Annotated in this window: 53 protein-coding genes, 1 tRNA gene and 1 pseudogene (2 of these 55 running past the window's edge); 29 read left to right on the plus strand and 26 right to left on the minus strand. The window is 60.4% G+C overall.

What is annotated here, in order from left to right; genetic code table 11:
- Positions 1–69 carry the 3' end of a glutathione S-transferase family protein gene (locus CAF76_RS11475; protein WP_085647297.1) on the plus strand. It extends 564 nt beyond the left edge of the window, so 69 of the gene's 633 nt are visible here — the last part of the coding sequence; its start codon lies off the left edge, out of view; its stop codon occupies positions 67–69.
- The gene (locus CAF76_RS11480; RefSeq protein WP_085647298.1) at positions 66–1,010 is read left to right on the plus strand and encodes a Nudix family hydrolase; all 945 of its coding nucleotides are present in this window, start codon (positions 66–68) and stop codon (positions 1,008–1,010) included. Before CAF76_RS11475 ends, CAF76_RS11480 begins: the two co-directional genes overlap by 4 nt.
- A gap of 136 nt (positions 1,011–1,146) precedes the next feature.
- On the opposite strand, the gene CAF76_RS11485 is transcribed toward CAF76_RS11480, so the two are convergent.
- Genes CAF76_RS11485 through CAF76_RS11495 form a run of 3 tightly spaced genes read right to left on the minus strand, consistent with a single transcriptional unit; the run spans position 1,147 to position 4,734 of the window.
- Positions 1,147–1,731, minus strand: coding sequence for a cob(I)yrinic acid a,c-diamide adenosyltransferase (locus CAF76_RS11485; RefSeq protein WP_085647299.1), 585 nt, complete (start codon positions 1,729–1,731; stop codon positions 1,147–1,149).
- A gap of 3 nt (positions 1,732–1,734) precedes the next feature.
- On the minus strand, positions 1,735–3,771 hold the full coding sequence (locus tag CAF76_RS11490; protein WP_085647300.1) for a HAMP domain-containing sensor histidine kinase: 2,037 nt from the start codon (positions 3,769–3,771) through the stop codon (positions 1,735–1,737).
- A 45-nt stretch (positions 3,772–3,816) separates the two neighbouring features.
- On the minus strand, positions 3,817–4,734 hold the full coding sequence (locus CAF76_RS11495) for a putative 2-dehydropantoate 2-reductase (protein WP_085647301.1): 918 nt from the start codon (positions 4,732–4,734) through the stop codon (positions 3,817–3,819).
- Between the two features lie 140 nt (positions 4,735–4,874).
- Between CAF76_RS11495 and CAF76_RS11500 the strand changes: the two genes are divergently transcribed.
- Together CAF76_RS11500 and CAF76_RS11505 are read left to right on the plus strand one after the other, a co-directional pair.
- A complete protein-coding gene (locus CAF76_RS11500; protein ID WP_011335651.1) occupies positions 4,875–5,360 on the plus strand; it encodes a YajQ family cyclic di-GMP-binding protein in 486 nt (161 codons plus the stop codon).
- A gap of 138 nt (positions 5,361–5,498) precedes the next feature.
- Positions 5,499–6,338: a mechanosensitive ion channel family protein gene (locus CAF76_RS11505; RefSeq protein ID WP_064599011.1), complete on the plus strand. Its 840-nt coding sequence runs from the start codon at positions 5,499–5,501 to the stop codon at positions 6,336–6,338.
- Positions 6,339–6,461: 123 nt separating this feature from the next.
- Here the strand turns inward: CAF76_RS11505 and CAF76_RS11510 are convergent, their stop codons facing one another.
- A complete protein-coding gene (locus tag CAF76_RS11510; RefSeq protein WP_085647302.1) occupies positions 6,462–7,811 on the minus strand; it encodes an OprD family porin in 1,350 nt (449 codons plus the stop codon).
- 891 nt (positions 7,812–8,702) lie between these two features.
- Between CAF76_RS11510 and CAF76_RS11515 the strand changes: the two genes are divergently transcribed.
- Both CAF76_RS11515 and CAF76_RS11520 read left to right on the plus strand, forming a co-directional pair.
- Positions 8,703–9,128: an HIT domain-containing protein gene (locus tag CAF76_RS11515; protein ID WP_064599007.1), complete on the plus strand. Its 426-nt coding sequence runs from the start codon at positions 8,703–8,705 to the stop codon at positions 9,126–9,128.
- A 3-nt stretch (positions 9,129–9,131) separates the two neighbouring features.
- Positions 9,132–9,338, plus strand: a complete 207-nt coding sequence (locus CAF76_RS11520; RefSeq protein ID WP_039766003.1) for a SlyX family protein — start codon at positions 9,132–9,134, stop codon at positions 9,336–9,338.
- 95 nt (positions 9,339–9,433) lie between these two features.
- Here the strand turns inward: CAF76_RS11520 and CAF76_RS28955 are convergent, their stop codons facing one another.
- Entirely contained in the window at positions 9,434–10,036 is a 603-nt protein-coding gene (locus tag CAF76_RS28955; protein ID WP_064599005.1) for a cold-shock protein, read from the minus strand.
- 308 nt (positions 10,037–10,344) lie between these two features.
- Here CAF76_RS28955 and CAF76_RS11530 point away from each other — a divergent pair, with 308 nt between their 5' ends.
- The 19 genes from CAF76_RS11530 (at position 10,345) to nadA (ending at position 25,473) form a co-directional block, all read left to right on the plus strand.
- The gene (locus CAF76_RS11530) at positions 10,345–10,815 is read left to right on the plus strand and encodes a Dps family protein (protein WP_007951212.1); all 471 of its coding nucleotides are present in this window, start codon (positions 10,345–10,347) and stop codon (positions 10,813–10,815) included.
- Positions 10,816–11,060: 245 nt separating this feature from the next.
- Complete coding sequence (locus CAF76_RS11535; RefSeq protein ID WP_085647303.1) at positions 11,061–11,408, plus strand: ribbon-helix-helix domain-containing protein; 348 nt, start codon at positions 11,061–11,063, stop codon at positions 11,406–11,408.
- Between the two features lie 113 nt (positions 11,409–11,521).
- A complete protein-coding gene (locus CAF76_RS11540; RefSeq protein WP_007951210.1) occupies positions 11,522–11,743 on the plus strand; it encodes an FmdB family zinc ribbon protein in 222 nt (73 codons plus the stop codon).
- Between the two features lie 108 nt (positions 11,744–11,851).
- Positions 11,852–13,627 carry an aspartate--tRNA ligase gene (gene aspS, locus CAF76_RS11545; RefSeq protein WP_064599001.1) on the plus strand — a complete coding sequence of 592 codons (1,776 nt, stop codon included), beginning with the start codon at positions 11,852–11,854 and terminating at the stop codon, positions 13,625–13,627.
- Between the two features lie 125 nt (positions 13,628–13,752).
- Positions 13,753–14,499, plus strand: coding sequence for a YebC/PmpR family DNA-binding transcriptional regulator (locus CAF76_RS11550; RefSeq protein ID WP_003227527.1), 747 nt, complete (start codon positions 13,753–13,755; stop codon positions 14,497–14,499).
- Positions 14,500–14,656: 157 nt separating this feature from the next.
- Positions 14,657–15,184, plus strand: coding sequence for a crossover junction endodeoxyribonuclease RuvC (ruvC, locus tag CAF76_RS11555; RefSeq protein WP_007962095.1), 528 nt, complete (start codon positions 14,657–14,659; stop codon positions 15,182–15,184).
- Positions 15,185–15,298: 114 nt separating this feature from the next.
- Positions 15,299–15,907: a Holliday junction branch migration protein RuvA gene (ruvA, locus tag CAF76_RS11560; protein ID WP_007951205.1), complete on the plus strand. Its 609-nt coding sequence runs from the start codon at positions 15,299–15,301 to the stop codon at positions 15,905–15,907.
- Positions 15,908–16,969, plus strand: coding sequence for a Holliday junction branch migration DNA helicase RuvB (ruvB, locus tag CAF76_RS11565; RefSeq protein ID WP_011335643.1), 1,062 nt, complete (start codon positions 15,908–15,910; stop codon positions 16,967–16,969). It abuts the gene before it with no gap.
- 127 nt (positions 16,970–17,096) lie between these two features.
- Positions 17,097–17,564: a tol-pal system-associated acyl-CoA thioesterase gene (gene ybgC / locus CAF76_RS11570; RefSeq protein ID WP_007951203.1), complete on the plus strand. Its 468-nt coding sequence runs from the start codon at positions 17,097–17,099 to the stop codon at positions 17,562–17,564.
- Positions 17,554–18,249, plus strand: a complete 696-nt coding sequence (gene tolQ, locus CAF76_RS11575) for a protein TolQ (protein ID WP_039766018.1) — start codon at positions 17,554–17,556, stop codon at positions 18,247–18,249. Before ybgC ends, tolQ begins: the two co-directional genes overlap by 11 nt.
- A 23-nt stretch (positions 18,250–18,272) precedes the next feature.
- A complete protein-coding gene (tolR, locus tag CAF76_RS11580; protein ID WP_162130475.1) occupies positions 18,273–18,725 on the plus strand; it encodes a protein TolR in 453 nt (150 codons plus the stop codon).
- Positions 18,725–19,804 (plus strand): cell envelope integrity protein TolA, encoded by a 1,080-nt coding sequence (tolA, locus tag CAF76_RS11585; RefSeq protein ID WP_064383749.1) that lies wholly within the window; start codon positions 18,725–18,727, stop codon positions 19,802–19,804. The genes tolR and tolA overlap by 1 nt, the downstream gene beginning before the upstream one ends.
- 17 nt (positions 19,805–19,821) lie before the next feature.
- Complete coding sequence (gene tolB / locus CAF76_RS11590) at positions 19,822–21,102, plus strand: Tol-Pal system beta propeller repeat protein TolB (RefSeq protein WP_166742344.1); 1,281 nt, start codon at positions 19,822–19,824, stop codon at positions 21,100–21,102.
- Between the two features lie 52 nt (positions 21,103–21,154).
- On the plus strand, positions 21,155–21,652 hold the full coding sequence (gene pal, locus CAF76_RS11595) for a peptidoglycan-associated lipoprotein Pal (RefSeq protein WP_003178634.1): 498 nt from the start codon (positions 21,155–21,157) through the stop codon (positions 21,650–21,652).
- 6 nt (positions 21,653–21,658) lie between these two features.
- Positions 21,659–22,498, plus strand: coding sequence for a tol-pal system protein YbgF (gene ybgF / locus CAF76_RS11600; protein WP_064598998.1), 840 nt, complete (start codon positions 21,659–21,661; stop codon positions 22,496–22,498).
- A gap of 164 nt (positions 22,499–22,662) precedes the next feature.
- Positions 22,663–23,310 (plus strand): 7-carboxy-7-deazaguanine synthase QueE, encoded by a 648-nt coding sequence (gene queE, locus CAF76_RS11605; RefSeq protein WP_085647304.1) that lies wholly within the window; start codon positions 22,663–22,665, stop codon positions 23,308–23,310.
- 1 nt (position 23,311) lies between these two features.
- Positions 23,312–24,004, plus strand: a complete 693-nt coding sequence (queC, locus tag CAF76_RS11610) for a 7-cyano-7-deazaguanine synthase QueC (RefSeq protein ID WP_085647305.1) — start codon at positions 23,312–23,314, stop codon at positions 24,002–24,004.
- Positions 24,005–24,067: 63 nt separating this feature from the next.
- Positions 24,068–24,143 (plus strand) — tRNA-Lys (locus CAF76_RS11615).
- A 271-nt stretch (positions 24,144–24,414) separates the two neighbouring features.
- Positions 24,415–25,473, plus strand: a complete 1,059-nt coding sequence (gene nadA / locus CAF76_RS11620) for a quinolinate synthase NadA (protein ID WP_039766022.1) — start codon at positions 24,415–24,417, stop codon at positions 25,471–25,473.
- A gap of 58 nt (positions 25,474–25,531) precedes the next feature.
- On the opposite strand, the gene CAF76_RS11625 is transcribed toward nadA, so the two are convergent.
- From CAF76_RS11625 to arcD (CAF76_RS11680), 12 genes are all read right to left on the minus strand, one after another.
- Positions 25,532–26,020, minus strand: a complete 489-nt coding sequence (locus tag CAF76_RS11625; RefSeq protein ID WP_085647306.1) for an RDD family protein — start codon at positions 26,018–26,020, stop codon at positions 25,532–25,534.
- Between the two features lie 97 nt (positions 26,021–26,117).
- Positions 26,118–26,330, minus strand: coding sequence for a cold-shock protein (locus tag CAF76_RS11630; protein WP_003237709.1), 213 nt, complete (start codon positions 26,328–26,330; stop codon positions 26,118–26,120).
- A 404-nt stretch (positions 26,331–26,734) separates the two neighbouring features.
- A complete protein-coding gene (gene gcvT, locus CAF76_RS11635) occupies positions 26,735–27,859 on the minus strand; it encodes a glycine cleavage system aminomethyltransferase GcvT (protein ID WP_085647307.1) in 1,125 nt (374 codons plus the stop codon).
- A gap of 93 nt (positions 27,860–27,952) precedes the next feature.
- Positions 27,953–29,329: an L-serine ammonia-lyase gene (locus tag CAF76_RS11640; protein WP_085647308.1), complete on the minus strand. Its 1,377-nt coding sequence runs from the start codon at positions 29,327–29,329 to the stop codon at positions 27,953–27,955.
- 206 nt (positions 29,330–29,535) lie between these two features.
- Entirely contained in the window at positions 29,536–32,388 is a 2,853-nt protein-coding gene (gcvP, locus tag CAF76_RS11645; protein WP_085647309.1) for an aminomethyl-transferring glycine dehydrogenase, read from the minus strand.
- Positions 32,389–32,398: 10 nt separating this feature from the next.
- Entirely contained in the window at positions 32,399–32,782 is a 384-nt protein-coding gene (gcvH, locus tag CAF76_RS11650; protein ID WP_074688335.1) for a glycine cleavage system protein GcvH, read from the minus strand.
- 429 nt (positions 32,783–33,211) lie between these two features.
- Complete coding sequence (locus tag CAF76_RS11655; RefSeq protein WP_085647310.1) at positions 33,212–34,720, minus strand: sigma-54-dependent transcriptional regulator; 1,509 nt, start codon at positions 34,718–34,720, stop codon at positions 33,212–33,214.
- A 265-nt stretch (positions 34,721–34,985) separates the two neighbouring features.
- Positions 34,986–35,348 (minus strand): DUF5064 family protein, encoded by a 363-nt coding sequence (locus tag CAF76_RS11660; RefSeq protein WP_039766036.1) that lies wholly within the window; start codon positions 35,346–35,348, stop codon positions 34,986–34,988.
- Between the two features lie 62 nt (positions 35,349–35,410).
- Entirely contained in the window at positions 35,411–36,340 is a 930-nt protein-coding gene (gene arcC / locus CAF76_RS11665; protein WP_039766038.1) for a carbamate kinase, read from the minus strand.
- Positions 36,341–36,520: 180 nt separating this feature from the next.
- Positions 36,521–37,531 (minus strand): ornithine carbamoyltransferase, encoded by a 1,011-nt coding sequence (locus CAF76_RS11670; RefSeq protein WP_011335626.1) that lies wholly within the window; start codon positions 37,529–37,531, stop codon positions 36,521–36,523.
- A 69-nt stretch (positions 37,532–37,600) separates the two neighbouring features.
- Positions 37,601–38,857, minus strand: coding sequence for an arginine deiminase (gene arcA, locus CAF76_RS11675; RefSeq protein ID WP_064598972.1), 1,257 nt, complete (start codon positions 38,855–38,857; stop codon positions 37,601–37,603).
- Between the two features lie 34 nt (positions 38,858–38,891).
- Positions 38,892–40,319, minus strand: a complete 1,428-nt coding sequence (gene arcD / locus CAF76_RS11680; protein WP_039766045.1) for an arginine-ornithine antiporter — start codon at positions 40,317–40,319, stop codon at positions 38,892–38,894.
- A gap of 448 nt (positions 40,320–40,767) precedes the next feature.
- Here arcD (CAF76_RS11680) and arcD (CAF76_RS11685) point away from each other — a divergent pair, with 448 nt between their 5' ends.
- Both arcD (CAF76_RS11685) and CAF76_RS11690 read left to right on the plus strand, forming a co-directional pair.
- On the plus strand, positions 40,768–42,195 hold the full coding sequence (arcD, locus tag CAF76_RS11685) for an arginine-ornithine antiporter (protein WP_064598968.1): 1,428 nt from the start codon (positions 40,768–40,770) through the stop codon (positions 42,193–42,195).
- Complete coding sequence (locus tag CAF76_RS11690; RefSeq protein WP_085647311.1) at positions 42,192–43,043, plus strand: DNA-3-methyladenine glycosylase; 852 nt, start codon at positions 42,192–42,194, stop codon at positions 43,041–43,043. The genes arcD (CAF76_RS11685) and CAF76_RS11690 overlap by 4 nt, the downstream gene beginning before the upstream one ends.
- A 212-nt stretch (positions 43,044–43,255) precedes the next feature.
- Here the strand turns inward: CAF76_RS11690 and CAF76_RS11695 are convergent, their stop codons facing one another.
- The 9 genes and pseudogenes from CAF76_RS11695 to gap form a co-directional block, all read right to left on the minus strand.
- Complete coding sequence (locus CAF76_RS11695; protein WP_085647312.1) at positions 43,256–44,623, minus strand: CoA transferase; 1,368 nt, start codon at positions 44,621–44,623, stop codon at positions 43,256–43,258.
- 197 nt (positions 44,624–44,820) lie between these two features.
- A complete protein-coding gene (locus CAF76_RS29015) occupies positions 44,821–45,576 on the minus strand; it encodes a methyl-accepting chemotaxis protein (RefSeq protein WP_371857929.1) in 756 nt (251 codons plus the stop codon).
- A gap of 102 nt (positions 45,577–45,678) precedes the next feature.
- Positions 45,679–47,037: pseudogene (locus tag CAF76_RS29020) on the minus strand (HAMP domain-containing protein); the annotation flags it as partial.
- Positions 47,038–47,139: 102 nt separating this feature from the next.
- On the minus strand, positions 47,140–47,535 hold the full coding sequence (locus CAF76_RS11705) for a YbaN family protein (RefSeq protein ID WP_085647313.1): 396 nt from the start codon (positions 47,533–47,535) through the stop codon (positions 47,140–47,142).
- Positions 47,536–47,698: 163 nt separating this feature from the next.
- Positions 47,699–48,295: a biliverdin-producing heme oxygenase gene (locus tag CAF76_RS11710; protein ID WP_085647314.1), complete on the minus strand. Its 597-nt coding sequence runs from the start codon at positions 48,293–48,295 to the stop codon at positions 47,699–47,701.
- A gap of 111 nt (positions 48,296–48,406) precedes the next feature.
- Positions 48,407–50,992, minus strand: a complete 2,586-nt coding sequence (locus CAF76_RS11715) for a TonB-dependent receptor (RefSeq protein ID WP_085647315.1) — start codon at positions 50,990–50,992, stop codon at positions 48,407–48,409.
- Positions 50,993–51,114: 122 nt separating this feature from the next.
- Positions 51,115–52,080, minus strand: coding sequence for a FecR domain-containing protein (locus CAF76_RS11720; RefSeq protein WP_085647316.1), 966 nt, complete (start codon positions 52,078–52,080; stop codon positions 51,115–51,117).
- A 124-nt stretch (positions 52,081–52,204) separates the two neighbouring features.
- On the minus strand, positions 52,205–52,723 hold the full coding sequence (locus tag CAF76_RS11725; protein ID WP_064598955.1) for an RNA polymerase sigma factor: 519 nt from the start codon (positions 52,721–52,723) through the stop codon (positions 52,205–52,207).
- A 101-nt stretch (positions 52,724–52,824) separates the two neighbouring features.
- Positions 52,825–53,826 carry a type I glyceraldehyde-3-phosphate dehydrogenase gene (gene gap, locus CAF76_RS11730; protein WP_064598953.1) on the minus strand — a complete coding sequence of 334 codons (1,002 nt, stop codon included), beginning with the start codon at positions 53,824–53,826 and terminating at the stop codon, positions 52,825–52,827.
- A 220-nt stretch (positions 53,827–54,046) separates the two neighbouring features.
- Between gap and edd the strand changes: the two genes are divergently transcribed.
- Positions 54,047–55,873 carry a phosphogluconate dehydratase gene (gene edd / locus CAF76_RS11735; protein WP_064598951.1) on the plus strand — a complete coding sequence of 609 codons (1,827 nt, stop codon included), beginning with the start codon at positions 54,047–54,049 and terminating at the stop codon, positions 55,871–55,873.
- On the plus strand, positions 55,870–56,625 hold the 5' portion of the coding sequence (locus tag CAF76_RS11740) for a glucokinase (protein WP_085606579.1). 201 nt of this gene lie beyond the right edge of the window; the window shows 756 of its 957 coding nt (coding positions 1–756); it begins with the start codon at positions 55,870–55,872; its stop codon lies off the right edge, out of view. The genes edd and CAF76_RS11740 overlap by 4 nt, the downstream gene beginning before the upstream one ends.

The following is a 56,625-nucleotide window of genomic DNA, read 5'->3' on the forward strand; positions in this document are numbered from 1 at the left end:
GAAACCGTCTACCAATGGCCAGCCTTCAAGGCCTGGCAAAAGGCTGGACTGGAGGAATTGCAGTCGTGAAACGTGTACACGTCGCCGCCGCCGTCATTCGTGATGGCAGCGGCAAGATTCTGATCGCCCGGCGTGCCGATACCCAGCATCAGGGCGGCCTCTGGGAATTTCCCGGTGGCAAGGTCGAAGCCGACGAGTCGGTGCAAACCGCGCTGGCCCGCGAGCTGCAAGAAGAGTTGGGCATTGTCGTTGGTGCCGCTCGGCCGCTGATCAAGGTGCGTCATGACTACCCGGACAAGCAGGTGTTGCTGGATGTCTGGGAAGTGTCGAGCTTCACCGGCGAACCTCATGGCGCCGAAGGCCAGCCTTTGGCCTGGGTTTCAGCCAGAGAGCTGACGGATTACGAATTCCCGGCAGCCAACCAGCCGATCGTCGCGGCGGCGCGTTTGCCCGCTGAATACCTGATCACCCCGGAAGACCTGGAAACCCCGGCCCTGCTGCGCGGTATCCAGAAGGCAATTGCCGGTGGCATCAAACTGATCCAGCTGCGTGCGCCGAATGGCTATGACCCGAAGTACCGCGACCTCGCGGTAGACGCGGTCGGCCTGTGCGCCGGCAAGGCGCAGTTGATGATCAAGGGCCCGTTCGAGTGGCTGGGCGATTTCCCGGCCGCTGGTTGGCACATCACCTCGGCGCAGCTGCGCAAGTACGCGGCGGCAGGGCGTCCGCTGCCGGCGGAGCGCTGGCTGGCGGCGTCCTGCCACAACGCGGAAGAGCTGGCGCTGGCCGAGCAGATGGGTGTGGATTTCGTGACCCTGTCGCCGGTGCAACCGACCCTGACTCACCCGGATGCGCAGCCGTTGGGCTGGGAGCAGGCGTCGACGCTGATCGAAGGTTTCAGCAAGCCGGTGTTTCTGCTGGGCGGAGTCGGACCGGCGGAGCGTGAAAAAGCGTGGAATGCCGGGGCTCAGGGTGTGGCGGGGATTCGAGCGTTCTGGCCTGAGGCCTGATTCTTTATTGAGGCTGATGTCCCTTCGCGAGCAAGCCCGCTCCCACGGTTGATTGCATTGCCGCAGGAGGAACTCGATCAACTGTGGGAGCGGGCTTGCTCCGGGCGGCGTTCCGACGAAGGCGTCCTGACAGTCGCTACTGATCTGAAGGTTTCGCCGCCGGTTGCCACAGAATCTCGGCAATGCCCTGACGCCGGGCAATCAACCTCGCCGCCACAAACAACAGATCCGACAAGCGATTGATATACGCCAGGCCAACCCCGGCCAACGGTTCGGTCGCATTCAAATGCTGGCAACGCCGCTCGGCACTGCGCGCCAGGCTGCGACAGACATGGGCCTGGGCAATCAGCATCGAACCGCCCGGCAGAATGAAATTCTCCAGCGGCCCCAATTCTTCATTCCAGACATCGATGGCGGCTTCCAGCCGTTCGATTTCCGCTGTGTTCAGCGCCTGATATTCCGGCATCGCCAGCTCACCGCCAAGGTCGAACAACCGGTGCTGGCAGGGCGCCAACACGTCGATCAGTTCATTCAGACCGGGGCAGGTTTCGCGCTCGGCGATCAATCCGGCCAGCAGCACGCCGACCTGACTGTTCAGCGTATCGACCTCGCCAATGGCCTCGATGCGCGGGTGATCCTTGGGTACCCGGCGGCCGTCGCCCAGTCCGGTTTCGCCCTTGTCGCCAGTGCGGGTGTAGATCTTCGACAAGCGAAAGCCCATGGTTTACCTCGGTAGTTGATTGGTTTCGGCGGCGATGGGCGCCGGTTGCGCCAGCGGCAGACGCAGGGTGAAGCAGGTGCCTTGCCCTGGCGCCGACTGCACTTCCATCTGCCCTTTGTGGTTGTTGGTGATGATGAAGTACGACACCGACAGCCCGAGGCCCGTGCCCTGGCCGATTTCCTTGGTGGTGAAGAACGGCTCGAAGGTGCGCTTGCGCACGTTCTCGCTCATGCCGATGCCGTTGTCCTCGACCTGAATCTCGGCCCAGGGCGGATTGAGCCGGGTGCGCAGGGTGATTCGCCCTGGCTCGCTGTCATCTTCGCGCTGGTGGATCGCCTGCGCGGCGTTTTTCAGCAGGTTCAGCAGCACCTGTTCGAGTTCGTTGGCCGTGCCGGGCACCGGGCCCAGCGCCGGGTCGAACTGGCGAATGATCGCCTGACCCTTGAAGTCGAAGCCGATGGCCAGGTCAAAGTCGTTGCCGGCGATCTCCACGGCTTGATCGATCAGCGCCGGCAGGTCGCACGGCGCCATCTGGCGGTTGCTGCGGCGACTGAAACTGAGCATGTGCGTGACAATTTTCGCCGCCCGCGCGCCGGCCTGCTGGATGCCGTCGAGCAGTTGCGGGACTTCCCGGCCTTGCAGGTAGCGGTTCACGGTATCGAGTGCGATGCCCAGTTGCTCGGCCTGCTCGAGGTTCTTCGGCAGGTCTGGCGACAGGCGTCGGCGGATGTTCTGCACGTTGTGCAGGATCGCCCCCAGCGGGTTGTTGATTTCGTGGGCCATGCCGGCGGCGAGGCCGCCGACCGACAGCATTTTCTCCGACTGCACCATCATTTCTTCCAGTGACAGGCGCTGGGTGATGTCGTCGATGCGGATCACCACGCCGCGCCCGGCGCCGCCCATCAACGGATAGAAGGTCAGGGCGTAGTGCTTGGGCTCGTCGTCCTTGAACCACGTCACTCGCTCGATCTTCGCCACCGTGTGCTGTTCGACGGTCTGCTTGAGTTGCGGCAGGAACGGCTTGAGCGGCTCGAACGCGAGGAAGATCGGCTGGTTCAGCGCTTCGTCCAGCCGGGTACCGGAAAGGGCGCTGGCCTCCTGGTTCCATTGGGTGACGTAGAGCTGTTCGTCGAGGGCGATCAGCGCCGAAGGCATGGAGTCGATGATGCTGTTGAGGTAGTTCTGGAACCCGGTGAGTTTTTTCTCGATCTTGCTGCGCACCTGGACTTCCAGTTCCAGCTTGCGGTTGGTGTGGCGGGTTTCTTCAGCCAGACCCTGGGCCTGATCGTAGGCGGCTTGCGAGTCATCGCGGGCGCGCTTGAGTTGCTGCTCCCGGGCCTCGATGCGCGAGAGCATGGTGTTGAACGCTTCGGCCAGACTGCCGATTTCGTCATGGTTGCCCCGGGAGGCGCGCAGGGCGTAGTTCTCTTCGCGGGTGACCTGGCGGGACAGTTCTTCGAGCTGATGGATCGGCCGGGTGATCAGGCGCTTGATCTGCCGGGCGATGACCAGCCACAGCAGCACACTGAAAATCAGAATCCCCAGACTGGCGGTGAGCGTGCCGGTGTAGAACGCCACCGGCAGTTCACTGCTGGCCACCAGCAACAGGTGGCCCGGTGCGGTGCCGGGGCGGGGCAGGGTGATGAGTTGGTTGCTGCGAAACTCGGTCAGTTGCCAGGCTTCGATGTGCCGGTAGCGTTCCGGCAGGTTGAGTTTGTCGCCGTGCTGCAACTGTGCCAGGCGTTCACCTTTGCCGTCGTACAGAGCCGCGGCACGCAGCGGGGAATAGCTGTCGAGCTCCTTGAGCAAACGCTCGGCGCTTTGTGGCGACTGCAAGGCGTCGGCCACCAGGCTCGGGTTCGACACCAGCCGGCCGATGGTCTGCAACGCCTGGGGCGCCATGCTTTCCTGGGAAATGTAATAGGCGGCGCTGATAAAGGTCAGGTTGGCGACCAGCAACACAGTGGTCAACAGCACCAGCAGAGCGGCCAGCAGTTTCTGGCCGACCGGCAGGTTTTCAAGACGCTGGCGCAATGGCATCAGGTTTATCGCAGCAAAGGAACAAGTGGCCAGCGTAGCCGCTGCTCAGTCGACGGGCAATCCGAGACTGTGCAGATGAGCGCTCAGGCGCTCTTGCAATTGCTTGAGATGAGGCAGGTTCAACTGATGACGCTCTGCAACCTTGCAGGCATGGCCGAGCAGATAGCTGATCTCGGTGCGGCGTTTACTGGCCACATCCTGATACATGGACGAGAAATTCGCCGCCGTGGCCTGGATCACCCGCTCGACTTCCTGTTGCAGGTTGTCCGCCGCGGCCGGTTGACCGCAGCGTTCGAGCAGTTCGGTCAGTTCGCCGCACAGGGTGGCGACTTCGCAGTGATGTTGCTGCAAGCCGCCGTTGCGGCAGTCGTGCAGCACCGTCAGCGGATTGATCGCACAGTTGAGTGCCAGTTTGCGCCACAGGCGGGTGAGGATGTCGGCGCTCCATTCATGGGGGATTTTTGCCGCCTCGAGATCGTCCAGCCAGATCGGTGCTACCGGATGACCGGCGTCCCCTAGCCAGGTGTAGCCATGGCCGGCGAACACCACGCGCCAGTCGCCGTCGCGAAATGCGCCTTCGGTGCTGGAGGCGCTGATACAGCGGGCTTGCGGGACTCGCGCGGCGACCGCTTCCTGGCTGCCGAGGCCGTTCTGCAAAAGGATCAGTTCGGCGTCCGCTGCCAGACGGTGGGCAAGTCCGGCCACAGCCGCTTCGGCGTCGTAGGCCTTGCAGGCCACCAGCAGGCGGCGGATGGGGTCGGGGCTGTCCGGGGTTTCGCCAGGGATGGCGTAGCTGCTGGCCACGCCTTGCTCGACGAGGGTCAGGCCGCCCGCCGTCGCATAGTCGTGCAAGCGGTCAATGTCGCGCAGGATCAACCGAACCGGCAGGCCGGCCCGGGCCAGGCGTGTGGCCCAGAGCGTGCCGAGACTTCCGGCGCCGAGGACGTGCCAGGGGGTGGACATCAGTTTTTCACTCGGTAAGGTACTGGCATGCAAGGCTCGCCGTGTCGGTGGGAAAAGACCCGTTATAATGAGCCCGATTTTAACCGCAAGCCAAGCGCGCCGCGTCCCGTACGAGCGCGCCTTTTTATTGGAGAACTTACATGCCGTCGTTCGACGTGGTATCCGAACTGGACAAACACGAACTCACCAACGCGGTCGAGAACGCCGTGAAGGAACTCGATCGTCGTTATGACCTGAAAGGCAAGGGCAGCTTCGAATACAAGGAAAAGGACCTGACCGTCCACCTGACCGCTGAAGCCGATTTCCAGCTGGAAGCGATGATCGAGATCCTCAAGCTGGCCCTGGTCAAGCGCAAGATCGACGTGCAGTGCCTGGAAGTCAAAGACTCCTTCGCCTCGGGCAAGCTGATGAAGCAGGACGCCGTCCTCAAGGAAGGCATCGACAAGGAACTGGCGAAGAAAATCGTCGGCCACATCAAGGAAGCCAAGCTCAAGGTGCAGGCCGCCATCCAGGGCGAGCAGGTGCGTGTGACCGGCAAGAAGCGTGACGACCTGCAGGAAGCCATCGCGGCCCTGCGTGCCAAGGAATTTGGCATGCCACTGCAGTTCAACAACTTCCGCGACTAAGCTTTTCGGTCGGGAACCTCTCGGCGTTTAATGCGTCCGAGGCCCAAGCGACGGCAGAAACGATTGAGCCCTGTTCGGTTCGGTCTTTCTGCCGCTGGTTTTTTACAGCCCGGGAAGCCGGCAATCAGGAGATAAAACATGGATTTGAATGCTGAGGTGGACAACCTGGTCAAGGCATCCCAGGCGTGGATTCCGATGATCATGGAATACGGCAGCCGTGTGTTGCTGGCGGTGATTACCCTGGCCATCGGCTGGTGGCTGATCAACAAGGTCACGCAAAAGCTCGGCGGCCTGCTGGCCCTGCGCAATGCCGACCTGGCGCTGCAAGGTTTCATCAGCAGCCTGGCCAACATCATTCTCAAGGTGCTGCTGATCGTCAGCGTGGCGTCGATGATCGGCGTCGAGACTACCTCGTTCGTCGCGGCAATCGGTGCGGCCGGCCTGGCCATCGGTCTGGCGTTGCAGGGCAGCCTGGCGAACTTCGCCGGCGGCGTGCTGATTCTGCTGTTCCGTCCGTTCCGCATCGGTGACTGGATCGAAGCTCAGGGTGTGGCGGGTACCGTCGACAGCATCCAGATTTTCCACACCGTGCTGCGCACTGGCGACAACAAGACCATCATCGTCCCGAACGGCAACCTGTCGAACGGCATCATCACCAACACCAACCGTCAGCCGACCCGCAAGGTTGTGTTCGACGTAGGTGTGGATTACGAAGCCGATCTGCAAAAGGCCCGTCAGGTGCTGCTGGATCTGGCCAAGGATGAGCGCGTTCTGCAGGATCCGGCACCTCAGGCCGTTATTTCGACACTGGGTGACAGTTCGATCACTGTTTCCCTGCGGGTATGGGTTAAAACTGCGGATTACTGGGATGTGATGTTCATGTTTAACGAACAGTCGCGTGATCGTTTAAAGACTGCAGGCATTGATATTCCTTTTCCACAACGAGTGATTCGTGTGGTTCAGGAATCGGCAGTGTAATGATAGGTTGCTAATTAATTGCCTGACTTATCGGTCAGGCATCTATTACAAGTGACAGGCAATAAAAAAGGCCCATCCGAAGATGGGCCTTTTTGTTTTGTTACCGCAACTAACTCGGTGCGATTACAAAAGCGACAGCGGGTAGTCGACGATCAGACGGAACTCTTTCACGTCGCCTTCACCTTCGTCGGCGTTAGCGAAGTGCCAGGCTTGACGAAGACGGAAGGACAGGTCTTTGGCCGGGCCAGACTGAACTACGTATTTGGCTTCGAAGTTGGTTTCGTTGTGTTTGCCATCTTCGCCATACAGACCAGCGTAGGCACTGCCTGCTGGAGTGTGGGTGCCGTCGATGTCCCAGCCTTTGACGTAACGGGTCATGAAGCTCAGACCTGGAACGCCGTACTCAGCCATTTTCAGATCGTAACGGATCTGGGCAGACTTCTCGTTCGGGGCGTTGAAGTCAGAGTACTGGATGGAGTTGGCGAGGAAGATCGAGTCGCCGCCACGGTTGTTCTTGCCGATACCGATGTAGTCGAACGGAGTGTCACCGTTCACTTTCTGGAAGGCCAGGGTGATTGTGTGCGCTTTCAGGAACGACAACGCGGTGGCCAGGGAGAACGTGGTGTTGCTGATGTCACCGGCTTTCGCGTCACCGGTGTCGGTGGTGCGGTAGATGTTGAAGTCGGTGTTCAGCGAGGTGTCACCGCCGAATGGGGTGGTGAGGTTCACGTTGGCGTAGTACTGGTTCCAGATGTCTTCCAGTTTGGCGCCGTAGAGCGATGCGCTCAGGTTTTCGGTGATGCCGTACTTGCCACCGAAGTAGTCGATGGAGTTGGCTGCAACGCCGGCATAGTTGGCGAAAAGATCGCCATCACGTGCGTTCTTGTCCTGGCTGGTACCCGAGTAGAAGTGACCGGCCTCGAGGTCGAGGTCTTTGACTTCGCTGCTCTGCAGTTGGAAACCGCTGGCAGTTTGCGGGAGGATACGGGAACCGCCAATTGCGAACACTGGCGCGGTGCTTGGCTGCATGTCACCGATTTTCAGCTCGGTCTTGGAGACGCGGAACTTGATGGCTGCGCCTGCTTTACCCTGGCTGTCGTTCACGTCACGAGCGCCGTTGTTCGGGTTGACCACGTCGCTACGGCTCATGTTGCCCGAACCGGAAGTACCGTCACCACCGTCTAGTTTGATGGCCAGGTAGCCGAACGCATCAACGCCGACGCCAACAGTACCTTGGGTGTAACCGGAGCTGAAGTTGCCCCAGATACCCTGGGTCCAGTCTTTAACGTCACGGGCACCGTCTTTGTTGTCACGGTTGAAGTAATAGTTGCGAATCAGCAAGTCAGCTTTCGCGTCTTCAACGAAGCCTTTCGCTTCAGCCTGGTCACTTACAAACGGGGCGGCCGTAGCCATTTGAGTACTGGCTGCTGCAGCAACTGCCAGTGCGATCATGCTCCACTTCATCACGCGCATCGTGATTTGCTCCTTTGGTTTTAGAAGAGTACTGCCGTCCCACCTGTTTTATTATCTGGGCGGCTCTTTCTTTTTGTGTCGGCGCAAACTTATATCACGCCGACCATGTTGGCGATACTTGCGAATCCAACCTTTCAGCTTCTTTACGAGCGTGTCGCAAACGGCTTGGTAGATGTCGCAAATTTACAGTCCAAATGCAATGGGACTGACAACTTCAGCGCTGTTTTACAGAGCTTGAGCATCGGTAAAAAAGAGTCCCTTGGCAAAACGCTTGAATCTCCATCGGGCAACCCTGCCACTGTTTTTATGGGGCTCAAGGCATCCACTTCTTGTGGTGCGCTTATAGTCCATATGGGTATGAATGCAACAAGCGTGCACAAACCGCTGAATTGTTCCGGTTTTTTTCAACGTGCTCGTCTGATGCTGTAAAAACCTCATAAAACCGGGGGCTTCGAGGGCCTTTCGAACAGGCTTGACGCCATCCTTCGCATGGTGTTGCTCCCTGAAAGTCGCAGCGCGACAACCAAAAACGTTACCGGTTCACCCCGTCAGTGAGTATTCGGCGGATGCCCGACGCACTGAGCGTAGACGTGCTGTGCGGTTTTGGTGCAAAAAATTTCAATGGCTGTACTGAATTCATACAGTTGAGCGGTTGAAGGGCCGTAAACGCCACGATATGACCCGGTCCTTGCGCCGTGTTCATTGGCAGGTTCCGTACTGGTGCGCTCGTGCTGCAAATGGCTCATTCCGGGGCGCTGGAAATCCTTGCAGTAGCGCATTCGCCGTGAAGGACTCCACAATCGCAGGTATGCTGCCGTCCAGTCGTTTGGCGCGCTGCTTTCGTAGTGGGGCGCTAAGCTGAAAACAGGTCAACCGCCGGGAGTGCGCGCAGTGTTTGCTTTAGATTCACGACTTCAACAGGACACCCTGACCATCGGCGATTTCCCGCTGTGCCGACTGCTGTTGTCCAACGATGCCAACTACCCGTGGTTCATCCTGGTGCCACGCCGCGACGATATCAGCGAGTTGTTTCAGTTGGATGTCGCCGACCAGCAGCGCTTGTGGCAGGAAACCACAGCCCTGGCCGAGGTACTCAAGGACTCCTTCGACGCCGACAAGATGAATGTCGCGACCCTGGGTAATGTTGTCAGCCAACTGCATATGCATGTCATCGTGCGTAAACGGGACGATGCCGCCTGGCCGGCGCCGGTCTGGGGTAAGCACCCTGCCAAGCCTTACAGTGCCGAGCAAGTGGCCGCGATCCGCGAGCGCCTGCGTCTGGTGCTGGACGACGATTTCAACTTTCTGGAGGGCTGAGTCATGAGCCTCGAACAACGTGTTACCGAGCTGGAAAGCCGCCTGGCGTTTCAGGACGACACCATTCAGGCATTGAACGATGTGCTGGTGGAGCAGCAGCGGGTGGTTGAGCGTCTGCAATTGCAGATGGCAGCTGTACTCAAGCGTCAGGAAGAGATGGTCGGCCAGATCGGATCCTTTGAGGAAGACGCGCCGCCGCCACACTATTGAGAGGCGTGCGGGCATGCTCCCGTGAAAAAAAACGCGCATTAAAAAACCGCGAACAGCCAGGCTGTTCGCGGTTTTTTATTGCCGGGAGGCGTGAATCAGCGACGCGGCAGGGCGGCGATCACGTCTTCGGCCTGCAGGCCCTTGTCACGGTTCATCACCGAGAACTCCACGCGCTGGCCTTCGACCAGAACGCGGTGGCCTTCGCCACGGATGGCGCGAAAGTGCACGAAAATATCATCGCCGGAATCCCGGGAGATAAAGCCGAAGCCCTTGGAGGTGTTGAACCACTTGACGGTGCCGGTATCGCGGTTGCTCATGTCGTAGCTTTGCGTAGCGGCGGCCGGTGAGGATTTATAAAAGCTGACGGCCAGGTGCAGGACCACGGCAATCAGTGCAATCACCAGGCTGAACAGTACGGCTGGCTGGCCGGCGATGACAGGCATCGGCGCGATCAGGGTCAGGGTTTGCAGGACGACGGTCAGGACCAGCAAGGCGCTGACCAGGTTTTGCAGATGCTGGCGCGGACCTTTGTTCCAGTAAGGGATGACTGGCGCAAGGATCAGGTTCAGCAGGCCGAAAAAGGCCAGGTAAAGTGCATCGGGTTGTTGCAGGTAAGGTACCGCTTCGGACTTCAGGCTAGGTATGAAGGACAGCAGCAAGGCTGCTGCGCCCATTAGCAGGTGGACGATTTTCAACATTTTTATTGACTCACGTTATGACGGCTCACAAGGAAGAGCTGAAGGCGCACGGTTCGCTTCGGAACAATAAAGAGGCGTTGGACACGTACCCGGCATCAGCCTATGCGCAGGCCCGGAAAACGGGGCGTAGCGACACACTGCCTATTTAACAGCAAAGCCTGCGGGTACTCAAATTACGCCGGCCAGCGGCAGGCGTCGGACGATTTGTCGCGTCTATCGGGGTCATGCGGGGGCTGCGGGGCGGGGATGGCCTTGCTACAGTGCAGCGGCACCTGTTGGATGAATTCAATCGCCTTTAGGGGGTAAACATGGCAATCGATATCGGTATCAGTGAAGAAGACCGCAAATCCATCGTCGAAGGGCTCTCGCGCCTTCTGTCGGACACCTACGTGCTGTATCTGAAGACCCACAACTTCCACTGGAACGTCACCGGGCCGATGTTCCGGACCCTGCATCTGATGTTCGAGGAGCAATACAACGAACTGGCCCTGGCGGTGGATTCGATTGCCGAACGTATCAGGGCCCTGGGTTTTCCCGCCCCGGGCGCGTACGCGACCTATGCGCGGCTGTCTTCCATTAAAGAGGAAGAGGGGGTGCCGAGTGCCGAGGACATGATCAAACAATTGGTCGAGGGTCAGGAGGCAGTCACTCGCACGGCGCGGGGGATATTCCCCCTGCTGGATAAAGTCAGCGATGAGCCGACCGCCGACCTGCTGACTCAGCGTATGCAGGTTCACGAGAAAACCGCGTGGATGTTGCGCGCACTGCTCGAGGCCTGACGGCGGAAGGCGCACGGACTCACTTCATTCGTGCGCTGTTCTCTTTTTTGCCCGGAAAAGTCATTCGCGAATGTAGGAAGCAAGGAAGACGCCCCACCGCTCCATGATCCTCCGTATCGCGTTGGCTTATCCTACGCGGATGGTCAAAAAGTCATCTGGATCTGCCTTTGCGCCTGCGCTTTTAATGAGGTCACAGGATGTTGCCTTGAAAACAAGCGCAGAAATGGCAAAGGAGTGTCAACGATATGGAAGGTGGAGACAGGCGAATAGAGATCGCTGACGGTTCGCAGCAACAGAAAATCGTGGAGCCCTTTCTCGGCGGATTCGACATGGAGTTGATCCGGCCGTCGTCCCGATCGGTACGTTTGAACGGGTTCGCGACCTGCATGCGGCTGGAGCAGGTTTACTGGAACATTCTGGGCCGGATGGCCGAGGACAATTGCTGTTCGGTCGGCACGCTGTTGTCCCGCGTTGATCGTGAAGTGCACCTGCGCCATGGCGGGGTGAAAAACTTCAGCGGTCTGGTGCGGGTGGTGTGTGTGGTGCACGGCCTGCGGGATTCTCCCGGGATCAATAACGGGGGGTGTCACTGACGAGACGGCCTGTGCAGTCTTCCGGCTGCACAGGCCGCATTTAATGGCTATAATCCCGCCCTTTCGCCGCACAGCCCTGCGCGTGCTGGCAATCTGATTGCCGAGACAACCCCATGCCGATGTACGATTACCAATGTGCTTCCTGTGGTCATCAGTTGGAAGCCATTCAAAAGATCAGCGACGCACCACTGGTCGATTGCCCTGCCTGCCAGGCGCCGGAACTCAAGAAGCAGCTGTCCATGCCGGGCTTTCGCCTCAGCGGCAGTGGCTGGTACGAAACCGATTTCAAGACCGGCGCGAAGAAGAACCTGGCCGGTGGCGACAAATCTGACTAGGGTTCAGACCCAGGTCGAACGACACGCGCGAGTTTCCACAAGTTGCACAGTGCTTGAGTGCAGCGGGATCTCCACCGAATTTCGAATTACGAGAAGCGAACCACTACCATGATGCGCAGCCATTATTGCGGCCAACTGAACGAAAGCCTGGAAGGCCAGGAAATTACCCTTTGCGGATGGGTTCACCGTCGTCGCGACCACGGCGGGGTGATTTTCCTCGATATCCGTGATCGTGACGGTCTGGCCCAGGTAGTGTTCGATCCGGATCGCGCCGAGAGCTTCGCCGCCGCCGATCGCGTGCGCAGCGAATACGTCGTGAAGATCACCGGCAAGGTGCGTCTGCGTCCGGCCGGTGCCACCAACGCCAACATGGCGTCGGGCATGATCGAAGTGCTGGGCTACGAGCTGGAAGTGCTGAACGAGTCGGAAACCCCGCCGTTCCCGCTGAACGAGTTCTCCGACGTCGGCGAAGAAACCCGTCTGCGTTATCGCTTCCTGGACCTGCGTCGTCCGGAAATGGCCGAGAAGCTGCGTCTGCGTTCGCGCATGACCACCAGCATCCGTCGCTACCTCGACGAAAACGGCTTCCTCGACGTCGAAACGCCGATCCTGACCCGTGCCACGCCAGAAGGCGCGCGCGACTACCTCGTACCGAGCCGTACCCACGCCGGTTCGTTCTTCGCGTTGCCGCAATCGCCGCAGCTGTTCAAGCAACTGCTGATGGTCGCCGGCTTCGACCGTTACTACCAGATCGCCAAATGCTTCCGCGACGAAGACCTGCGTGCCGACCGTCAGCCTGAGTTCACTCAGATCGACATCGAAACCAGCTTCCTCGACGAAAAAGACATCATGGGCCTGACCGAAGGCATGATCCGCAACCTGTTCAAGGAAGTGCTGGGTCTGGAATTCGGCGAATTCCCGCACATGACGTTCGAAGAAGCCATGCGCCGTTACGGTTCCGACAAGCCGGACCTGCGTAACCCGCTGGAGCTGGTCGACGTGGCCGATCAACTGAAAGAAGTGGATTTCAAGGTCTTCAGCGGCCCTGCCAACGATCCGAAATGCCGTATCGCCGCACTGCGCGTTCCGGGCGGGGCGAGCATGCCGCGCAAGCAGATCGATGACTACACCAAGTTCGTCGGCATCTACGGTGCCAAGGGCCTGGCGTACATCAAGGTCAACGAGCGTGCTGCCGGTGTTGATGGTCTGCAATCGCCGATCGTGAAAAACATCCCGGAAGCCAACTTGAACGTGATCCTCGATCGCGTCGGTGCAGTCGACGGCGATATCGTGTTCTTCGGCGCCGACAAGGCCAAGATCGTCAGCGAAGCCCTGGGCGCGCTGCGTATCAAGCTCGGTCACGACCTCAAGTTGCTGACCTGCGAGTGGGCACCGATGTGGGTCGTCGACTTCCCGATGTTCGAAGAGAACGATGACGGCAGCTTCTCGGCGCTGCACCACCCGTTCACCGCGCCGAAGTGCTCGCCGGAAGAGCTGGAAGCCAACCCGGCGGGCGCTCTGTCCCGTGCCTACGACATGGTGCTGAACGGCACCGAGCTGGGTGGCGGTTCGATCCGTATCCACCGCAAGGAGATGCAACAGGCGGTGTTCCGTCTGCTGGGCATCAACGAAGCGGAACAGGAAGAGAAGTTCGGCTTCCTGCTCGACGCCCTGAAATACGGCGCGCCGCCGCACGGTGGTCTGGCCTTCGGTCTGGACCGTCTGGTAATGCTGATGACCGGCGCCCAGTCGATCCGTGAAGTAATCGCCTTCCCGAAAACCCAGAGTGCTGCCGACGTGATGACGCAGGCGCCGGGTGTAGTGGATGCCAAGGCATTGCGCGAATTGCACATTCGTTTGCGCGAAACGCCAAAGGCCGAGTAAGACGGGCCTGAAGGCGCATCTTCGGATGCGCCTTTTTTCTTTTTGCAGTGATTGAAAACAAGTTTTTTTTGCTGGCCGATGCGAATGCATGGCGGGCATTGGTTCAAGAGAATTCGGAGCGAGTTATGGCAGGTCATTCCAAGTGGGCGAACATCAAGCACCGCAAAGAACGCCAGGATGCCAAGAGAGGCAAGATCTTCACCAAGTGGATCCGCGAACTGACCGTGGCGGCCCGTCAGGGCGGCGGCGATCCGGGCTCCAACCCGCGTCTGCGTCTGGCGCTGGACAAGGCGCTGGGCGCCAACATGAGCCGAGACATCATCGACCGTGCCGTGGCCCGTGGCGCCGGCGCGACCGAGGCCGACAACGTTGAAGAACTGACCTACGAAGGTTACGGCCCGGGTGGCGTGGCGGTGATGGTCGAGTGCATGACCGACAACCGCAACCGTACCGCAGCGGCAGTGCGCCACGCGTTCAGCAAGTGTGGCGGCAACCTCGGTACCGACGGTTCGGTGGCGTATCTGTTCGAACGCAAGGGCCAGATCAGCTTTGCACCGGGTGTCGACGAAGACGCACTGACAGAAGCGGCACTTGAAGCCGATGCCGACGACGTGGTCAGCCACGAAGACGGCTCGATCGACGTGTTCACCTCGTTCACCAGTTTCTACGCAGTGCGCAATGCCCTGGAAGCTGCTGGCTTCAAGGGTGATGACGCGGAAATCGTCATGCAGCCGACCACCAGCGCCGAACTGGACCTGGAGGGCGCCGAGAAGGTGCTCAAGCTCATCGATATGCTTGAGGATCTGGATGACGTGCAAAACGTCTATTCCAATGCGGACATTCCGGAAGACGTGGCCGCTCAGTTAGGCTAAGAGCGGCTAGGCTTCACGGTGGGAGCGGGCTTGCTCGCGAAGGCGGGGTGTCTCCAGCATTGATGCTTGCTGATACGCCGCCTTCGCGAGCAAGCCCGCTCCCGCATTGGTTATTTGATGTTTTGATTTTTGTGTTTTTACCGAACCCGCAGGCGTTATGACTTTAATTCTAGGTATCGACCCCGGCTCGCGTATCACCGGTTACGGGATTGTTCGCGATACCGGACGCGGCGGCTGCATCTACGTGGCATCGGGCTGCATTCGTACCGGCGCTGGCGAGTTGCATGAACGTCTGCAGATCGTTTATCGCGGCGTGCGCGAAATCATCCAGACCTACGGTCCGGTCACCATGGGCATCGAAAAGGTGTTCATGGCGAAAAACGCCGATTCGGCGCTGAAGCTCGGGCAGGCCCGGGGGGCCGCTATCGTTGCCGGCGCCGAAGAATGCCTGGAAATCGCCGAGTACACGGCCACCCAGGTCAAGCAGGCCGTGGTCGGCACGGGTGCCGCTAATAAAGAGCAGGTGCAGATGATGGTCATGCACATGCTCAAGCTGACCAGCAAACCGCAAATCGATGCATCGGATGCCCTGGCCATTGCCATTTGTCATGCCCACACACGCTCCAGTCTGTTACCGCACGGCTTGGGAACGGCACGCAGTCGTGGCGGGCGCCTGCGTCTCTGATAGCATCAGCAGTCATTTTTACGGAGTGTGGATTTCGTGCCTGGGTTGTCGGCCGTGAATCCATGCTCTGTCGGTCGCCAGCCCACGGCTGGCCAACGCTCAAGGATCTGAAACGTGATTGGACGCTTGCGCGGCACTCTGGCTGAGAAACAGCCGCCGCACCTGATTCTGGATGTAAACGGCCTCGGGTATGAGCTGGAAGTGCCCATGACCACCCTTTATCGTCTGCCGTCGGTCGGTGAACCGCTGACCTTGCACACCCATTTGGTCGTACGCGAAGACGCGCAGTTACTCTATGGTTTTGCCGGCAAACGTGAGCGAGACTTTTTTCGCGAGTTGATCCGTCTCAATGGTGTGGGGCCGAAACTGGCCCTGGCCTTGATGTCGAGTCTGGAAGTCGACGAACTGATCCGTTGCGTGCAGTCCCAGGACACCTCGGCGCTGACCAAGGTGCCGGGCGTGGGCAAGAAAACCGCCGAGCGTCTGCTGGTCGAACTCAAGGATCGCTTCAAGGCCTGGGAAACCTCGCCGGCCATGTTCGCCCTGGTGCCGAACCAGCCGGACGGCCCGGCGCCGGTCAATACCGCCGAGAACGATGCGGTCAGCGCGCTGATTTCCCTGGGCTACAAGCCGCAGGAAGCGAGCAAGGCGATTTCCGCGATCAAAGAGAAAGGCCTGAGCAGCGAAGACATGATTCGACGCGCCCTGAAGGGAATGATTTAAGTGATTGAAGCTGATCGTCTGATCGCCGCCACGCACAGTCCGCGTGAGCGCGAAGAAGTCCAGGATCGGGCGATACGTCCCGTCAGCCTGGCCGAGTACATCGGCCAGCCGACCGTTCGCGAGCAGATGGAACTGTTTATCCAGGCCGCCCGTGGCCGTAGCGAATCCCTCGACCACACCCTGATCTTCGGTCCGCCGGGGCTGGGTAAAACCACGCTGGCCAACATCATCGCTCAGGAAATGGGCGTGTCGATCAAGAGCACTTCCGGTCCGGTGCTGGAGCGTCCGGGGGATCTGGCGGCGCTGTTGACCAATCTTGAGCCGCACGACGTGCTGTTCATCGATGAAATCCATCGTCTGTCGCCGATCGTCGAAGAAGTACTGTACCCGGCCATGGAAGATTTCCAGCTCGACATCATGATCGGTGAAGGGCCGGCGGCGCGTTCGATCAAACTCGATCTGCCACCGTTCACCTTGGTCGGTGCAACGACGCGGGCGGGCATGCTGACCAACCCGTTGCGTGACCGTTTCGGTATCGTCCAGCGCCTCGAGTTCTACAGCACCGCTGACCTGGCGACGATTGTCAGCCGTTCGGCGAATATCCTCGGTTTGCCGCTGGATCCGGAAGGTTCTTTCGAGATTGCCCGCCGCGCCCGTGGCACGCCGCGGATCGCCAACCGTCTGCTGCGCCGGGTGCGGGATTTCGCCGAAGTCCGGGCCAAGGGCCACATCACCAAGTCCGTCGCGGATCTGGCGCTGAACCTGCTGGACGTCGACGAGCATGGTTTCGATCATCAGGACCGGCGTCTGCTGTTGACCATGATCGAGAAGTTTGACGGCGGCCCGGTGGGCATCGACAGTCTGGCGGCGGCGATCAGCGAAGAGCGCCACACCATTGAAGACGTGCTCGAGCCGTACCTGATTCAGCAGGGCTACATCATGCGTACGCCGCGGGGCAGGGTGGTGACTCGCCACGCGTACCTGCATTTTGGTTTAAACATTCCGACACGAATGGGCGAAATGCCCGTGGTAGACGAGTTTCTCGATGCCGTGGACGATTGATACACATTTATTGTCGATTTATTCAGCGTTTGTACTGTCACAGGACGGTACTTTTGCGGTAAAGCCTTCCAACAATGAAAAACAGTTGCCTGGCTGGATTGGCAACCCGAGGAGTAAGCACTAGAGTATGCGCGCGCAAAACGGGCTTGAGCCGTTCGCACATCGTTGTCGCGTTTATTACGAGGACACCGATGCGGGCGGCATCGTGTATTACGTTAATTACCTCAAGTTTATGGAACGGGCTCGAACCGAACGGCTCCGGGAGCTGGGCTTTGCTCAGTCGGCGCTGGCCGGGGAGGACCTGTTGTTCGTCGTGCATTCCAGCGAAGCGCGTTATCACGCGCCGGCGCGACTGGACGACGAGCTTCTGGTAAGCGCTGATGTAATCGAATTGAACCGTGCCAGCCTGCGCTTCCGACAGCAGGTCAGGCGGGCAACGGATAATGTGCTGCTCTGCGAAGGGCAGTTTCTGGTGGCCTGTGTGCGCACTAACAGTTTGAAACCCCGGGCCCTTCCCGAAGACCTGCGTGCGGCCTTTGCCGACGCGGTCGGCACGGGTACACACTCAAAGCAGGAGATAAAGCGTGGAAGCTAACGTCGTCGACCATTCCTCCATGTGGAGCCTGGTCAGCAATGCCAGCATCGTGGTGCAGTTGGTAATGTTGACTCTGGTGGCCGCATCGGTGACCTCATGGATCATGATCTTTCAGCGCAGCAATCTGATACGCGCCGGTCGACGTGCCCTCGAGAGCTTCGAGGAGCGCTTCTGGTCGGGTATCGACCTGTCCAAACTCTACCGTCAGGCCGGCAGCAACCCGGATCCGGATTCGGGTGTCGAGCAGATCTTCCGTGCCGGCTTCAAGGAGTTCTCCCGTCTGCGTCAGCAGCCAGGCGTCGATCCTGAAGCGGTGATGGAAGGCGTGGCCCGTGCCATGCGCGTCGCCATCTCCCGCGAAGAAGAAAAGCTCGAGCAGAGCCTGCCGTTCCTCGCCACCGTCGGTTCGGTCAGCCCGTACATCGGTCTGTTCGGTACCGTGTGGGGGATCATGAACTCCTTCCGTGGTCTGGCCAGCGCCCAGCAGGCCACTCTGGCCACCGTCGCACCCGGCATCGCCGAAGCCCTGATCGCCACCGCGATCGGTCTGTTCGCCGCGATCCCGGCCGTTATCGCTTACAACCGTTTCTCTGCCCGCAGCGAAACCTTGCTGAGCCGCTACTACACCTTCGCCGATGAGTTCCAGGCGATCCTGCACCGCAAAGTGCACACCAGCGAAGAATAAGCAGGTATTTCCCGATGGCTTTAATCACTCGAGCCCGACACAAGCGCAAGCCGGTCGCCGAGATGAACGTAGTGCCTTACATCGACGTGATGCTGGTGCTGCTGGTCATCTTCATGGTGACTGCGCCGATGCTCAATCAGGGCGTGAAAGTGGATCTGCCCAAGGTTTCCAGCGAAGCCTTGCCGCAGGACAACAACACCCAGGTGCTGACCATTTCGATCAAGTCGGACAAGACCTACTACTGGAACCTTGGCAGCGAAGTCGATACCGAGAAGCAGCAGGACCGGGCCATGACCCTGCCACAGATGACCGATGCGGTGACCAAGATCATTCGCGCCGGCACTGAAGGCGGCAAGCGTACCCAGGTCTTTATCCGTGGCGACAAGTCCGTCGATTATGGCTCCGTCATGGGCGCCATGGGCGGGTTGCAGAAAGCCGGGGTCGGTAACGTTGGCTTGATCACCGAGGCGCCCTGATGCAGCAACAGCGAGAGCCGTCCGCCTCGGAAAGCTACTTCTGGCCTAGTGTCTGGGCGATTGGCTTGCACGTGCTGGTGTTCGGCATGCTGTTTGTCAGTTTCGCCCTGACCCCGGAGCTGCCGCCAGCCAAGCCGATTGTCCAGGCGACCCTGTACCAGCTGAAATCGAAAAGTCAGGCAACCACTCAGACCAATCAGAAGATTGCGGGTGAGGCGAAGAAATCCGCCGCGCGCCAGACCGAAGTCGAGCAGATGGAGCAGAAAAAGGTCGAGCAGGAAGCGGTGAAGGCTGCGGAACAAAAGAAAGAAGAAGCGGCTCAAAAGGCCGAGGAAGCCAAGAAGGCCGATGAGGCGAAGAAAGCGGACGAGGCGAAGAAGGCTGATGAAGCCAAGAAAGCCGACGACGCCAAGAAAGCCGCCGAAGCCAAGAAGGCAGAAGAGAAACAATTGGCTGATATAGCCAAGAAGAAAGCCGAAGAAGAAGCCAAAAAGGCTGCTGAAGAAGAGGCCAAGAAAGCGGCCGCTGAAGAAGCCAAGAAGAAGATCGTCGAAGACGCGAAAAAGAAAGCCGCCGAAGACGCCAAGAAGAAAGCTGAAGCTGAAGAGGCGAAGAAGAAAGTCGCCGAAGACGCGAAGAAGAAAGCTGCTGCCGATGCTGCGAAGAAGAAAGCGCAGGAAGCGGCACGTAAATCCGCCGAAGACAAAAAGGCTCAGGCCCTGGCAGATTTGCTTTCCGACACGCCGCAGCGCCAGCAGGCCTTGGCCGATGAGCAGGGCGACGAAGTTGCGGGCAGTTTCGATGACCTGATTCGTGCGCGGGCAGCAGAAGGCTGGGCGCGTCCACCTTCAGCACGCAAAGGCATGACGGTTGTGCTGCAGATCGGCATGTTGCCGGACGGTACGGTGACCTCGGTCAGCGTGGCCAAGTCCAGTGGCGACGGTCCGTTCGATGCGTCGGCAGTGGCAGCGGTCAAGAATATTGGACGTTTGACGGAAATGCAGGGAATGAAGCCGAGCGATTTCGCTCCGTATCGTTCATTCAAGATGACATTCACACCTGAGGATCTAGCCTTGTGAGAAACCTTCTTCGAGGAATGCTGGTCGTGATCTGCTGCATGGCAGGGATCGCGATGGCGGATGAAAAGAACATTCTGGTCACCAGCGGCAGCGATCGGGCGACTCCGATCGCCGTCGTACCGTTCGGTTTCCAGGGCGGTGCCGTCCTGCCGGATGACATGGCTGAAATCATTGGTAACGATTTGCGCAACTCGGGCTATTACTCGCCGATTCCAAAGCAAAACATGATCAGCCAGCCAAGCCAGCCAAGCGAAATCATCTTCCGTGACTGGAAGGCGGTGGGCGCGCAATACATGATGGTCGGCAGCATCGTGCCGGCCGGTGGCCGTCTGCAGGTGCAGTGGGCTCTGTTCAACGTCGCCACCGAACAGAAAGTGGCTGACGGCAGCGTGTCCGGTACCACCGAACAGCTGCGCGACATGGCGCACTACATCTCCGATCAGTCGTTCGAAAAACTGACCGGTATCAAAGGTGCATTCTCGACTCGCCTGCTGTACGTCACGGCCGAGCGTTTCTCCGAGAAGAACACCCGTTACACCCTGCAGCGTTCGGACTATGACGGCGCCCGTGCCGTGACCCTGCTGCAATCGCGTGAGCCGATCCTGTCGCCGCGTTTTGCACCGGACGGCAAGCGTATCGCCTATGTGTCGTTCGAGCAGAAGCGTCCGCGCATCTTCATGCAGAACATCGACACCGGTCGCCGCGAGCAGATCACCAACTTCGAAGGCTTGAACGGCGCGCCAGCCTGGTCGCCGGATGGCAATCGCCTGGCGTTCGTGCTGTCGAAAGACGGTAACCCGGACATCTACGTGATGAACCTCGGTTCGCGTCAGATCACCCGCGTAACCGCAGGTCCTGGCATCAATACCGAACCGTACTGGGGCAAGGATGGTTCGACCATCTACTTCACCTCCGACCGTGGCGGCAAGCCGCAGATCTACAAGACCAGTGCTGGCGGTGGCGGTGCCGAGCGTGTGACGTTCGTGGGCAACTACAACGCCAACCCCAAGCTTTCGGCGGATGAAAAGACCCTGGTGATGATCCATCGTCAGGACGGTTTCACCAATTTCAAAGTGGCGGCTCAGGATTTGCAGCGCGGAAGTGTAAAAATCCTCACTGATAGCACTCTGGACGAGTCGCCTACTGTTGCGCCCAACGGCACCATGGTAATCTACGCCACCCGCCAGCAGGGCCGGGGAGTCTTGATGCTCGTGTCCATTAATGGACGCGTGAGGCTCCCGCTTCCTACCGCTCAAGGCGAAGTCAGAGAACCGTCCTGGTCCCCTTACCTGAACTGACGCGGCGCTTTACGTTTTACTTAACACACTGGGGTTCATTAGGAGTTTCACGATGGAAATGCTGAAGTTTGGTAAATTTGCTGCGCTGGCTCTGGCCATGGCTGTAGCTGTAGGTTGCTCGTCCAAAGGCGGCGACAACGCCGGTGAAGGCGCTGTTGATCCAAACGCTGGTTACGGCGCAAACACTGGTGCAGTTGACGGTTCCCTGAGCGAAGAAGCTGCTCTGCGCGCAATCACCACCTTCTACTTCGAATACGACAGCTCGGACCTGAAGCCAGAAGCCATGCGCGCTCTGGACGTTCACGCCAAAGACCTGAAAGCAAACGGCGCTCGCGTTGTTCTGGAAGGCAACACCGACGAACGTGGTACTCGTGAGTACAACATGGCACTGGGCGAGCGTCGTGCGAAAGCCGTTCAGCGCTACCTGGTACTGCAAGGTGTTTCCCCAGCTCAGCTGGAACTGGTTTCCTACGGCGAAGAGCGTCCAGTTGCTACCGGCAACGACGAGCAGTCCTGGGCTCAAAACCGTCGCGTCGAACTGCGTAAGTAATTCGATATGCGAACGTGCCGTCGTGCTGTAACTGTTCTGGCTCTCAGCCTCGCGCCGCTTGCGGCGTGGGCTGCGGTTCCTGTGGTCGATGACAACTCCGGTTATAACAATAGCGGGAGCAGTTATCCGCCTGCAGGTTACGGTACGAACGGCGCCTATGCCGGGGGAGCGGCTTCGGCCCCTGCCTCGGCAAACGGCATGCTGTTCAACCAACTGCAACAAATGCAGGATCAACTGTCGCGCCAGCAAGGCGTGATCGAAGAACTGCAGAACCAGGTTTCGCGCATGAAACAGGAATCCCTGGAGCGATACCAGGATCTTGATCGGCGCATAGGATCCGGCGTTGCACCAGCCGCGACTCCCGAGAATTCTTCTGCCGGTGGCGATGCAAGTGCTGCTGCCGGTGCTGCTGCTGGAGCCGGCGCCGCTGCTGCCGCCCAGGCACCTGCCGCAGGTAGCGAACCGGCTGATCCGGCCAAGGAAAAGCTGTATTACGACGCAGCTTTCGACCTGATCAAAGCCAAGGATTTCGACAAGGCCAGCCAGGCGTTTGCCGCATTCCTGCGTAAATACCCGAACAGCCAATACGCGGGCAACGCCCAGTACTGGCTGGGTGAAGTGAACCTGGCCAAAGGCGATCTGCAAGGTGCAGGTCAGGCTTTTGCCAAGGTTTCGCAGCTGTATCCCAAGCACGCCAAAGTGCCGGATTCGCTGTACAAGCTGGCTGACGTAGAGCGCCGCCTCGGTCATACCGACAAGGTCAAAGGCATTCTGCAGCAGGTGGTGGCCCAGTATCCGGGTACGTCCGCCGCTCAGTTGGCCCAGCGCGATCTGCAACGCATGTAACAGCGTTGACCCGTTTGGAAGAAACCCGCGCTTGTCGCGGGTTTTTTCGTTAGAATTCACGCCCTTTTATGAAACACGCTTCTGGTGATCTACGCGTTGGCGGGGTTGCCAGAGGTGCCTGACGGAGGCGGACAGCCTGTTTAGCTGTTACGCCCGTGGCGACTATGCAAGACACATTGAGAATTACCGAAGTTTTCTACTCGTTGCAGGGGGAAACGCGGACTGCCGGGTTGCCCACTGTTTTTGTGCGCCTGACCGGTTGCCCATTGCGTTGCCAATACTGCGACAGCGCCTACGCGTTCAGCGGTGGCACGATCCGTACCCTCGACGACATCCTCGAGCAAGTGGCCGGCTTTCGCCCGCGCTACGTCTGCGTCACTGGCGGTGAGCCGTTGGCACAGCCCAATGCAATCCCTTTGCTCAAGCAATTGTGCGATGCCGGCTATGAAGTCTCGATTGAAACCAGTGGCGCCCTCGACATCTCGGCGGTCGATCCACGGGTCAGTCGGGTGGTCGACCTGAAGACGCCAGACTCCAAAGAAGCCCATCGTAACCGTTACGAGAACATCGAACTGCTGACGCCCAACGATCAGGTGAAGTTTGTCATCTGCTCGAGGGACGACTATGACTGGGCGGTATCGAAGCTGATCCAGTACGGTCTTGAGCGACGTACGGGTGAAGTGCTGTTTTCCCCAAGTCATCACGACCTGAATGCTCGGGATCTGGCGGACTGGATCGTGGCGGATAACCTGCCAGTGCGCCTGCAACTGCAGCTGCATAAATATCTATGGAATGATGAGCCGGGGCGCTGAGATGACTGAACAACTGAACACTAGCCAAAAACGTGCGGTAATCCTGCTGTCGGGTGGTCTGGACTCGGCCACGGTCGTGGCCATGGCCCGCTCTGAAGGCTACGCCTGCTACACCATGAGTTTCGATTACGGTCAGCGTTCCCACGCCGAACTGCATGCCGCCGCTCGCGTTGCCCGCGACCTGGGCGTGGTCGAGCACAAGGTAATCGGCCTTAACCTGAACGGCATGGGCGGTTCGGCCCTGACCGATACCAGCATCGATATCCCGGAAGAATTGGGTGAAGGCATCCCGGTGACTTACGTGCCGGCGCGCAACACGGTTTTCCTGTCGCTGGCTCTCGGCTGGGCTGAAGTGCTCGGCGCCCGTGACATCTTTATCGGCGTCAACGCGGTGGACTACTCCGGTTACCCGGATTGCCGTCCCGAGTTCATCGAGTCGTTCGAGCGCATGGCCAATCTGGCAACCAAGGCTGGCGTCGAAGGCAATGGTTTCCGCATCCAGGCACCGCTGCAGAACCTGAGCAAGGCGCAGATCGTCCAGGCGGGGGTGAAGCTTGGAGTAGATTACGGGCTGACCGTTTCCTGCTATCAGGCGGACGATGATGGCCGCGCTTGCGGCAAATGCGACAGCTGCCGACTGCGTGCAGAAGGCTTCGCGGCGGCCGGAATCAGCGACCCGACACCTTATTTTTGATTTTTTTCAAATTAGGTGTTGAATAGTCCTTAAAAATCAGTATTATACGCGCCACCACACAGCGGGTCGTTAGCTCAGTTGGTAGAGCAGTTGGCTTTTAACCAATTGGTCGTAGGTTCGAATCCCACACGACCCACCATATTTGGCGGTTTAGAAAATCCGGAAGGCCCACGAAAGTGAGGATTTCCGGGTTTTTTTTTGCCTGCGATTCGGGCATTCCTCCCTTCGTTTCTTCCCTCCGTGACACAGGTCAGAATCATCTTTTGTATCAACGGGATATTCTGTAGCCTTGCGCAGCTTCATTGCTGTCCGTGCCTGATAATACTCACTTTCCCGGCGGTACCCTCAAGCGGTCCGGAGCCGGGTGTATACTCGACTTTCGCGCGAATGCGCCTGCAGGTCTTGCGAACATGACGCAGATTTCCGAACGCCTTCTGGTACAAGCCCACCTCGACGCCAAGCAGCCCAAGCCGCTTACAGCCGAGGAAGAAGCTTATTACCGTTCCGCCATCGCCGCCGAGCTCAAGGCTCAGGACGCGGTGCTGGTTGCCCACTTTTATTGCGATCCGATCATCCAGGCACTCGCCGAAGAAACCGGCGGTTGTGTTTCCGACTCCCTGGAAATGGCTCGCTTCGGCAACGCCCATCCGGCCAAGACCGTGGTGGTTGCCGGCGTGAAATTCATGGGCGAGACCGCGAAGATTCTCAACCCTGAAAAGCGCGTGCTGATGCCGACCCTGGAAGCGACCTGCTCGCTGGATCTGGGTTGCCCGGTGGACGAGTTCTCGGCGTTCTGCGATCAGCATCCGGAGCGCACCGTGGTGGTGTATGCCAACACCTCGGCCGCCGTCAAAGCCCGGGCTGACTGGGTCGTGACCTCCAGTTGTGCACTGGAAATCGTCGAAAGCCTGATGGACAACGGCGAAACCATTATCTGGGGTCCAGACAAGCACCTGGGCACCTACATCCAGCGTCAGACCGGCGCCGACATGCTGCTCTGGGATGGTGCATGCATCGTCCACGAAGAGTTCAAGTCCAAGCAGCTGGAAGACATGAAAGCGCTGTACCCGGACGCCGCCATTCTGGTGCATCCGGAGTCGCCGACCTCGGTGATCGAGTTGGCGGACGCCGTCGGTTCTACCAGTCAGCTGATTGCCGCCGCTCAATCGCTGCCGAACAAGACCCTGATCGTGGCCACTGATCGCGGCATCTTTTACAAGATGCAGCAGCTGTGCCCGGACAAGGTCTTCATCGAGGCGCCAACCGCCGGTAACGGCGCGGCATGCCGCAGTTGCGCACATTGCCCGTGGATGGCCATGAACACCCTTGAACGCACGCTGAAGTGCCTGAAGGAGGGCTCGAACGAGATCTTCGTCGACCCGGCCCTGATCCCGCAGGCGATTCGTCCGCTGAAACGCATGCTCGATTTCACTCAGGCAGCACGGATGAAGCTGGCCGGCAACGCCTGACCTTGCGACGCAAACAAAAACGCCCCGATTGGATCGGGGCGTTTTTGCATCTGGAGGATTATTTGGCTTTCTTTGGAATTCGCACAAGCTGCGTGTCGGAGTAGATGTCATGCCAAGCGCGCTTCTGCTTATCGAGCAGCGACCAGAAGAACCCCAGGCCCAGGCACAGCCACGACGCAATCGACACCATGAACCGCAGCAACGCCTGCCACAGGCTGATCGCAGTGCCATCGGCGTTCTGCACGCGAATGCCCCACACTTGCATGCCCAGGGTCTGACCGGCGTGGGTCCAGAATTTAGCGAAAAACCCAAACAACACCAGTAGCAGTACGGTTGAGTACAGCGGATCGCCATCCAGCTGCCCGGCGTCGGTCATGACGCGCAGGCGCTCTTCGCCGATGATTGCCGCCTGGATCAGCTTGTAAACAAAACCGGTCACGATCAGCAGAGCGGTGCACAGCAAAAAGTCATAGAACATCGCTGCCAGACGACGACCCAGGCCGACGGCGGGGAAATCGCCCTTGGGATTGAGCAGGTGTTTCGACATGGCAGCCTCTGGACGGAAAGTGAAGCGCCATTTTACGGATTTGCGCCCACAAAAAAGCCCCTGATATCAATATCAGGGGCTTTTTCGTAACAGAAGATCAGCCTTCGGCTTGTACTTCGTCAGCCTGCATGCCTTTCTGGCCCTGCACAGCAACGAAGGTCACTTTCTGGCCTTCTTTCAGGCTTTTGAAGCCGTTGCCCTGAATGGCGCGGAAATGCACGAACAGATCCGGACCGCTTTCTGGAGTGATAAAACCAAAACCTTTCTCGTCGTTAAACCACTTGACGGTACCGCTCTGACGTGTGGACATTTCTTATTTCCTTTGACGCAAAAATTGATGACAGTCTCCTTCTCATGAAAGAGTACTGGGGCTGGTTGCAGGAGAGTAAGAAGACGTCGAACGGGATGTAGCTAACTTGTAGGCTACTGCCCAGGTCACGATTCCAAGCTGACCCATGCAAACACAGTGGACAAACTCTACGCCAACTACGGGAGAAAAAACAAGCCCCGCGAAGGCCCCGGTTTTCCTGCGCTTGCTGGCACTTAGTCGATTCACTAGTCCGGCTTATACGATTAGCTTGTTCAATTGTTTTCGAACGTTATAAGCCAAGTTCAAATTCGAATCGTATGTAAGTGGAGTGCACTGTTTTATGGCGATTGCGTTACACATTAGTGCACGCATAACGCAATCGCGTTACTTATAGAAACAGTCAATCAACCGCGATAGTAGCGTTGTGGAACAAATGGCATTTTGCTTACAAGCAATGGCACCTTTTTCCCACGAACAATTGCCCAAACGGCCGTATCGAGTGCGACGTAGGCGCTGTCCAGGTAACCCATGGCCAACGGGCCGCCCAGGGTCGGGCCGAACCCGCCGCTGCACACGCTACCGACGATTTCGCCAGCGTCGTTGACGATCTCTGCACCTTCACGGACCGGCGTACGCTCTTGCGGCAGCAGGCCGACGCGTTTGCGCTGAACGCCGTTTTGCTGTTGAGCGAAGACTTGCTCCGCACCCGGGAAACCACCGGCGCGGGCACCATCGGCACGCCGAGGTTTGGAGATTGCCCACAACAGGCTGGCTTCGATCGGTGTGGTCTCGGTGTTCATGTCGTGGCCGTACAGGCACAGGCCGGCTTCCAGGCGCAGCGAGTCACGGGCGCCAAGGCCGATGGCGGCGACTTCCGGTTCGGCCAGCAGGGCGCGGGCGAGTTTTTCCGCATCGGCTGCCGGAACCGAGATTTCGAAACCGTCTTCACCGGTGTAGCCCGAACGGCTGACAAAGCAGTCAACGCCCAGCAGCTTCACGCGGGTGAATTGCATGAAAGTCATTTTCGCCACTTCCGGCGCCAGGCGTGCCAGCACGGTCACGGCAGCCGGGCCTTGCAGGGCGAGCAGGGCGCGTTCTTCGAACAGCTGTTCAATCTTGCATTGATCGCCGATGTGTTTTTGCAGATGGGCCAGGTCCTGGTCCTTGCATGCGGCGTTGACCACCAGGAACAGCTCGTCATTGCCGAGGTTGGCGACCATCAGGTCATCGAGGATGCCGCCGGTTTCGTTGGTGAACATTGCGTAGCGCTGCATGCCCACCGGCAGGTCGATGATGTCTACCGGCACCAGGGTTTCCAGGGCTTTGGCGGCATTGGCGCCGGTCAGGCGGATCTGGCCCATGTGCGAGACATCGAACAGCCCGGCCTGCTCACGGGTGTGCTGGTGTTCCTTCATCACGCCCAGCGGGTATTGCACCGGCATGTCGTAGCCGGCGAACGGCACCATGCGGGCGCCGAGTTCGAGGTGCAGAGCGTGCAGCGGGGTTTTCGACAGTTGTTCGGTGGACATGCGTGACTCCTTGATTCACACCAACCCTCTCCCGGAGGGAGAGGGGGCCAGTTTTGTGTTCTCTCCCAAAGGGAGAGCGAGTTTATGGCGCGATCAGCACTCGATAATGTTGACCGCCAGACCGCCACGGGCGGTCTCCTTGTATTTGCTTTTCATGTCGGCGCCGGTCTGGCGCATGGTGCGGATGACCTTGTCGAGGGAGACGAAGTGCTGCCCGTCTCCGCGCATGGCCATGCGCACGGCGTTGATCGCCTTGACCGAGCCCATGGCGTTGCGCTCGATGCACGGCACTTGCACCAGCCCGCCGATCGGATCGCAGGTCAGGCCGAGGTTGTGTTCCATGCCGATTTCAGCGGCGTTTTCCACTTGCTGAACGCTGCCGCCGAGGACTTCGCACAACGCACCAGCTGCCATCGAACAGGCCACGCCGACCTCGCCCTGACAGCCGACTTCGGCGCCGGAAATCGAGGCGTTTTCCTTGTACAGGATGCCGATGGCCGCCGCAGTCAGCAGAAAACGCACCACGCCGTCATCGTTCGCGCCGGGAATAAAGCGCATGTAGTAATGCAGCACCGCAGGAATGATCCCCGCTGCGCCATTGGTCGGTGCCGTGACCACGCGCCCGCCGTTGGCGTTTTCTTCGTTGACGGCCAGCGCGTAGAGGTTGACCCAGTCCAGCACCGACAGCGGATCGCGCAGCGACGATTCCGGGTTCTTGCACAGTTGCCGGTGCAACGCTGCCGCCCGCCGCTTGACCTTCAAACCGCCCGGCAGGATGCCTTCGTTGCGACAGCCGGCGGCTACGCAGTCCTGCATCACTTGCCAGATTTTCAGCAGGCCGGCGCGGGTTTCCGCTTCCGGGCGCCAGGCGCTTTCGTTGGTCAGCATCACTTGGCTGATTGACAGACCGTAGGTGGTGCAGTGGCCAAGCAAGTCCTTGGCGCTCTTGAACGGGAAGGTCAGCGGGGTGGCGTCTTCGACGATACGGTCGGCGCCAGCCGCATCTTCGTCGACCACGAAACCACCGCCGACCGAGTAGTACTCGCGGCTGCGGATCTGCAATCCCGCCGCATCGAAGGCACGGAAGATCATGCCGTTGGGGTGATAGGCCAACGGCTTGCGGATCATTGCCAGGTGTTCTTTCTCGTTGAACGCAATGCTGTGTTCGCCAAGCAGGTTCAAACGCCCGTTGCCACGAATCTCCGAGAGACGGGTGGCGACGGTTTCAGTATCCACGGTGTCCGGGTGTTCACCTTCCAGGCCCAGCAGCACGGCCTTGTCGCTGCCGTGGCCCTTGCCGGTGGCGCCGAGGGATCCATACAACTCGACCCTGACGCTGGTGGTGGCGGACAACAGGTTTTCCCGACGCAGGCCTTCGACGAAGCGCGCAGCTGCGCGCATCGGGCCGACGGTGTGGGAGCTGGAGGGGCCGATGCCAATCTTGAACAGGTCGAACACGCTTAACGACATGAGTTGTTCTCCGGTTTCTTGTTATAGGAATTGGCGGAATATCAGGCTTGATGCATTTCCTTGTGGGAGCGGGCTTGCTCGCGAATGCGGTGAATCAGTCGCCATCAATGTTGCCTGGCACACCGCATTCGCGAGCAAGCCCGCTCCCACAGGGGGATCTGTGGTGATGCTGAAATCGGGGCAGGTAAACCTGCCCCCTCATTCGTTTAAGCGTAGCTTTCGATCGACGGGCAGGCGCAGACCAGGTTGCGGTCGCCGAACACGTTGTCGACGCGACCGACCGGCGGCCAGTACTTGCCTTCGATCAACGACGCCACCGGGTACACCGCTTGTTCGCGGCTGTACGGGTGAGTCCACTCGCCCACCAGTTCCGCTGCGGTGTGCGGAGCGTTCTTCAGCGGGTTGTCGTCCTTGTCCAGGGTGCCGTTTTCCACTGCGCGGATTTCTTCGCGGATGCGGATCATGGCGTCGCAAAAGCGGTCCAGCTCTTCCTTGGATTCGCTTTCGGTCGGCTCGATCATCAGCGTGCCGGCCACCGGGAACGACATGGTCGGGGCGTGGAAGCCGAAGTCGATCAGACGCTTGGCGACGTCATCGACGCTGATGCCGCTGCTGTCTTTCAGCGGGCGCAGATCCAGGATGCACTCGTGCGCCACCAGACCGTTGCTGCCGGTGTACAGCACTGGGTAGTGCTCTTCCAGGCGACGGGAAATGTAGTTGGCATTGAGGATCGCCAGCTGCGAAGCGCGCTTGAGGCCTGCGCCACCCATCATGCGAATGTACATCCAGGTGATCGGCAGAATGCTCGCGCTGCCGAACGGTGCTGCGCAGACCGCGCCTTCCTTGCGTTCCATGTGGCCGTGGCCCGGCAGGAACGGAGTCAGGTGCGACTTGACGCCAATCGGGCCGACGCCCGGGCCGCCACCGCCGTGCGGAATGCAGAAGGTCTTGTGCAGGTTCAGGTGCGAGACGTCGCCGCCGAACTTGCCCGGTGCGCAGAGGCCGACCATCGCGTTCATGTTGGCGCCGTCGATGTACACCTGGCCGCCGTTGTCATGAATGATGCCGCAGATTTCGCGGATGCCTTCTTCGAACACGCCGTGGGTCGACGGGTAAGTGATCATCAGCGCCGCGAGGTGTTCGCGGTGCTCGATGGCCTTGGCGCGCAGGTCTTCGATGTCCACGTTGCCACGGGCGTCGCACGCAGTCACGACCACACGCATGCCGGCCATGTTGGCGGTCGCCGGGTTGGTGCCGTGGGCGGACGACGGGATCAGGCAGATGTCGCGACGGTCTTCGCCACGGCTCTGGTGATAGGCGCGAATCGCCAGCAGACCGGCGTACTCACCTTGGGAACCGGCGTTCGGTTGCAGCGAGATCGAGTCGTAACCGGTGGCGGCGCAGAGCATCGCTTCCAGCTCGTCGGTCAGTTGCTGGTAACCGGCGCTTTGCTCGGCCGGGGCGAACGGGTGCAGGGCGCCGAATTCGGCCCAGGTCACCGGGATCATTTCGCTGGCGGCGTTGAGTTTCATGGTGCACGAGCCCAGCGGGATCATGGTGCGATCCAGCGCCAGGTCCTTGTCCGCCAGTTTGCGCAGGTAGCGCATCAGCTCGGTTTCCGAGTGATAGCGGTTGAACACCGGGTGGCTGAGGATCGGCGACTGACGCACCAATGCGGCTGGAATGGTGCTTTGCGCGGCAGCGGCGAGAGCAGCGAAATCCGGCAGGGTCTTGCCGTCGGCGAACAGGCCCCACAGGGTTTCAATGTCGGCCTGGGTGGTGGTTTCGTCGACCGACAGGCCCAGACGCTGGGCATCGATCACACGCAGGTTGATCTGTTGAGCGCGAGCCTTGTCATGCCGCGCGGCGGTTTGTGCGCCGGTGGCGAGGGTCAGGGTGTCGAAGAAGCTGGTTTGCTCGACGGTCACGCCCAGTGCGCTCAGGCCCTTGGCCAGGATCGCGGTCAGGTGATGCACGCGGTTGGCGATCTGGGTCAGGCCTTTCGGGCCGTGATACACGGCGTACATGCTGGCGATGTTGGCCAGCAGCACTTGCGCGGTGCAGATGTTCGACGTGGCTTTCTCGCGGCGGATGTGTTGCTCGCGGGTCTGCATCGCCAGACGCAGGGCCGGCTTACCGAAGCGGTCAACCGAGACACCGACCAGGCGGCCCGGCATGTCGCGCTTGAACGCATCTTTGGTGGAGAAGTAAGCCGCGTGCGGGCCACCGAAGCCCAGCGGCACGCCGAAGCGTTGCGCGCTACCGATGGCCACGTCGGCACCGAATTCGCCCGGCGGGGTCAGCAGTGTCAGGGCCAGCAGGTCAGCGGCTACCGCGACCAGTGCGTTGGCGGCGTGGAAGCGTTCGGTCAGTTCGCGGTAGTCGAACACATCACCGTTGCAGGCCGGGTATTGCAGCAGCGCGCCGAAGAACGGCGTCACGTCGGTCAGCTCACGCTCATCGCCCACGACTACGTCGATGCCCAGAGGCTCGGCACGGGTGCGCAGCACGTCGAGGGTTTGCGGATGGCTGTGGATCGAGGCGAAGAACTGGTGGCTGCCCTTGTTCTTGCTCAGGCGTTTGCAGAAGGTCATGGCTTCGGCAGCGGCGGTGGCTTCGTCGAGCAGGGAGGCGTTGGCGATCGGCAGGCCAGTGAGGTCGCTGATCAGGGTCTGGAAGTTCAGCAGCGCTTCGAGACGGCCCTGGGAAATCTCCGGCTGGTACGGGGTGTAGGCGGTGTACCAGGCCGGGTTTTCCAGCAGGTTGCGCAGGATCGGCGATGGCGTGTGGCAGTTGTAGTAACCCTGGCCGATGTAGGTCTTGAACAGTTGGTTCTTGCCGGCGATGCCTTTGATCATTGCCAGAGCATCGGCTTCGCTCAGGCCGTCGTCGAGGCCGAGCACGCTGGTGCCCTTGATGCTTTCCGGGATGACGCTGGCGCTCAGGGCTTCGAGCGAGTCGAAGCCGAGGCTATTGAGCATGGCTTGCTCGTCACCGGCGCGCGGGCCGATGTGACGGGCGATGAATTCGTTGGCGGTGCCGAGATTTACTTGGGTCATGTCAGGTTCCTCAGGCTTCGGCTTGGGCTTTGATCAGGCGGTCGTAGGCGTCCTGATCCAGCAGCTTGGCGACGGCCGAGGCGTCGGCTGGTTTGAAGCGGAAGAACCAGCCTTCGCCCAGCGGATCTTCGTTGACCAGCTCAGGGCTGTCTTCCAGGGCCGGATTGGTGGCCAGGACTTCACCGTCCAGCGGCATGTAAACGCCGCTGGCGGCTTTTACCGATTCCACGGTGGCGGCTTCGGCGCCTTTGTCGTACGCCTGCAATTCAGGCAGTTGCACGAACACCACGTCGCCCAGGGCGTTCTGCGCGAAAGCGGTGATGCCAACGGTGACAGAACCATCGGCTTCGGCGCGCAGCCATTCGTGATCTTCAGTGAAACGCAACTCGCTCATGGAATCTCCTAGGGGCCAGACTCGTCTGGTGGACGCGGTGGAATACTCGGGCGGCAATGCCCTGATTTTATGAACGGTTACTTAGCAAGAACGCGGCCAACGTGAAAATATCGTTATAAATCAATGGCTTGATGGTTTTTCGGGCGAGCACAAATACGTTAGCTGTAGCGAAATCGCTACAGCGTGGGGCGAAGAAAAAAGCTGAACCGGATCAAAGCCTTGCACAGCGGTGATCGGAGGAGAGTGTAGCGATATCGTTCCGCTGTAGCGCTTTCAGTACAGATGGAGGTCGTTTTTGAACGGATTTTGAATCCGCCACATACCCTGTGGGAGCGAGCCTGCTCGCGAATGCGGTGTGTCAGTCGCCATCATTGCTTGCTGAACCACCATCGCGAGCAGGCTCGCTCCCACAGGGAATTTGCGGTGAGATCAGGGCTTGTTGGGGATGCCGTACTTGCGCAGCCGATGGGCAATTGCGGTGTGCGAGGTTTGCAGGCGGCTGGCCAGTTGGCGAGTCGAGGGGTAGCTGACGTAAAGCTTTTCCAGCAAGGATTTCTCGAACGCTTCCACGGCTTCTTCGAGGCTGTCGACGTCGGTGTCGGTCTGGCGTGCCACGGAGGTGCCGGCGATGTCGAGGTCGCCGATGTCCACCAGGCTGCTTTCGCAGATCGCGGCGGCGCGGAAGATCACGTTCTGCAATTGCCGCACGTTGCCCGGCCAGCGGTTGCCGAGCAGCGCCGGGTAAGTGCCCGGAGCGAGGCGGCAGACCGGGCGCTGGATCTGCGCGCAGGCCTGCTGCATGAAATAGCGCGCCAGCAACAGAATGTCCTGACCGCGTTCGCGCAGTGGCGGCACTTCGACGTTGAGCACGTTGAGGCGGTAGAACAGGTCTTCGCGGAACAGGCCTTCGCTGACCATTTTCTCCAGGTCGCGGTGGGTCGCGCTGAGAATCCGCACGTTGACCTTTACCTCACGATCGCCGCCGACCCGACGGAAGCTGCCGTCGTTGAGAAAGCGCAGCAGCTTGGCCTGCAAGTACGGCGACATCTCGCCGATTTCGTCGAGGAACACTGTGCCTTGGTTGGCCAGTTCCATCAGCCCCGGTTTGCCGCCGCGTTGCGCGCCGGTGAAGGCGCCGGGGGCGTAGCCGAACAGTTCGCTTTCGGCGAGGTTCTCCGGCAAGGCCGCGCAGTTCAGTGCGAGGAAGGGCGCGTTGTGCCGGGCGCTGATGGCGTGACAGGCGCGGGCCACCAGTTCCTTGCCGGTGCCGGTTTCACCCTGGATCAACAGCGGCGCATCGAGGGCCGCTACCCGTTGGGCACGGGCCTTGAGGGTGCGGATTGGCGGCGATTCACCGAGCAGCGCATCGAAACCTTCGGCATGGTCGTGATGCAGCGCCGAGAGTTGTTCGCCGATGCGGTTGGGTTGATACAGCGTGAGCAGGGCGCCGGCGTCGGTGATCGGCGTGGCGTCGAGCAACAGGGTCTGGCCATTGACGGTGATTTCCCGCAGCGGCAGGCGGAAGCCTTGTTCGAGCAGGGTTTCGAGCAGACCCGGATCGTTGAACAGTTCCGAAACGCTTTCGCCCGCCGGCTCGCGACCGTACAGGGCGATCAGCGCCGGGTTGGCCAGCAGCACCTTGCCGGCGCCGTCCAGCGCCAGTACCGGGTCGGTCATCGCCGCGAGCAACGCATCGAGCTGCAAGTGCCGACGCTGGCCGGGGAGGATGTCGACCACGGTCACTGCTTCTACACCACGCACGCGAAACAGCGCATCTTTGAGTTCTTCGAGCACTTGCGGGCTCAGGGTCGGGGCGTCGATGTAGACGTTGGGCGGAATCATCTCCACCGCATCCAGATTGAGATTGCGCCCGCCGAGGATAGCCAGGACTTCCTGGGTGATGCCGACGCGGTCGATGAAGCTGACGTGGATACGCATGGGGCGGTTCTGGGTTCTGGAGTGCGGAGGGGGGCAAGTATGCCTTGATGGGGGACTGGGGTGAAATCTTGAGATCGGCGTCGTACTTGAAATCCACCCCTCACCCCAGCCCTCTCCCCAGAGGGGCGAGGGGGAAAGGGAGCAGATTGGGGGCTTTTCAAAACTTGAGTTCGGCTCGCTAATTCAGGTCGGTGTACCTTGAACGAGCAACTCGGTCAGTCCCCTCTCCCTCCGGGAGAGGGTTAGGGTGAGGGGGCTTTTGGGGTTACTCGAAATGCTCGGGATTGACCGGATCCCCGGACTGCATATTCAGCTGCTTGCGGATGTCCTCAAACATCAGGTCGTAATGCTTGTGCACCGAGCCGATCTGGCTGTGGCTCTTGGGAATGCCGTACTTTTCGGCAATCTGCGTCACGTTGCGAGCGAAGTTGTAGGCTTCCTCCTTGGGCAGAAAGAACGGTTCGTTGACCTCTTTGCCCTGCATGCTGCCATGCAGGGTGAACTGTATCCCTTTGCCTTTCTGAGGGTCGGTGAACACTTCATAGTCGAGGTGCACGTTGTAATTGACGTCGTCGTCAGTCAACGCGTGCCGCTCGATATGCAAATGACCGGGTTCGAACTGGGCCATGGGTTTCTCCTTTCAAGGCATGGGAGAAGGGCAGACCTGAGGTCTGCCCCCGGAGTTTCTTTTTATCGGTAGGTGATGCCCGGCGCTGCCGTGCTGACCCGCGTACCGGCGGTGCCCTGGACGATGGCTTCGATGTCCGAGAGCGAACCGATCACCGCGACCTTGCCAGTATGGCGCGCGAATTCACAGGCTGCCTGCACCTTCGGCCCCATGGAGCCGGCGGCGAAGCCCAGGCGTTCGAGTTCGTCCGGGTGAGCCTGGGCGATGGCTTTCTCGGTGGGCTTTTTGAAGTCGATGTACGCCGCGTTGACGTCGGTGGCGATCACCAGCAAGTCCGCCTCCAACTGTTCGGCCAGCAGTGCCGAGCACAGGTCCTTGTCGATCACCGCTTCAATGCCTTTGAGGTTGCGGTGCTCGTCGTACATGGTCGGAATCCCGCCACCGCCGGCGCAGATCACGATGCTGCCCTTGTCCAGCAGCCACTTGATCGGGCGGATTTCAAAGATGCGTTTAGGCCGTGGGCTGGCCACCACGCGGCGGAACTTGTCGCCGTCCGGGGCAATCGCCCAGCCTTTTTCAGCGGCAAGTTTTTCTGCTTCGGCTTTCTCGTAGACCGGGCCGATCGGTTTGGTCGGGTTCTTGAAGGCCGGGTCGTTGGCATCGACTTCGACCTGGGTGAGCAGGGTGGCGAACGGGACTTCGAAGTCCAGCAGGTTGCCCAGTTCCTGTTCAATGATGTAGCCGATCATGCCTTCGGTTTCGGCACCGAGCACGTCCAGCGGGTAAGGGGTGACGGAGGTGTAGGCCGCTGCCTGCAACGACAGCAGGCCGACTTGCGGGCCATTGCCGTGGGCGATGACCAGTTGGTTGCCGGGATGGATCTTGGCGATTTGCTCGGTGGCGATGCGGATGTTGGCGCGCTGGTTGTCAGCGGTCATCGGCTCGCCACGGCGGAGCAGGGCGTTACCGCCCAAGGCTACGACGATACGCATGGTGCATGTCCTTCTTGTACAGAGGAATGGCAAACGACTCGTTTCCATGTTGAAACCAGGATCCCTTGTGGGAGCGGGCTTGCTCGCGAAGGCGTCAGATCAGTCGACATCGCTGTTGAATGACACTCCGCTTTCGCGAGCAAGCCCGCTCCCACATGGGGAGGCGGTTCCCTCAGTGGGTTACAGATCAGCCAAAGTCGACACCAGAATCGCCTTGATGGTGTGCATGCGGTTTTCCGCTTGCTCGAAGGCGATGCAGGCCGGCGACTCGAACACGTCGTCGGTCACTTCGATGCCGTTTTTCAGGTGCGGATACTGTTCGGCGATCTGTTTGCCGACCTTGGTATCGCTGTTGTGGAACGCCGGCAGGCAGTGCATGAACTTGGTGCGCGGGTTGCCGGTGGCTTTCATCAGTTCGGCGTTGACCTGGTACGGCAGCAGTTGCTGGATACGCTCGGCCCAGGCTTCCACCGGCTCGCCCATCGATACCCAGACGTCGGTGTGGATGAAGTCCACGCCCTTGACCGCGGCTTTCGGGTCTTCGGTCAGGGTGATGCGCGCGCCGCTTTCCTCTGCGTATTTTTTGCAGCGATCCACCAGGTCGTCGTGGGGCCACAGGGCTTTCGGCGCACAGATGCGCACGTCCATGCCCAGTTTTGCGCCGATCAGCAGCAGCGAGTTGCCCATGTTGTTGCGCGCGTCGCCCAGGTAGGCGTAGCTGATTTCGTGGATCGGCTTGTCGGCGTGCTCACGCATGGTCAGCACGTCGGCGATCATCTGGGTCGGGTGATATTCATCGGTCAGGCCGTTGAACACCGGCACGCCGGCGAACTTGGCCAGCTCTTCGACGATTTCCTGCTTGAAGCCACGGTACTCGATGGCGTCGTACATGCGCCCCAGCACGCGGGCTGTGTCCTTCATGCTTTCCTTGTGGCCGATCTGCGAGGAGTTCGGATCGATGTAGGTGACGTTGGCGCCCTGGTCATAAGCGGCGACTTCGAACGCGCAACGGGTGCGGGTCGAGGTTTTTTCGAAGATCAGGGCGATGTTGTTGCCCTTCAGGTGTTGCTGCTCGGTGCCGGTGTATTTGGCGCGCTTGAGGTCGCGGGACAGGTCGAGCAGGTAGCGCAGCTCACGTGGGGTGTGGTGTTCCAGGCTGAGCAGGTTACGGTTGTGAATGTTGAACGCCATGATGATTCTCCTTGGATTCGGTAATCGGCCCGGCCACTACGGGATAGGTGCGGCCGGGGAGATGGTCGTTTAGTAATCGATAGGGTCGCGGATGATCGGGCAAGTCATGCAGTGGCCGCCGCCGCGGCCACGACCGAGTTCGCCGGCGCTGATGGTGATGACCTCCACCCCCGCCTTGCGCAGCAGGGTGTTGGTGTAGGTGTTGCGGTCGTAGCCGATGACCACGCCCGGTTCCACGGCCACCACGTTGTTGCCGTCATCCCATTGCTCGCGTTCGGCGGCGAAGCTGTTGCCGCCGGTTTCGACGACGCGCAGTTTCGGCAGGTTGAGGGCTTTGGCCACGACGTCGAGGAACGTGCCTTCTTCGCGACGGATGTCGATGCCGCCCTGTTTGCTTTCGTCAGGGCGCAGGGTGAAGGCGACGATCTGGTTGACCACTTCCGGGAAGATCGTGACCAGGTCGCGGTCGCAGAAGCTGAACACGGTATCCAGGTGCATCGCTGCACGGGACTTCGGCAGGCCGGCGACGATGACTTTTTCCACGGCCTTGTTCTTGAACAGGTTCAGTGCCAGTTGGCCGATGGCCTGACGGGATGAACGCTCGCCCATACCGATCAGCACCACGCCGTTGCCGATCGGCATCACGTCGCCGCCTTCGAGGGTCGAGCTGCCGTGATCCTTGTCCGGGTCGCCGTACCAGATTTCGAAATCGGCGTTGGTGAATTGCGGATGGAATTTGTAGATGGCGGTGGTCAGCAGGGTTTCCTGACGACGCGCCGGCCAGTACATCGGGTTCAGCGTCACGCCACCGTAAATCCAGCAGGTGGTGTCGCGGGTGAACTGAGTGTTCGGCAGCGGCGGCAGAATGAAGCTGGAGTGGCCGAGGAAGTCGCGGAACATCTGGATGGTCTTGCCACCGAAGCTGTCCGGCAGGTCATCGGCGGACACGCCGCCAATCAGGAATTCGGCGATGTGTCGCGGCTCCAGGCTTTTCAGCCAGGATTTGACTTCGTTGATCAGGCCCAGGCCCACCGAATCGGCAGTGACCTTGCGTTCGAGGATCCAGTCCAGCGCTTCAGGGATGGCGACGATGTCGGTCAGCAGGTTGTGCATTTCCAGCACGTCGATCCCGCGCTCACGCATCTTGGTCACGAAGTCGAAGTGGTCGCGCTTGGCCTGGGCGACCCACAGCACGTCGTCGAACAGCAGTTCATCGCAGTTGTTCGGGGTCAGCCGCTGATGGGCCAGACCTGGGGAGCAAACCATGACTTTGCGCAGTTTGCCGGCTTCGGAATGGACGCCGTACTTAACTTTTTCCGTGGTCATTTCAGTGATCCTCCAGAGAGAAAACGTTGGGCAATTACAGAGTCAGGAAGCCGTCATACAGTCCGTAGGCGGCCACGAGGGCGCCCACGACCACTGCGGCGAAAATCAGCTTCTCGACGTTGGTGAAAACCGGTTGTTTGAGTTCGAGCTTGGCCTTGGCGAACAGGATCGCGCCGGGGGCATAGAGCAGTGCCGACAGCAGCAGGTACTTCACGCCACCGGCGTAGAGCAGCCACACCGCATAGATCAGGGCTATGCCGCCGATGATCAGGTCCTTGCGCCGTTCGGCCGCGAAGCCTTCGTAGCTTTCGCCACGCACCGCCAGCAGCAGGGCGTAGGCCGCCGACCACAGGTACGGCACCAGAATCATCGAAGTGGCGAGGTAGATCAGCGACAGGTAAGTGCTGGCCGAAAACAGAGTGATGATCAGGAACAGCTGCACCATCGCGTTGGTCAGCCACAGGGCGTTGACCGGCACGTGGTTGGCGTTCTCCTTGCGCAGGAACTCCGGCATGGTGTGGTCCTTGGCGGCGGCGAACATGATCTCCGCACACAGCAGCACCCACGACAGCAGCGCCCCCAGCAGCGAGATGATCAGACCGACGCTGATCAGCACCGCGCCCCAGTGACCGACCACGTGTTCCAGCACGGCGGCCATCGACGGGTTCTGCAGTTTGGCCAGTTCCGGCTGAGTCATGATGCCCAGCGACAACACGTTCACCAGCACCAGGAACAGCAGCACGGTGATGAAACCGATCACGGTCGCCTTGCCGACGTCCGAACGTTTTTCCGCCCGGGCCGAGAAGATGCTCGCGCCTTCGATGCCGATGAACACCCACACGGTGACCAGCATCATGTTGCGCACCTGGTTCATCACGCTGCCCAGATCCGGGTTTTTCACGCCCCAGATGTCAGCGGTGAAGATGTCCAGTTTGAAGGCGAAGATCGCGATCAGCACGAACAGCAGCAGCGGCACGACCTTGGCGACGGTGGTCACCAGGTTGATGAACGCCGCCTCCTTGATCCCGCGCAGCACCAGAAAGTGCACGCCCCACAACAGTACAGAGGCACCGATCACTGCGGCAACGGTGTTGCCTTCCCCAAAAACCGGAAAGAAATACCCGAGGGTGCTGAACAGCAGAACGAAGTAACCGACGTTGCCCAGCCAGGCACTGATCCAGTAGCCCCAGGCCGAGGAGAAACCCATGTAATCGCCGAAACCGGCCTTGGCGTAGGCGTAGACACCGCCGTCCAGGTCAGGCTTGCGATTGGCGAGGGTTTGAAAGACGAAAGCGAGGGTGAGCATGCCGACAGCGGTGATGGCCCAGCCAATCAGAACCGCGCCGACGTCGGCACTGGCGGCCATGTTTTGTGGCAAAGAGAATATCCCGCCACCGATCATTGAGCCGACTACCAATGCAACCAGTGCACCTAGTCGTAGTTTTCCGGGAGCTTCAGACATTGCATGACTCCATTGCAGGAGAGAAGAGTTCACAGCGTAGTTCTGTTGGCTATTCAAACAGCTGACTTAGATCAGTGCATGGTCACATTCCATTGTTAATGAATGACTTATGAAACGTCTGATGGCATAAGGCTTCTGCCTGTGAGGCCTGTCCTAGAGGCTTTCGGCATATGTAGTTGGGAACTTTTCCTATTACTTTCGAGTTATCACGCTAGTCCGTTTTCAAGGTTTGGCAAATTTTTCACCTCTGTTTTCAGTACAGAATCGAATTATCAGGATTCGCACACAAAACTGCCTATCCGTGCTAGGCATTAGTGCCATCCGCTATATATAAAAGGCGTTGATTGGCGTTATTCAATAAACGTACTTACGCTCTAACCGTTTGGTTAATACCGGTTACATGACCATGGGCGGCCAATGCCGACCTCGGGAACCTGGAGACGCTGGAATGTCGCAACCGACGCAAAAGCTGCGCCTTGGCGCACTGATCGCCCTGGTGGTGGGTTCGATGATTGGCGGGGGGATTTTTTCCCTGCCGCAGAACATGGCAGCCCGGGCCGATGCCGGCGCCATCCTGATCGGCTGGGGCATCACGGCGATCGGCATGCTCACCCTGGCTTTCGTGTTCCAGACCCTGGCCAATCGCAAACCGGAACTGGACTCCGGCGTGTATGCCTACGCCAAGGCCGGGTTCGGCGACTACATGGGGTTTTCTTCCGCCTGGGGTTACTGGATCAGTGCCTGGCTGGGCAACGTCGGGTATTTCGTGTTGCTGTTCAGCACCCTCGGCTACTTCTTTCCGGTGTTCGGCCAGGGCAACACGCCGATCGCCATCGGTTGCGCCTCGGTGTTGCTGTGGGCCGTGCATTTTCTGGTGATGCGCGGGATCAAGGAGGCGGCGCTGATCAATCAGTTGACCACCGTGGCCAAGATCATTCCGTTGATCATGTTCGTGGTCATTGCCGCCGTGGCGTTCAAGGCCGAGATTTTTACCCGCGACATCTGGGGCCGCAGCAACCCGAATTTCGGCGGCGTGATGGATCAGGTGCGCAACATGATGCTGGTCACCGTGTTCGTGTTCATCGGTATCGAAGGCGCCAGCGTTTACTCGGCCCGGGCGGAGAAGCGCACGGATGTGGGCCGCGCCACGGTGATTGGTTTTATCGGTGTGCTGGCGCTGCTGGTTCTGGTCAATGTGTTGTCGCTGGGGATCATGAGTCAGCCGGAACTGGCGACCTTGCAGAACCCGTCACTGGCCGCTGTGCTGGAACACATCGTCGGGCCATGGGGCGCGTTGCTGATCAGCGTGGGCCTGGCCATTTCGTTGCTCGGTGCGTTGCTGTCGTGGGCGCTGTTGTGCGCGGAGATCCTGTTCGCCACCGCCAAGGACAACACGATGCCGGCGTTCCTGAAAAAGGAAAACGCCAACCATGTGCCGGTCAACGCGTTGTGGCTGACCAACGTGATGATCCAGATTTTCCTGCTGATTACGCTGTTTTCCGCCGGCACCTATACCAGTCTGATTTACCTCGCCTCGTCGATGATTCTGGTGCCGTACCTGTGGTCGGCAGCCTATGCGGTGCTGTTGAGCGGGCGGGGAGAAACCTATGAACATGCCTCTGCCGAACGCACCAAGGATCTGCTGATCGGCGGCATCGCGCTGTGTTACGCGGTGTGGCTGTTGTATGCCGGCGGGGTGAAGTACCTGCTGCTGTCGGCGCTGCTGTATGCGCCGGGGGTGATCCTGTTCGCCAAGGCCAAGCATGAGCAGGGCGAGCCGTTGTTCACCACGCTCGAGAAGGGGATTTTCACCTGCGTGATCGCCGGGGCCGGGCTTGCGGCGTATGGGTTGTACAGCGGCGTGTTGTCTCTGTGAGGTTACGGCTCGACTATCAGGGATCTTGCGACTGGCCGGCGCTGCTCGGGTTTCTGGCAGCGCGGGCGGTGGCGGGAATGGAGACGGTGGTCGATGGCGTGTATTCGCGCAGCATCGGGTTGAACGGGGTGCAGGGCACGGTTTCGGTCTGGCCCGGCGACGGTGATGCGCTGGAGGTGGAGCTGGATTTCCCGGATCCGTCGGCGGCTCCCGAGATTGTTGTGCGCTTGCGACGGATGTTTGATCTGGATGCGGATCTACCCAGGATGCAGCGGCATCTGGCGGTAGATCCGCTGCTGGCGCGGCTGATCGCCGAGCGGCCGGGGTTGCGGGTGCCGGGGGCGTGGGATGGTCTGGAACTGGCGTTTCGCGCGGTGCTGGGGCAGCAGATCACCGTGGTCGCGGCGATTCGGCTGGCGGGGAAACTGGTGGCGCAGTATGGCGAGCCTTTGCGTTCTTCAGTGCCCGGCCTGACTCACGTCTTTCCTCAGGCAAAGGTTTTGGCGAACGCTGATCTGGCGGCGCTGGGCATGCCGAAAAGTCGCGGGCGCACCTTGTCCGGGGTGGCGCAGGCGTCGCTGGAGGATCCGCTGCTGTTTGCCTCCGGGACGGCGCGGTTGCTGGCGCTGCAAGGGATTGGCGACTGGACGGCGCAGTACATTGCCCTGCGGCAGTTGCGGGACATGGACGGGTTTCCGACCGGGGATGTGGGGTTGCTGCGGGCGCTGGAAGTGCTGGAAGGCGTGCGGATGACGGCGCGGGAGTTGTCTGTTCGGGCAGAGGCCTGGCGGCCGTTTCGGGGGTATGCGGCGCAGGTGTTGTGGGCGTCTTTGAGTCGATTCGACTGAGATTTTGGTGTACGGCTTGAGATCGCTGCCCTCACCCCAGCCCTCTCCCGGAGGGAGAGGGAGCCGACCGAGTTGTCTCACATCATCCATCGACCTGAAAAATCGAGACGATTTTGGATTCGACGGGAAAGGGTCAAGTCAGTGTCTTTCTCAAATATCCCCCAATCGGCTCCCTCTCCCCCCGGGAGAGGGCTGGGGTGAGGGCCGCGATCTCAAGCCGTGCACGAATCTCCGAGCCACTGCGGTTGATGCGATCCCAACTCAGCTGCCGGCAAAGCCCACTGCATAGGCGTCCCGCTGATATTCAGCGGCGCTTGAAGCCGATGCGCCGGCCCCCAAGGTGTCTGCTCCACCAGCGAGCTTTGATCCTGTGGATTTTCCGGACGCAACGCTTCGTCCGTCCCAGCCCCATGCTCAACCAACAACTTCGCCGTCCGCGCCAGCGACAACCGCGCCGATCCACCTCGACCACTGCGTAACCGTTCAGCCAGCAACCGAATCACACTCGCCGCCATCAGATACCCCGTCGCATGATCCAGCGCCTGCACCGGCAGCGGTGTCGGTTTGTCCGCTTGCTTCCAGCGCTGTCCGGCCTCGGCAATCCCGCTGCTCATCTGCACCAGGCTGTCGAAGCCGCGCCGGTTCTGCCACGGGCCGCTCCAGCCGTAGGCGTTGAGGCAAACGTCGATCAGCCCCGGCGCGAGTTGCCGGCGACGTTCAACGCCGAAGCCGAGATGTTCAAGGGCGTCGGCGCGATAGCCGTGCAACAGAATGTCGGCATCCTTGAGCAGGCTTTCAAACACTGTGCGATCTGCCGGCACATGCAGATCCAGTCGCGCACAGCGTTTGCCGAGGGTCACTTCGGGCACCACGCCGGGTTCGTTCCAGGTCGGCGGATCGATGCGCAGCACATTGGCGCCCAGCCCCGCGAGGAAGCGGCTGGCGGTCGGGCCGGCCAGTACGCGAGTCAGATCGAGCACCTTGAGCCCGGCCAATGGCTGTGCCACCGAGCCTTGCCAGGGTTGATGACTTTCTTCTTTCCCGTCACTGAAATGCGCCAAGGGCTCGGCATTCACCGCCAACCCTTGCGGGTGTTTCTGCCACTGTTCCCAACTGCGCATTTCAGCCGCACAACCCTTGGCCTCGACCACCGCTTGCTCCAGATCGGCACTGGCCCATTGCGCGACTTTCGCCGCCATCGCCGCGCGGTCGGCACAGGCGCCGAGCACGCTTTCAGCGGCGGTGCGGTGATGCGGGGCGTTGGTGTGCAGGCGGATCCAGCCGTCTCGGGTTGCGTAGTCGCCGGCCACCGGATCCCACAGCGGCGGCACTTCCCAGCCGATCGGTCTTAGTGAAGTGGCAAACCAGAACGAGGCCAGCCGACGGTCGACTTCAATGGCGGGCAAACGCCCGGTTTGCTGCTGAAGAAGTTCGGCGACGGCTTGCCCGGCAGCGGCAATGCTCGCGCAGGCCAGGTCGGTGACGGCAAACGCCGAGGGCAGGGCGCCCTCGCCGGTGAACGGAATCGGCATGCGGGACAAGCCGAGCGCGGCTTGAATGGACGTGAGCAGATCGGTCATCGAAGGCCCTCCGGAAGAGGGCCTGATCATAGTGCAAAAGAATATCGAGTTAGATGAAAACCCTAATCTCCCTAGTCAACACAAATCCCTGTGGGAGCTTGCCTGCAAGCGATAGCGGAGTGTCTGCCGATAGATGTATCGACTGATCCACCGCCATCGCTTGCAGGCAAGCTCCCACAAGGGATGACAGTGATGTTCTAGACGCGGAACTGATCCATCAATTTCATCTGCTGGCTGGCCAATGCATTGAGCTGGCTGCTGATCGCCGCCGATTCGGTGGCCTGTTCGGTCAGGGTTTCGGTGACGGTGCGGATCGCCGAGACGTTGCGGTTGACCTCTTCGGCCACCGCGCTCTGCTGTTCGGCGGCGCTGGCGATTTGCAGGTTCATGTCGCTGATCACAGTGACCGCGTCGCTGATCTTGTCCAAGGCGTCCACGGCCTGGCGGATTTGCCCGGCGTTGTTGTGGGCCTGGGTCTGGCTCGAGTGCATGGTCGCGACCACGCCACGGGTACCGGTCTGGATGCGTTCGATGACCACGCGGATTTCTTCCACCGAATCCTGGGTGCGCTTGGCGAGGTTACGGACTTCGTCGGCCACCACGGCAAAACCACGACCGCTTTCGCCGGCACGGGCCGCTTCGATCGCGGCGTTCAGCGCCAGCAGGTTGGTCTGCTCGGCAATGCTGCGGATCACCTCCAGCACCGAACCGATCTGCTCGCTGTTGACCGCCAGCTCTTCGACCTCGGTCACCGCTTTGCTGACTTCATCGGCCAGTTGATTGATGTCACGGGTGCTGCGCTCGATGATCGACATGCCGTCCTTGGCCGACTGGTCGGCGCCTTTCGCCGCGTTGGCCGCATTCGAGGCGCTGTTGGCCACGTCGTGGGCGGTGGCGCTCATTTCGTTGGAGGCGGTGGCCACCTGATCGATCTCGCGGAATTGCACCTGCATGCCTTCACTGGTCTGGCGGGCGATTTCCGACGATTGATCGGCGGTGCCGCGAGCCTCGGTGATGCTCTGTTTGATCTGGGCGATGGTCGGTTGCAGCTTGTCGAGGAAGCGGTTGAACCAGTTCACCAGTTCGCCCAGTTCATCCTGCTTGGTGTAGTTCAGGCGCTGAGTCAGGTCGCCTTCACCGCTGGCGATGTTCTTCAGCATCTCGGCGACGCTGTTGATCGGACGGGTCACGCCGGAGGCGGTGAGCCAGATCAGCAGCAGACCGATCAGGCCGGCGATCACGGCCACCGCCAGCGCGGTAATCGTGCCGGTTTGCTGCGCATCGTCGAGAACGGCTTGCAGCTTGACCGAGTCGGCCAGCAGCACTTGTTTCGGCAGGTCGATGACGACGCCCCAGGCCTTGGAGTCGGCAATCGGGTTGACCGGATACACGGCGCGGATCAGGTCGCCCCGTTCGAGAATCTTCGGTGTGCCGGCACTCAGCAGTTGCAGCACGTCCTTGCCCTCGACGCCGAGGGTGTCGCCGATGCTCTTGCCGACCTTGCCGGCATCCGCGCTGTAGGCACCGAGCACGCCGCTGCCGGAGACGATCAGCATGTGCCCGGCGCTGTTGAACAGGTCACGCTGAGAGTCCACGGCCGCCGCTTGCAGGGCGTCGAGGGCAATGTCGACACCGACCACGCCGATGGCCTTGCCGTCCACCAGCAGGGGCACGGAAATGGTGGTCATGAGCATTTCCTTGCCGCCCACGGTGTCGGCGTAAGGATCGAGCAGGCAGGTGCGCTTGTTGTCGCGAGGGCAGGTGTACCAGCTGTTGTAAGGCGTGCCGCTGACGCTGAGGGTGGTCTTGTTCATGTCGTCTTCGACCATGATCGTGTTCAGCGACGGACCCGCAGCACGGCTCCAGTAACTGGCGAAACGTCCCGCTTCATTGGACTGATGCGCGGCATCGTTGGCGAATTCGCTGTCCTTGCCGTCCAGTCCGTTGGGTTCGAACGCCAGCCAGATGCCAAGCACCTTGCTGTTGCGCTCGAAGGCGGTTTTCAGGCTCAGGTTCAACTCTTCACGCAGGGCGCCGGCGTCCAGCGAACGCTTGGCGGCCATCACTCGCATGTCCTTGATCTGGTCCGCCAGGGCGGTGATCACCAACAGACTTTCGCCGAAGGTTTTCTGCACCCGCACCGCTTGCTCGGCAGCCTTGGCCTGCAGCAGGTCCTGCACGCTGGCGGTGAGCATCTTGCTGCTGGAAGCACTGACCAGTTCGTCGTTCTGGTTGGTCTGGTAAATGTTGATGCCAACGATCAGCGCCACCACACCGAGCAGGCACAGGCCGGAGAGCAGGACGATTTTCAGGCGGATGGACAGGGAGTCGAACATGGGACGTTCTCGCGAATGGATGAGCTGTTGGCTGAGGGGCAGGAAGGTGCCCGGTTCGCCAAATCCATTCAGCGCCATTCAATGCTCATCGGCGCGAGGCGCAGAGGCATGAATTACCAGCCGACGAGCGGTCGCGGCTAAACGTTTGCGCGGGTAAATACCCTGAAAACAAGGGAAAAATCAGGAAATCTTCGGCAACGCTTCCGGTCGCGACCAGATCCACAGGTTGCCCAGGGTCATCCCCGCAATGGCCAGATAGGTTGGCCAGCCGTGATCGAGCATCATTAACATCAGCGTGGCGCACAGCAGCATGCTGACCGTGGCGCTGACCTTGGCCTTGCGGGCGATGATCTTGCCGTTGCGCCAGTTGCTCAGGATCGGCCCGAACAGTCGATGGTTTTCCAGCCAGGCACTCAGGCGCGGCGAACTGCGGGTCGCGGCCCAGGCGGCGAGCAGGATGAACTCGGTGGTCGGCAGGCCGGGCACGACGATGGCGACCAGGCCGATGCCGAGGCTGACATAGGCGAGCAGGCCGAACAGCAGGCGGGCGAGTCGGGAGGCGGCGGGTTGGGGCATGGGCTCGAAGTGCGTGAGGCGAAACGGGGATTCTACAGACTTGCTCGGTTCCCATGTGGGAGCGAGCCTGCTCGCGATGGCGGTATATCAGTCGACATCTGAATTGAATGTCAGGCCGCAATCGCTAGCAGGCTAGCTCCCACAATGGGCAGTCGGTGTGGCTTCAGGCCGGCTCGGCTTCTGTGGCGTAAGCCTGTTCCAGCAGCACGGTGAAGCGGTTGAACGCATCAATCGCGCCTTGCTCCACTTCGGCTTCTTCTTCAGCACTGAATTGCAGCGAATCGAGGGTACGCACGAAGCTTTTCCAGCCTTCTGCACGACCGCCTTCAGGTTCGCCCAGGTGACGGGCGCCGAAGGTTTCGCTCAGGTCCAGCGCGACAGCGCGTTTGATCAGGAACGCGGCGCCGAGCTTGGAGCCCTCGGAGACGAAGATCCAGCCCAGGGCGCGGGCCTTGCTCGGATTCTTCACGGCGCCGGCGACTGGCGCAGGCACTTCGGTGTCGAGGTCGGCGAGGTCGGCCCTGGCGGCTTCGGCGCGGCAGCGGGCCGGCAGGTCAGGGACGATGGCGGTCAGTTCGGCATCGTTGTACAGCGACACCAGTTCCGACTGGAACAGGTACTGCGCGACCACGAAACGGGCGAAGTTGGCGCGGGTCTCGAACGGCGCGTGGGCCTTGACCAGTGCATCGAGCTTGCTGTGCGGCTCGTGGGTGATCTGGTTCAGGCGTTGCGAACGCAGGGCTTTTTCCGGGGTGCTCATGAGATGTCCTTGAAAAGAAGAGGCGCTTGATAACGAGACGTACGGGCAAGCGCCGGACAGTAAAAAAACCTCACGGCGCGGCAATGCATGCGCGCCGTGAGGTCATCCGGATCAGATATCCCAGACCAGGTTGATCGCGAAGTTGCGACCCGGCTGGGTCAGGCGATCAAGGTTGGCCGGTTGTGTCACCGAAGCTTCGCCGACGCTGTCGTAACCGCGCACGTCATCCCACAGCCAGTACTTCTTGTCGGTCAGGTTGTAGATGCCGCCGCTGACGGTGACGTCGTCGGTGACCTTGTAATAACCGGCCAGATCGAGAATGCCGAAGCCCGGGGTCTTGAACTGACTGCTGACGCCATCCGGCGACTTGAAGTTGCTGTCGTCAACGCGGTCCTTTTTCTTGACCACGGTCCAGCTCAGCAGGCCGCCGTAGTTGTCCTGGTCGTAACCGAGGCCGAACACGCCGGTCAGCGGATTGACGCTGTTGAGCGGCTCGCCGTTGTCGTTGTTGCGTCCGTAGGCGTAGGCAATCGAGCCTTGGGTGTACAGGCCTTGCGGCGCGCCGAAGGAATCGAGATTCAGGCGACCTTTGACTTCGGCACCCTTGATGGTGGCGTGCTTGATGTTGCTCGACTGGAAGGTCAACTCGTCGTAGCCAGGGGTGACGGCGTCTTCGTTGATGAAGTCGCGGTACTTGTTATAGAACACCGCCACGTCGAACGAGCCTTGCTCGAAGTTGCCGCGCAGGCCGGTTTCATAGCTTTTGCTTTTTTCCGGTTCCAGGTCCGGGTTCGGCGCCACGTTGTAGCCGGTGGTGCTGTTCTCGAAGCGGCCGTACAGAGCTTTCGCGGTCGGTGTGCGGAAGCCTTCGGCGTACTGGCCGTACCAGGTGTAGTTCTCGGTCAGGGCGTAGGTCAGGCCGAATTTCGGCGAGACTTTGTGCCAGGTCTTGTTCGAATCACTGACCGTGCCATTGCCGTCGGCGGCCACGGTGTTGAGGAATTCCTGGGTGATGTGCGGCTTGAGCTGGGTGTAGTCGTAGCGCAGGCCCGGCAGGAAGGTCCAGTTGTTCCAGCTGATCTGATCCTGTGCGAACAGGCTGTAGGTGTTGATGGTCGGGTCCGGGAAGTCGCTGGATTTTTTCAGCACGTCAGCCGCGCTGGTGGCGCCGATGGCGGTGCAGCCGCGACCGACCGCCAGACACTTGCCGTCGCCGCTGCGCGAGCCAGTGACTTTCTGCTGCTTGATGGTGGTGCCGTAAGTCAGCACATGATCGGTGTCACCGATGGCGAATGCCTTGTCCAGTTGCGCGTCGAAGACCCACTGTTTCTCTTCGTAAATCGTGTCGCGGGTGCGCAGCACTTTGCGGGTGATCGGGTAGTAGAACTCGTCGGTGCTCTGATCGGTCTTGGCGGTCTGGTGGTTGAGGCTCCACTTCACGTTGTCCGCCAGCAGGCTGTTCAACTCGAAGCTGTGCTCCAGGCCGAAACGCTCGCGGGTGATGGTGTCGTTGCCGGTGCGCCACTGGTACATGCCGCCGGGCAGCACGCTGTCCGGGATTGTCGGGGCACCGTTGAAGTACGGGCCGCCGTAAGCACTTTTCTGATCGGTGTCGCGATCATCCTTGTACTTTTCGTAAGTCAGGCCCAGGCGCGACCCTTCGTTGTAGTTCCAGCCGATCTTGGCCAGCACGTTGCTGGCTTTCACGTCTTCCGGGTTGGCGGCGGTGCGCTCCAGGCCTGTGCCGTTGTTGCTGCCGTAGGAATCGGTTTCATGACCGTCGCGCTGGCTGTAATGCAGCAAGCCGTCGAACTGGTCGGCGCGACCGGCGACGGTGGCGGATTTCAGCCAGCTCTCGTCGGCGGAGCTGTAGCCGGTTTTCAGGCGGGCACCGACGTCTTTGCCGGGCTTGATGATGTCGTCCGGGTCGAGGGTGTAATAGCTCACGGCGCCGCCGATGGCGTTGCTGCCGTACAGCACTGAGGCCGGGCCACGGAGGATTTCGACGCGTTTGACGATTTCCGGGTCAACGTAGTTGCGCTGGGTCTTGGCGTACGGGCCATTGAAGAAACCGTCCGGCACTTCGACGCCGTCGACCTGAGTCAGAATCCGGTCGCCGTCGATGCCGCGAATGTTGTAGCCGCTGATCCCGCCGCGCTGGCCGGCGCCGCCGACGGAGACGCCCGGCTCGTAGCGCACCAGATCCTTGATGGTGTTGACGTTGTTGCGGTCCAGATCCTGACGGGTCTGCACGGTGACGGTGGCCGGCACGCTGTTGATCGACTGTTCCTGACGGGTGGCGCTGATGGTCACCTGATCAAGATTGAGTGCGCCGCCGCTGGCGCGTTTTTCCAGCACGACGTTGTTGTTGCTCAGTTTGCGGAAGCTCAGGTTGGTCCCCACCAACAGGCGCTCCAGGGCTTTTTCCGGTGGCAGCGAACCGCGCACGCCCGGCGACGACACGTCCTGACCCAGTTGCGCCGGCAAACCGACCTGCCAGCCCGTGACGGCGGTGAACGCATTGAGCGCCGACACCAGCGGCTGCTGGCCGATGGCGAACGAGTAGTCGCCCATGTTGCGCGCCGGCTGTTCGGTGGCGGCCATCAGCGGCGCGGTGCCGGCCATCAGGATGGCGGCGGTCAGCAGCGACAGCATGCGGGAAGGGGAAGAAGTCTGGCGGGTAAGGCGTGAGGACATCGATAGCGCTCCGTGTCGCACGAATCTTTATAGGTACTGATTGATCTCGCGAGATGCGAATCAATTGCATTGGCTATAACGAGACGAACGAGCTTCGGCTATCGAGTAAAAATAATTCTCATTTAGTTCAAGATCACCAGCGCCGGGAATTCCCGGAGCTTGGCCGAGGTGATGTGAGCAAGCGAGCGCACCACGTCCAGCGGCTGGTCGAGACGGTAATTGCCGGTGACGGCGACGTCGGCCAACTGTTCGTTGGTGTTGATGATGAAGCCCGGATAGTAACGGCGCAGTTCGGCCAGCACCTGGTTCAGCGGGCAGTTTTCGAAGATCAGCCGGCCCTGCACCCACGCCAGATCGGTGGCGGCGTCGACCTTGGCCGGACGGTCGAAACCGTTGGGACCGATGCGGATGCTTTCCCCGGCGGTCAGCCGCACCCGTGCGTCGTCGCGGGTCGCCCGCAAATCGACATCGCCGCGCTGCACCCGCACCTGCGCCACGCCGTCCAGATAACGCACGGCAAATGCGGTATCGCGCACGCTGGCTTTCACCGGGCCGGCATCGATTTCCAGCGGCTGGCTGCGGCTGGCCGGGATCTCGAAAAACGCTTCGCCCTGATACAGCCGCGCGACTCGCTGCTGATCGTTGATCGTGCTGGAGAACGCGGAATTGGTGTTGAGCAGGACTTTCGAACCGTCCTCGAGCTGCAGGCGCTGACGCTCGCCGACCACGGTCAGGTGATCGGCCTGCAATCGCATCGGCAGGTTGCTGAAACTGAACAGCCCGAGCAGCAGAACGGCGGCGGTGGCCAGCGGCTTCCAGTGCGGGCGCAAACGAGTGAGGACGGTGACTTTCTTCGGTTTGGTCGCGAGGTTCTGTGCGCACTGGGCGATCTGCGGGCCGTCCCAGATTGCCTGGGCCTTGGCGAACGCCTCGGCATTCAACGGGTCGGCCGCCAGCCAGGCATGGAATTGCCGGGTCTGCTCCTCGTCCGGACTGCCGAGCACGATGAGCCAGTCCAGAGCCTGGTCCATTGCGCTTGCAGCGTCCTGCGCCGATGAAGGCGAAGGGGAGCGGTGGATGTCCGTCACGGTGTTTCCTCGGCAGTGTCTGTGCACGGCTGTTTTTTTAGTGAAGCGTAAAAGTCGGGCAAGGGTAACAAAGCCCGATGATCAGTGCAGTCGATCCTGAGGTTTACAGAAAAGCCCTACGGCATCAGTCGTTGTTCAAGCGTTCGGCGACACCGATGCAGATGGTCATGATCAGTTTGAGTTCTTTCTGCACCGTGCTGAGAGAGACGCTCAGTTCTTCGGCGATTTCCTGATAGCTGTGCCCGTGCAGGCGGCTGAGGATGAAGATTTGCTGTTGGCGGGGGCTGAGTTCACCGAGGCTCACGTTCAGGCGCTCCAGCAATTGTTCGGCGTGGGCGGCGTCTTCGGCGCTGCTGGCGGGGGCGGCGACGCTGTGCACCACGTCTTGCGGCACGTCGTCGACCATGGTGCGCGAATGAATCTTGCGCGCACGCAAATGGTCCAGCGCCAGGTTGCGCGCGGTCTGGAAGACAAAGGGTTCAAGGTGATCGATGGCCCGTTCGCTCAGCGCCCGGGTGACGCGCAGGTAGGTTTCCTGCAACAGGTCTTCGGCGGTGCTGTGGTTGTTGACCATCCGTTCCAGAGTCCGCAGCAGCGACGTGCGTTGGGCGAGGAACACGTGATTGAAGTGTGATTGACTCACGGGAAGACCTGATCCATTTCGAGCGAATGATAATGCTTATCATCCGCCCGAGTGGTCAAGTGTTGATTTCAGATTGAAATCAAACCTGTGGGGGCAGGCGTTTATTCCGCGTTGCACAGCGCCAGGCAGTTATCGAGCATGCGGTTGGAGAAGCCCCACTCGTTGTCGTACCAAGCCAGGACTTTCAGCAGTTTGCCGGTGGATTTGGTGTGGTTGGCGTCGAAGATCGACGACAGCGGGTTGTGATTGAAGTCGCTCGATACCAGCGGCAGGGTGTTGTAGCCGAGGATCTTCGAATGCTGGCTCGCGGCTTTCATCAGTGCATTGACTTCATCGGCCGAGGCTTCGCGCTTCAACTGCACGGTCAGGTCAACCAGCGACACATTGATCACCGGCACGCGCACGGCCATGCCGGTCAGTTTGCCGGCCAGTTCCGGCAGCACCAGGCCCACGGCTTCGGCGGCACCGGTCTTGCTCGGAATCATGTTCTGGGTGGCGGAACGGGCGCGGTACGGGTCGGTGTGATAGACGTCGGTCAGGTTCTGGTCGTTGGTGTAGGCGTGAATCGTGGTCATCAGGCCGCTTTCGATGCCCAGTTCGCGGTGCAGCACCTGAGCCACCGGGGCCAGGCAGTTGGTGGTGCACGAGGCGTTGGAAATGATCTGATGCGACTGGCGCAGAATGTCGTGGTTCACGCCATAAACGACGGTGGCATCGGCGCCCTTGGCCGGGGCCGAGATAATCACTTTGCGTGCGCCGGCGGTAATATGCGCAGCGGCTTTGGCGCGGTCGGTGAACAGACCGGTGCATTCGAACACCACATCAATCTTTTCCGCGGCCCAGGGCAGGTCGGCCGGGTTGCGGATGGCGCTGACTGAAATGCGGTCGCCGTTGACGGTCAGACTCTCGTTGTCATGAGCCACTTCGGCGTCGAATGTGCCATGAACGGTGTCGTATTTGAGCAGATGCGCATTGATCGCGCTGTCGCCCAGATCGTTGATGGCGACGATCTGCAAATCCTGACGATAGCCTTGGGTATACAGTGCGCGCAGGACATTACGGCCGATGCGGCCAAAACCATTGATTGCGATTCGAAGAGTCATTGAACAGCGCCGCCGTCGTTTTGTTGTTGGAATTACAAGATTATTCGCATAAAAATAGAAAACAAGCCTTTTTAGTGGCAATATTTTGTTTTATCTACAACGAGTGACCTGAATCAACTGGTCCGAATGATCAAGAAAACCGTTCGTCATCCCACGCGAACGGGCTTTTGATCAGCATAGACAATCAGGTCGCCACATCCGTTAGCCTGGAGTTCTACACATGCATCCCCGCGTTCTTGAGGTCACCGAACGGCTTATCGCCCGCAGCCGCGCCACGCGTCAGGCTTACCTTGCACTGATTCGCGGCGCCGCCACCGACGGGCCGATGCGCGGCAAGCTGCAATGCGCCAACTTCGCCCACGGCGTGGCCGGGTGTGGCAGCGAAGACAAGCACAGCCTGCGGATGATGAACTCGGCGAACATCGCAATTGTTTCGTCATATAACGACATGCTCTCGGCGCATCAGCCGTACGAAGTCTTCCCGGAACAGATCAAGAACGCCCTGCGTGAAATCGGTTCGGTCGGCCAGTTCGCCGGCGGCACGCCTGCGATGTGCGACGGCGTGACCCAGGGTGAGCCGGGGATGGAGCTGAGCCTGCCGAGCCGCGAAGTGATCGCGATGTCGACGGCGGTGGCGCTGTCGCACAACATGTTCGACGGCGCGCTGATGCTCGGCATCTGCGACAAGATCGTGCCGGGCCTGATGATGGGCTCTCTGCGTTTCGGTCACCTGCCGACGATTTTCGTCCCGGGCGGGCCGATGGTCTCGGGGATTTCCAACAAGGAAAAAGCCGACGTGCGGCAGAAGTACGCCGAAGGCAAGGCAACCCGCGAAGAGCTGCTGGAATCGGAGATGAAGTCCTACCACAGCCCGGGCACCTGCACCTTCTACGGCACCGCCAACACCAACCAGTTGCTGATGGAGGTGATGGGCCTGCACTTGCCGGGCGCATCGTTCGTCAACCCGAACACGCCGCTGCGTGAGGCCCTGACTCGCGAAGCCGCGCATCAGGTCACGCGCCTGACCAAACAGAATGGCAACTTCCTGCCGATCGGCGAAATCGTCGACGAGAAGGCGCTGGTCAACTCGATCGTCGCGCTGCACGCCACCGGCGGCTCGACCAACCACACCCTGCATATGCCGGCCATCGCCATGGCGGCAGGCATTCAACTGACCTGGCAGGACATGGCCGACCTCTCCGAAGTCGTGCCGACCCTGAGCCACGTCTATCCGAACGGCAAGGCTGACATCAACCACTTCCAGGCGGCGGGCGGCATGTCGTTCCTGATCCGCGAACTGCTCGAAGCCGGTCTGCTGCACGAAGACGTCAACACCGTGCTCGGCCACGGCTTGAGCCAGTACACCAAGGAGCCGTTCCTCGATAACGGCAAGCTGGTGTGGCGCGAAGGCCCGACCGACAGCCTCGACGAAAACATCCTGCGTCCGGTGGCCCGTGCGTTCTCGGCAGAGGGCGGCTTGCGGGTGATGGAAGGCAACCTCGGTCGTGGCGTGATGAAGGTGTCCGCCGTGGCGCTGGAAAACCAGATCGTCGAAGCACCGGCCATGGTGTTCCAGGATCAGCAGGATCTGGCCGACGCCTTCAAGGCCGGTCTGCTGGAGAAGGATTTCGTTGCGGTGATGCGCTTCCAGGGCCCGCGCTCCAACGGCATGCCGGAGCTGCACAAGATGACGCCGTTCCTTGGTGTGCTGCAGGATCGCGGCTTCAAGGTGGCGCTGGTGACGGACGGGCGCATGTCCGGCGCGTCGGGGAAAATCCCGGCGGCCATTCACGTCAGTCCCGAGGCTTATGTCGGCGGCGCTTTGGCGCGCGTGCAAGAGGGCGATATCATCCGCGTCGATGGCGTCAAAGGCACTTTGGAACTCAAGGTGGACGCTGCCGAATTCGCAGCGCGCGAACCCGCCAAAGGCCTGTTGGGCAACAACATCGGCAGCGGTCGCGAGCTGTTTGGCTTCATGCGTTTGGCCTTCAGCTCGGCGGAGCAGGGCGCCAGCGCCTTCACTTCTGCCCTGGAGACGCTTAATTGAAACTGGCTTTGGTCGGTGACATCGGAGGCACCAACGCGCGGTTTGCGTTGTGGAAAGATCAGCAGCTCGAATCGGTTCAGGTGCTGGCCACGGCCGACCATGCCAGCCCGGAAGAGGCGATCAGCCTCTACCTGAGCGGGCTCGGTCTGGCGCCGGGCGCTATCGGCTCGGTGTGCCTGTCGGTGGCGGGGCCGGTGAGCGGCGATGAATTCAAATTCACCAACAACCACTGGCGCCTGAGCCGCAAGGCGTTCTGCCAGACCTTGCAGGTCGAGCAGTTGTTGCTGGTCAACGACTTCTCGGCCATGGCTTTGGGCATGACCCGTTTGCAGCCCGGCGAATTTCGCGTGGTCTGCGAAGGCACGCCTGAGCCATTGCGTCCGGCAGTGGTGATCGGCCCGGGCACTGGCCTGGGCGTCGGCACCTTGCTCGATCTGGGGGAAGGTCGGTTTGCCGCGTTGCCGGGAGAGGGCGGTCACGTCGATCTGCCGCTGAGCAGTCCGCGTGAAACCCAGCTCTGGCAGCACATCCACAACGAGATCGGCCACGTCAGCGCGGAAACCGCATTGAGCGGCGGCGGCTTGCCGCGGGTGTACCGGGCGATCTGCGCGGTGGATGGTCATGAACCGAAACTCGACACACCTGAGGCAATCACTGCGGCAGGTCTTGCAGGCGACCCGATTGCCCTGGAAGTGCTGGAGCAGTTCTGCTGCTGGCTCGGTCGCGTGGCCGGCAACAACGTGCTGACCACC

It is taken from the genome of Pseudomonas sp. B40(2017), assembly GCF_002112855.1.
Lineage (GTDB): Bacteria > Pseudomonadota > Gammaproteobacteria > Pseudomonadales > Pseudomonadaceae > Aquipseudomonas > Aquipseudomonas pharyngis.

What these genes read in the sequence shown, in the direction of transcription:
- CAF76_RS11485 (WP_085647299.1), bottom strand. Translation starts at nt 1,731, where the DNA reads ATGGGCTTTCGCTTGTCGAAGATCTACACCCGCACTGGCGACAAGGGC.
- CAF76_RS11490 (WP_085647300.1), bottom strand. Translation starts at nt 3,771, where the DNA reads ATGCCATTGCGCCAGCGTCTTGAAAACCTGCCGGTCGGCCAGAAACTG.
- CAF76_RS11495 (WP_085647301.1), bottom strand. Translation starts at nt 4,734, where the DNA reads ATGTCCACCCCCTGGCACGTCCTCGGCGCCGGAAGTCTCGGCACGCTC.
- CAF76_RS11500 (WP_011335651.1), top strand. Translation starts at nt 4,875, where the DNA reads ATGCCGTCGTTCGACGTGGTATCCGAACTGGACAAACACGAACTCACC.
- CAF76_RS11505 (WP_064599011.1), top strand. Translation starts at nt 5,499, where the DNA reads ATGGATTTGAATGCTGAGGTGGACAACCTGGTCAAGGCATCCCAGGCG.
- CAF76_RS11510 (WP_085647302.1), bottom strand. Translation starts at nt 7,811, where the DNA reads ATGCGCGTGATGAAGTGGAGCATGATCGCACTGGCAGTTGCTGCAGCA.
- CAF76_RS11520 (WP_039766003.1), top strand. Translation starts at nt 9,132, where the DNA reads ATGAGCCTCGAACAACGTGTTACCGAGCTGGAAAGCCGCCTGGCGTTT.
- CAF76_RS28955 (WP_064599005.1), bottom strand. Translation starts at nt 10,036, where the DNA reads ATGTTGAAAATCGTCCACCTGCTAATGGGCGCAGCAGCCTTGCTGCTG.
- CAF76_RS11530 (WP_007951212.1), top strand. Translation starts at nt 10,345, where the DNA reads ATGGCAATCGATATCGGTATCAGTGAAGAAGACCGCAAATCCATCGTC.
- CAF76_RS11535 (WP_085647303.1), top strand. Translation starts at nt 11,061, where the DNA reads ATGGAAGGTGGAGACAGGCGAATAGAGATCGCTGACGGTTCGCAGCAA.
- CAF76_RS11540 (WP_007951210.1), top strand. Translation starts at nt 11,522, where the DNA reads ATGCCGATGTACGATTACCAATGTGCTTCCTGTGGTCATCAGTTGGAA.
- aspS (WP_064599001.1), top strand. Translation starts at nt 11,852, where the DNA reads ATGATGCGCAGCCATTATTGCGGCCAACTGAACGAAAGCCTGGAAGGC.
- CAF76_RS11550 (WP_003227527.1), top strand. Translation starts at nt 13,753, where the DNA reads ATGGCAGGTCATTCCAAGTGGGCGAACATCAAGCACCGCAAAGAACGC.
- ruvC (WP_007962095.1), top strand. Translation starts at nt 14,657, where the DNA reads ATGACTTTAATTCTAGGTATCGACCCCGGCTCGCGTATCACCGGTTAC.
- ybgC (WP_007951203.1), top strand. Translation starts at nt 17,097, where the DNA reads ATGCGCGCGCAAAACGGGCTTGAGCCGTTCGCACATCGTTGTCGCGTT.
- tolA (WP_064383749.1), top strand. Translation starts at nt 18,725, where the DNA reads ATGCAGCAACAGCGAGAGCCGTCCGCCTCGGAAAGCTACTTCTGGCCT.
- tolB (WP_166742344.1), top strand. Translation starts at nt 19,822, where the DNA reads ATGCTGGTCGTGATCTGCTGCATGGCAGGGATCGCGATGGCGGATGAA.
- pal (WP_003178634.1), top strand. Translation starts at nt 21,155, where the DNA reads ATGGAAATGCTGAAGTTTGGTAAATTTGCTGCGCTGGCTCTGGCCATG.
- ybgF (WP_064598998.1), top strand. Translation starts at nt 21,659, where the DNA reads ATGCGAACGTGCCGTCGTGCTGTAACTGTTCTGGCTCTCAGCCTCGCG.
- queE (WP_085647304.1), top strand. Translation starts at nt 22,663, where the DNA reads ATGCAAGACACATTGAGAATTACCGAAGTTTTCTACTCGTTGCAGGGG.
- queC (WP_085647305.1), top strand. Translation starts at nt 23,312, where the DNA reads ATGACTGAACAACTGAACACTAGCCAAAAACGTGCGGTAATCCTGCTG.
- nadA (WP_039766022.1), top strand. Translation starts at nt 24,415, where the DNA reads ATGACGCAGATTTCCGAACGCCTTCTGGTACAAGCCCACCTCGACGCC.
- CAF76_RS11625 (WP_085647306.1), bottom strand. Translation starts at nt 26,020, where the DNA reads ATGTCGAAACACCTGCTCAATCCCAAGGGCGATTTCCCCGCCGTCGGC.
- CAF76_RS11630 (WP_003237709.1), bottom strand. Translation starts at nt 26,330, where the DNA reads ATGTCCACACGTCAGAGCGGTACCGTCAAGTGGTTTAACGACGAGAAA.
- gcvT (WP_085647307.1), bottom strand. Translation starts at nt 27,859, where the DNA reads ATGTCCACCGAACAACTGTCGAAAACCCCGCTGCACGCTCTGCACCTC.
- CAF76_RS11640 (WP_085647308.1), bottom strand. Translation starts at nt 29,329, where the DNA reads ATGTCGTTAAGCGTGTTCGACCTGTTCAAGATTGGCATCGGCCCCTCC.
- gcvP (WP_085647309.1), bottom strand. Translation starts at nt 32,388, where the DNA reads ATGACCCAAGTAAATCTCGGCACCGCCAACGAATTCATCGCCCGTCAC.
- gcvH (WP_074688335.1), bottom strand. Translation starts at nt 32,782, where the DNA reads ATGAGCGAGTTGCGTTTCACTGAAGATCACGAATGGCTGCGCGCCGAA.
- CAF76_RS11655 (WP_085647310.1), bottom strand. Translation starts at nt 34,720, where the DNA reads ATGCGTATCCACGTCAGCTTCATCGACCGCGTCGGCATCACCCAGGAA.
- CAF76_RS11660 (WP_039766036.1), bottom strand. Translation starts at nt 35,348, where the DNA reads ATGGCCCAGTTCGAACCCGGTCATTTGCATATCGAGCGGCACGCGTTG.
- arcC (WP_039766038.1), bottom strand. Translation starts at nt 36,340, where the DNA reads ATGCGTATCGTCGTAGCCTTGGGCGGTAACGCCCTGCTCCGCCGTGGC.
- CAF76_RS11670 (WP_011335626.1), bottom strand. Translation starts at nt 37,531, where the DNA reads ATGGCGTTCAACATTCACAACCGTAACCTGCTCAGCCTGGAACACCAC.
- arcA (WP_064598972.1), bottom strand. Translation starts at nt 38,857, where the DNA reads ATGACCACGGAAAAAGTTAAGTACGGCGTCCATTCCGAAGCCGGCAAA.
- arcD (WP_039766045.1), bottom strand. Translation starts at nt 40,319, where the DNA reads ATGTCTGAAGCTCCCGGAAAACTACGACTAGGTGCACTGGTTGCATTG.
- arcD (WP_064598968.1), top strand. Translation starts at nt 40,768, where the DNA reads ATGTCGCAACCGACGCAAAAGCTGCGCCTTGGCGCACTGATCGCCCTG.
- CAF76_RS11695 (WP_085647312.1), bottom strand. Translation starts at nt 44,623, where the DNA reads ATGACCGATCTGCTCACGTCCATTCAAGCCGCGCTCGGCTTGTCCCGC.
- CAF76_RS29015 (WP_371857929.1), bottom strand. Translation starts at nt 45,576, where the DNA reads ATGCAGGTGCAATTCCGCGAGATCGATCAGGTGGCCACCGCCTCCAAC.
- CAF76_RS11705 (WP_085647313.1), bottom strand. Translation starts at nt 47,535, where the DNA reads ATGCCCCAACCCGCCGCCTCCCGACTCGCCCGCCTGCTGTTCGGCCTG.
- CAF76_RS11710 (WP_085647314.1), bottom strand. Translation starts at nt 48,295, where the DNA reads ATGAGCACCCCGGAAAAAGCCCTGCGTTCGCAACGCCTGAACCAGATC.
- CAF76_RS11715 (WP_085647315.1), bottom strand. Translation starts at nt 50,992, where the DNA reads ATGTCCTCACGCCTTACCCGCCAGACTTCTTCCCCTTCCCGCATGCTG.
- gap (WP_064598953.1), bottom strand. Translation starts at nt 53,826, where the DNA reads ATGACTCTTCGAATCGCAATCAATGGTTTTGGCCGCATCGGCCGTAAT.
- edd (WP_064598951.1), top strand. Translation starts at nt 54,047, where the DNA reads ATGCATCCCCGCGTTCTTGAGGTCACCGAACGGCTTATCGCCCGCAGC.